Annotated in this window: 71 protein-coding genes and 1 pseudogene (1 of these 72 running past the window's edge); 3 read left to right on the top strand and 69 right to left on the bottom strand. The window is 43.8% G+C overall.

The window, feature by feature from the left end:
- Positions 1 to 60: 60 nt before the first annotated feature.
- The 13 genes from ftsY to GC096_RS30970 form a co-directional block, all read right to left on the bottom strand.
- Positions 61 to 1050 (bottom strand): signal recognition particle-docking protein FtsY, encoded by a 990-nt coding sequence (ftsY, locus tag GC096_RS31030; RefSeq protein WP_057315728.1) that lies wholly within the window; start codon positions 1048 to 1050, stop codon positions 61 to 63.
- Between the two features lie 32 nt (positions 1051 to 1082).
- Entirely contained in the window at positions 1083 to 4658 is a 3576-nt protein-coding gene (gene smc / locus GC096_RS31025) for a chromosome segregation protein SMC (protein WP_171635756.1), read from the bottom strand.
- A 94-nt stretch (positions 4659 to 4752) separates the two neighbouring features.
- Positions 4753 to 5454 carry a ribonuclease III gene (gene rnc / locus GC096_RS31020; protein ID WP_171635754.1) on the bottom strand — a complete coding sequence of 234 codons (702 nt, stop codon included), beginning with the start codon at positions 5452 to 5454 and terminating at the stop codon, positions 4753 to 4755.
- A gap of 60 nt (positions 5455 to 5514) precedes the next feature.
- Positions 5515 to 6750: a beta-ketoacyl-ACP synthase II gene (gene fabF, locus GC096_RS31015; protein WP_171635752.1), complete on the bottom strand. Its 1236-nt coding sequence runs from the start codon at positions 6748 to 6750 to the stop codon at positions 5515 to 5517.
- A gap of 91 nt (positions 6751 to 6841) precedes the next feature.
- A complete protein-coding gene (gene acpP, locus GC096_RS31010) occupies positions 6842 to 7075 on the bottom strand; it encodes an acyl carrier protein (RefSeq protein WP_028558238.1) in 234 nt (77 codons plus the stop codon).
- An 85-nt stretch (positions 7076 to 7160) separates the two neighbouring features.
- Positions 7161 to 7901 (bottom strand): 3-oxoacyl-[acyl-carrier-protein] reductase, encoded by a 741-nt coding sequence (gene fabG / locus GC096_RS31005; RefSeq protein ID WP_171635750.1) that lies wholly within the window; start codon positions 7899 to 7901, stop codon positions 7161 to 7163.
- Complete coding sequence (fabD, locus tag GC096_RS31000; RefSeq protein ID WP_171635748.1) at positions 7888 to 8838, bottom strand: ACP S-malonyltransferase; 951 nt, start codon at positions 8836 to 8838, stop codon at positions 7888 to 7890. Before fabD ends, fabG begins: the two co-directional genes overlap by 14 nt.
- 69 nt (positions 8839 to 8907) lie before the next feature.
- Entirely contained in the window at positions 8908 to 9894 is a 987-nt protein-coding gene (locus GC096_RS30995) for a beta-ketoacyl-ACP synthase III (RefSeq protein ID WP_056624827.1), read from the bottom strand.
- A complete protein-coding gene (gene plsX / locus GC096_RS30990) occupies positions 9891 to 10895 on the bottom strand; it encodes a phosphate acyltransferase PlsX (RefSeq protein WP_171635746.1) in 1005 nt (334 codons plus the stop codon). Before plsX ends, GC096_RS30995 begins: the two co-directional genes overlap by 4 nt.
- Positions 10879 to 11493 (bottom strand): transcription factor FapR, encoded by a 615-nt coding sequence (gene fapR / locus GC096_RS30985; protein ID WP_164483581.1) that lies wholly within the window; start codon positions 11491 to 11493, stop codon positions 10879 to 10881. Before fapR ends, plsX begins: the two co-directional genes overlap by 17 nt.
- A gap of 118 nt (positions 11494 to 11611) precedes the next feature.
- The gene (gene rpmF / locus GC096_RS30980; RefSeq protein ID WP_068668809.1) at positions 11612 to 11785 is read right to left on the bottom strand and encodes a 50S ribosomal protein L32; all 174 of its coding nucleotides are present in this window, start codon (positions 11783 to 11785) and stop codon (positions 11612 to 11614) included.
- Between the two features lie 37 nt (positions 11786 to 11822).
- On the bottom strand, positions 11823 to 12332 hold the full coding sequence (locus tag GC096_RS30975) for a YceD family protein (protein WP_171635744.1): 510 nt from the start codon (positions 12330 to 12332) through the stop codon (positions 11823 to 11825).
- A gap of 87 nt (positions 12333 to 12419) precedes the next feature.
- A complete protein-coding gene (locus GC096_RS30970) occupies positions 12420 to 13541 on the bottom strand; it encodes a SepM family pheromone-processing serine protease (protein WP_171635743.1) in 1122 nt (373 codons plus the stop codon).
- A gap of 122 nt (positions 13542 to 13663) precedes the next feature.
- Here GC096_RS30970 and GC096_RS30965 point away from each other — a divergent pair, with 122 nt between their 5' ends.
- The gene (locus GC096_RS30965; protein WP_171635741.1) at positions 13664 to 14935 is read left to right on the top strand and encodes a hypothetical protein; all 1272 of its coding nucleotides are present in this window, start codon (positions 13664 to 13666) and stop codon (positions 14933 to 14935) included.
- 35 nt (positions 14936 to 14970) lie between these two features.
- On the opposite strand, the gene coaD is transcribed toward GC096_RS30965, so the two are convergent.
- A complete protein-coding gene (gene coaD, locus GC096_RS30960; protein ID WP_376769541.1) occupies positions 14971 to 15483 on the bottom strand; it encodes a pantetheine-phosphate adenylyltransferase in 513 nt (170 codons plus the stop codon).
- Positions 15484 to 15488: 5 nt separating this feature from the next.
- A pseudogene (gene rsmD, locus GC096_RS30955) lies at positions 15489 to 16070 on the bottom strand (16S rRNA (guanine(966)-N(2))-methyltransferase RsmD); the annotation flags it as partial.
- 849 nt (positions 16071 to 16919) lie between these two features.
- On the opposite strand from rsmD, the gene sda reads away from it, so the two are divergent.
- Positions 16920 to 17081: a sporulation histidine kinase inhibitor Sda gene (gene sda / locus GC096_RS39185; protein WP_312886378.1), complete on the top strand. Its 162-nt coding sequence runs from the start codon at positions 16920 to 16922 to the stop codon at positions 17079 to 17081.
- A gap of 218 nt (positions 17082 to 17299) precedes the next feature.
- On the opposite strand, the gene GC096_RS30945 is transcribed toward sda, so the two are convergent.
- The 4 genes from GC096_RS30945 to GC096_RS30930 form a co-directional block, all read right to left on the bottom strand.
- Positions 17300 to 17854: a hypothetical protein gene (locus GC096_RS30945; protein ID WP_171635736.1), complete on the bottom strand. Its 555-nt coding sequence runs from the start codon at positions 17852 to 17854 to the stop codon at positions 17300 to 17302.
- A gap of 6 nt (positions 17855 to 17860) precedes the next feature.
- Positions 17861 to 18754, bottom strand: a complete 894-nt coding sequence (locus tag GC096_RS30940; protein ID WP_171635734.1) for a hypothetical protein — start codon at positions 18752 to 18754, stop codon at positions 17861 to 17863.
- Positions 18755 to 18819: 65 nt separating this feature from the next.
- Positions 18820 to 19434 (bottom strand): glucosaminidase domain-containing protein, encoded by a 615-nt coding sequence (locus tag GC096_RS30935; RefSeq protein ID WP_171635732.1) that lies wholly within the window; start codon positions 19432 to 19434, stop codon positions 18820 to 18822.
- A complete protein-coding gene (locus tag GC096_RS30930; RefSeq protein ID WP_171635730.1) occupies positions 19431 to 19889 on the bottom strand; it encodes a phage holin family protein in 459 nt (152 codons plus the stop codon). The genes GC096_RS30935 and GC096_RS30930 overlap by 4 nt, the downstream gene beginning before the upstream one ends.
- A gap of 135 nt (positions 19890 to 20024) precedes the next feature.
- On the opposite strand from GC096_RS30930, the gene GC096_RS30925 reads away from it, so the two are divergent.
- Positions 20025 to 20336 carry a hypothetical protein gene (locus tag GC096_RS30925; protein WP_171635728.1) on the top strand — a complete coding sequence of 104 codons (312 nt, stop codon included), beginning with the start codon at positions 20025 to 20027 and terminating at the stop codon, positions 20334 to 20336.
- A gap of 24 nt (positions 20337 to 20360) precedes the next feature.
- Here GC096_RS30925 and GC096_RS30920 read toward each other — a convergent pair whose 3' ends face one another.
- From GC096_RS30920 to GC096_RS30675, 50 genes are all read right to left on the bottom strand, one after another.
- Entirely contained in the window at positions 20361 to 20855 is a 495-nt protein-coding gene (locus GC096_RS30920) for a hypothetical protein (protein ID WP_171635726.1), read from the bottom strand.
- A complete protein-coding gene (locus GC096_RS30915) occupies positions 20849 to 21421 on the bottom strand; it encodes a DUF4376 domain-containing protein (protein ID WP_171635725.1) in 573 nt (190 codons plus the stop codon). The genes GC096_RS30920 and GC096_RS30915 overlap by 7 nt, the downstream gene beginning before the upstream one ends.
- Before the next feature lie 13 nt (positions 21422 to 21434).
- A complete protein-coding gene (locus GC096_RS30910) occupies positions 21435 to 22817 on the bottom strand; it encodes a hypothetical protein (protein ID WP_171635723.1) in 1383 nt (460 codons plus the stop codon).
- 18 nt (positions 22818 to 22835) lie between these two features.
- Positions 22836 to 23870 (bottom strand): right-handed parallel beta-helix repeat-containing protein, encoded by a 1035-nt coding sequence (locus GC096_RS30905; RefSeq protein ID WP_171635721.1) that lies wholly within the window; start codon positions 23868 to 23870, stop codon positions 22836 to 22838.
- Positions 23870 to 24229, bottom strand: coding sequence for a hypothetical protein (locus GC096_RS30900; protein WP_171635719.1), 360 nt, complete (start codon positions 24227 to 24229; stop codon positions 23870 to 23872). The genes GC096_RS30905 and GC096_RS30900 overlap by 1 nt, the downstream gene beginning before the upstream one ends.
- 15 nt (positions 24230 to 24244) lie before the next feature.
- Positions 24245 to 24862, bottom strand: coding sequence for a putative phage tail protein (locus GC096_RS30895; RefSeq protein WP_171635717.1), 618 nt, complete (start codon positions 24860 to 24862; stop codon positions 24245 to 24247).
- Positions 24855 to 25916: a baseplate J/gp47 family protein gene (locus GC096_RS30890; RefSeq protein WP_171635716.1), complete on the bottom strand. Its 1062-nt coding sequence runs from the start codon at positions 25914 to 25916 to the stop codon at positions 24855 to 24857. The genes GC096_RS30895 and GC096_RS30890 overlap by 8 nt, the downstream gene beginning before the upstream one ends.
- Positions 25909 to 26313, bottom strand: a complete 405-nt coding sequence (locus GC096_RS30885; protein ID WP_171635714.1) for a DUF2634 domain-containing protein — start codon at positions 26311 to 26313, stop codon at positions 25909 to 25911. Before GC096_RS30885 ends, GC096_RS30890 begins: the two co-directional genes overlap by 8 nt.
- Positions 26314 to 26315: 2 nt before the next feature.
- On the bottom strand, positions 26316 to 26666 hold the full coding sequence (locus GC096_RS30880) for a DUF2577 domain-containing protein (RefSeq protein WP_216626296.1): 351 nt from the start codon (positions 26664 to 26666) through the stop codon (positions 26316 to 26318).
- On the bottom strand, positions 26663 to 27652 hold the full coding sequence (locus tag GC096_RS30875; RefSeq protein ID WP_171635712.1) for an XkdQ/YqbQ family protein: 990 nt from the start codon (positions 27650 to 27652) through the stop codon (positions 26663 to 26665). The genes GC096_RS30880 and GC096_RS30875 overlap by 4 nt, the downstream gene beginning before the upstream one ends.
- A 9-nt stretch (positions 27653 to 27661) precedes the next feature.
- The gene (locus GC096_RS30870) at positions 27662 to 28408 is read right to left on the bottom strand and encodes a LysM peptidoglycan-binding domain-containing protein (protein WP_171635710.1); all 747 of its coding nucleotides are present in this window, start codon (positions 28406 to 28408) and stop codon (positions 27662 to 27664) included.
- A complete protein-coding gene (locus tag GC096_RS30865; protein WP_171635709.1) occupies positions 28405 to 30483 on the bottom strand; it encodes a tape measure protein in 2079 nt (692 codons plus the stop codon). The genes GC096_RS30870 and GC096_RS30865 overlap by 4 nt, the downstream gene beginning before the upstream one ends.
- Positions 30484 to 30505: 22 nt before the next feature.
- Entirely contained in the window at positions 30506 to 30682 is a 177-nt protein-coding gene (locus GC096_RS30860) for a hypothetical protein (RefSeq protein WP_171635707.1), read from the bottom strand.
- A gap of 26 nt (positions 30683 to 30708) precedes the next feature.
- Positions 30709 to 31134, bottom strand: a complete 426-nt coding sequence (locus GC096_RS30855) for a phage tail assembly chaperone (protein WP_171635705.1) — start codon at positions 31132 to 31134, stop codon at positions 30709 to 30711.
- 24 nt (positions 31135 to 31158) lie between these two features.
- Positions 31159 to 31623 (bottom strand): phage tail tube protein, encoded by a 465-nt coding sequence (locus GC096_RS30850; protein ID WP_171635703.1) that lies wholly within the window; start codon positions 31621 to 31623, stop codon positions 31159 to 31161.
- A 1-nt stretch (position 31624) separates the two neighbouring features.
- Complete coding sequence (locus GC096_RS30845; RefSeq protein WP_312886377.1) at positions 31625 to 32917, bottom strand: phage tail sheath family protein; 1293 nt, start codon at positions 32915 to 32917, stop codon at positions 31625 to 31627.
- 21 nt (positions 32918 to 32938) lie between these two features.
- Positions 32939 to 33115 (bottom strand): hypothetical protein, encoded by a 177-nt coding sequence (locus tag GC096_RS30840; RefSeq protein ID WP_171635700.1) that lies wholly within the window; start codon positions 33113 to 33115, stop codon positions 32939 to 32941.
- Entirely contained in the window at positions 33112 to 33534 is a 423-nt protein-coding gene (locus GC096_RS30835) for a phage tail terminator family protein (RefSeq protein ID WP_171635698.1), read from the bottom strand. The genes GC096_RS30840 and GC096_RS30835 overlap by 4 nt, the downstream gene beginning before the upstream one ends.
- Before the next feature lies 1 nt (position 33535).
- Entirely contained in the window at positions 33536 to 33940 is a 405-nt protein-coding gene (locus tag GC096_RS30830) for an HK97 gp10 family phage protein (protein ID WP_171635685.1), read from the bottom strand.
- Positions 33937 to 34308 (bottom strand): hypothetical protein, encoded by a 372-nt coding sequence (locus tag GC096_RS30825; RefSeq protein ID WP_171635683.1) that lies wholly within the window; start codon positions 34306 to 34308, stop codon positions 33937 to 33939. The genes GC096_RS30830 and GC096_RS30825 overlap by 4 nt, the downstream gene beginning before the upstream one ends.
- A 4-nt stretch (positions 34309 to 34312) precedes the next feature.
- Positions 34313 to 34681: a head-tail connector protein gene (locus GC096_RS30820; RefSeq protein ID WP_171635681.1), complete on the bottom strand. Its 369-nt coding sequence runs from the start codon at positions 34679 to 34681 to the stop codon at positions 34313 to 34315.
- Positions 34665 to 34850, bottom strand: a complete 186-nt coding sequence (locus GC096_RS30815) for a DUF7210 family protein (RefSeq protein ID WP_171635679.1) — start codon at positions 34848 to 34850, stop codon at positions 34665 to 34667. The genes GC096_RS30820 and GC096_RS30815 overlap by 17 nt, the downstream gene beginning before the upstream one ends.
- A 19-nt stretch (positions 34851 to 34869) precedes the next feature.
- Positions 34870 to 35913 carry a major capsid protein gene (locus GC096_RS30810; RefSeq protein ID WP_171635677.1) on the bottom strand — a complete coding sequence of 348 codons (1044 nt, stop codon included), beginning with the start codon at positions 35911 to 35913 and terminating at the stop codon, positions 34870 to 34872.
- A gap of 18 nt (positions 35914 to 35931) precedes the next feature.
- Positions 35932 to 36303, bottom strand: coding sequence for a hypothetical protein (locus tag GC096_RS30805; protein WP_171635675.1), 372 nt, complete (start codon positions 36301 to 36303; stop codon positions 35932 to 35934).
- 21 nt (positions 36304 to 36324) lie between these two features.
- Positions 36325 to 36954 carry a phage scaffolding protein gene (locus GC096_RS30800; protein ID WP_171635673.1) on the bottom strand — a complete coding sequence of 210 codons (630 nt, stop codon included), beginning with the start codon at positions 36952 to 36954 and terminating at the stop codon, positions 36325 to 36327.
- A gap of 247 nt (positions 36955 to 37201) precedes the next feature.
- The gene (locus tag GC096_RS30795) at positions 37202 to 38482 is read right to left on the bottom strand and encodes a hypothetical protein (RefSeq protein ID WP_171635672.1); all 1281 of its coding nucleotides are present in this window, start codon (positions 38480 to 38482) and stop codon (positions 37202 to 37204) included.
- Positions 38483 to 38804: 322 nt separating this feature from the next.
- Positions 38805 to 38954: a hypothetical protein gene (locus GC096_RS30790; protein ID WP_171635670.1), complete on the bottom strand. Its 150-nt coding sequence runs from the start codon at positions 38952 to 38954 to the stop codon at positions 38805 to 38807.
- The gene (locus GC096_RS30785; RefSeq protein WP_171635668.1) at positions 38908 to 40563 is read right to left on the bottom strand and encodes a minor capsid protein; all 1656 of its coding nucleotides are present in this window, start codon (positions 40561 to 40563) and stop codon (positions 38908 to 38910) included. The genes GC096_RS30790 and GC096_RS30785 overlap by 47 nt, the downstream gene beginning before the upstream one ends.
- Positions 40560 to 42002 carry a phage portal protein gene (locus GC096_RS30780; protein ID WP_312886376.1) on the bottom strand — a complete coding sequence of 481 codons (1443 nt, stop codon included), beginning with the start codon at positions 42000 to 42002 and terminating at the stop codon, positions 40560 to 40562. Before GC096_RS30780 ends, GC096_RS30785 begins: the two co-directional genes overlap by 4 nt.
- Positions 42003 to 42025: 23 nt before the next feature.
- Positions 42026 to 43267, bottom strand: coding sequence for a PBSX family phage terminase large subunit (locus GC096_RS30775; protein WP_171635667.1), 1242 nt, complete (start codon positions 43265 to 43267; stop codon positions 42026 to 42028).
- Entirely contained in the window at positions 43260 to 44099 is an 840-nt protein-coding gene (terS, locus tag GC096_RS30770; protein WP_171635665.1) for a phage terminase small subunit, read from the bottom strand. The genes GC096_RS30775 and terS overlap by 8 nt, the downstream gene beginning before the upstream one ends.
- A gap of 66 nt (positions 44100 to 44165) precedes the next feature.
- The gene (locus tag GC096_RS30765) at positions 44166 to 44963 is read right to left on the bottom strand and encodes a stalk domain-containing protein (protein ID WP_171635663.1); all 798 of its coding nucleotides are present in this window, start codon (positions 44961 to 44963) and stop codon (positions 44166 to 44168) included.
- A 320-nt stretch (positions 44964 to 45283) separates the two neighbouring features.
- Positions 45284 to 45511: a hypothetical protein gene (locus GC096_RS30760; protein WP_171635662.1), complete on the bottom strand. Its 228-nt coding sequence runs from the start codon at positions 45509 to 45511 to the stop codon at positions 45284 to 45286.
- Positions 45512 to 45764: 253 nt separating this feature from the next.
- On the bottom strand, positions 45765 to 46136 hold the full coding sequence (locus GC096_RS30755) for a hypothetical protein (RefSeq protein WP_171635660.1): 372 nt from the start codon (positions 46134 to 46136) through the stop codon (positions 45765 to 45767).
- Positions 46137 to 46215: 79 nt separating this feature from the next.
- A complete protein-coding gene (locus GC096_RS30750) occupies positions 46216 to 47505 on the bottom strand; it encodes a DNA modification methylase (protein WP_171635658.1) in 1290 nt (429 codons plus the stop codon).
- A 141-nt stretch (positions 47506 to 47646) separates the two neighbouring features.
- Complete coding sequence (locus tag GC096_RS30745) at positions 47647 to 47949, bottom strand: hypothetical protein (protein ID WP_171635657.1); 303 nt, start codon at positions 47947 to 47949, stop codon at positions 47647 to 47649.
- A 53-nt stretch (positions 47950 to 48002) separates the two neighbouring features.
- Positions 48003 to 48440 (bottom strand): ribosomal-processing cysteine protease Prp, encoded by a 438-nt coding sequence (locus GC096_RS30740; RefSeq protein ID WP_171635655.1) that lies wholly within the window; start codon positions 48438 to 48440, stop codon positions 48003 to 48005.
- Positions 48441 to 48461: 21 nt separating this feature from the next.
- Positions 48462 to 49172, bottom strand: coding sequence for a stalk domain-containing protein (locus GC096_RS30735; RefSeq protein ID WP_171635653.1), 711 nt, complete (start codon positions 49170 to 49172; stop codon positions 48462 to 48464).
- 82 nt (positions 49173 to 49254) lie between these two features.
- Complete coding sequence (locus tag GC096_RS30730; protein WP_246303061.1) at positions 49255 to 49821, bottom strand: sigma factor-like helix-turn-helix DNA-binding protein; 567 nt, start codon at positions 49819 to 49821, stop codon at positions 49255 to 49257.
- 105 nt (positions 49822 to 49926) lie between these two features.
- Positions 49927 to 51099, bottom strand: coding sequence for a DNA-methyltransferase (locus GC096_RS30725; RefSeq protein ID WP_171635651.1), 1173 nt, complete (start codon positions 51097 to 51099; stop codon positions 49927 to 49929).
- Between the two features lie 27 nt (positions 51100 to 51126).
- Positions 51127 to 51483 carry a hypothetical protein gene (locus GC096_RS30720; RefSeq protein ID WP_171635649.1) on the bottom strand — a complete coding sequence of 119 codons (357 nt, stop codon included), beginning with the start codon at positions 51481 to 51483 and terminating at the stop codon, positions 51127 to 51129.
- Positions 51484 to 51500: 17 nt separating this feature from the next.
- On the bottom strand, positions 51501 to 52424 hold the full coding sequence (locus GC096_RS38510; RefSeq protein ID WP_216626294.1) for a 2-methylcitrate dehydratase: 924 nt from the start codon (positions 52422 to 52424) through the stop codon (positions 51501 to 51503).
- Between the two features lie 3 nt (positions 52425 to 52427).
- Positions 52428 to 52922: a hypothetical protein gene (locus GC096_RS30710; protein WP_171635647.1), complete on the bottom strand. Its 495-nt coding sequence runs from the start codon at positions 52920 to 52922 to the stop codon at positions 52428 to 52430.
- A 3-nt stretch (positions 52923 to 52925) separates the two neighbouring features.
- Positions 52926 to 53072: a hypothetical protein gene (locus tag GC096_RS30705; RefSeq protein WP_171635645.1), complete on the bottom strand. Its 147-nt coding sequence runs from the start codon at positions 53070 to 53072 to the stop codon at positions 52926 to 52928.
- Between the two features lie 18 nt (positions 53073 to 53090).
- Positions 53091 to 54500, bottom strand: coding sequence for a replicative DNA helicase (gene dnaB / locus GC096_RS30700; RefSeq protein ID WP_171635643.1), 1410 nt, complete (start codon positions 54498 to 54500; stop codon positions 53091 to 53093).
- Positions 54472 to 54822, bottom strand: coding sequence for a replicative helicase loader/inhibitor (locus tag GC096_RS30695; RefSeq protein WP_171635642.1), 351 nt, complete (start codon positions 54820 to 54822; stop codon positions 54472 to 54474). The genes dnaB and GC096_RS30695 overlap by 29 nt, the downstream gene beginning before the upstream one ends.
- On the bottom strand, positions 54800 to 55774 hold the full coding sequence (locus tag GC096_RS30690) for a hypothetical protein (protein ID WP_171635640.1): 975 nt from the start codon (positions 55772 to 55774) through the stop codon (positions 54800 to 54802). Before GC096_RS30690 ends, GC096_RS30695 begins: the two co-directional genes overlap by 23 nt.
- A 54-nt stretch (positions 55775 to 55828) precedes the next feature.
- Positions 55829 to 55981 (bottom strand): DUF6906 family protein, encoded by a 153-nt coding sequence (locus GC096_RS30685; RefSeq protein WP_171635638.1) that lies wholly within the window; start codon positions 55979 to 55981, stop codon positions 55829 to 55831.
- A 5-nt stretch (positions 55982 to 55986) separates the two neighbouring features.
- Positions 55987 to 56175 carry a hypothetical protein gene (locus tag GC096_RS30680; protein ID WP_171635637.1) on the bottom strand — a complete coding sequence of 63 codons (189 nt, stop codon included), beginning with the start codon at positions 56173 to 56175 and terminating at the stop codon, positions 55987 to 55989.
- Positions 56172 to 56847 carry the 3' end of a sbcc family protein gene (locus tag GC096_RS30675; protein ID WP_171635635.1) on the bottom strand. It continues 1871 nt past the right edge of the window, so only the last 676 of its 2547 coding nucleotides appear in the window; the start codon falls outside the window, past its right edge; the stop codon is at positions 56172 to 56174. Before GC096_RS30675 ends, GC096_RS30680 begins: the two co-directional genes overlap by 4 nt.

Raw genomic sequence — 56847 nt, 5'->3', positions numbered from 1 at the left:
CACACTTGACACCAGCACAACAGAACCTATCATACTGAATTCCAAGATGATTGTCAAGCATTATACCTTGTCAGTATTTTCACCTATCCATTTACCAAAAAGCGCATGCACAAACTGCTCAGAATCGAACGCTTGAAGATCATCCATTTTCTCACCAAGCCCCACAAATTTAACCGGCAGAGAGAGTTCTTGACGGATCGCCACAACGATTCCGCCTTTCGCCGTTCCATCTAATTTGGACAAAACCAACCCCGTCAATCCTGTTTTATCACCGAATAGCTTAGCTTGGCTAAGTGCATTTTGACCAGTCGTAGCATCCAGAACAAGAATAACTTCATGAGGTGCATCAGGAACTTCGCGTTGGATCACACGATAAATCTTGTTAAGCTCCTCCATCAAATTCACTTTGTTCTGCAAACGCCCCGCCGTATCGCACAAAAGAATGTCCACACCGCGTGTTTTGGCAGCCTGTACAGCATCATACATAACCGCGGCAGGATCTGCGCCAGATTGTTGCTTAATGACATCAACACCAACGCGCTCGCCCCAAGTTTCAAGCTGCTCAATGGCACCGGCACGGAACGTATCACCAGCAGCCATCAACACTTTCTTCCCTTGCGATTTGAACATGTGAGCCATTTTGCCAATCGTCGTCGTCTTACCCACACCGTTAACGCCAACGAACAGGATTACTGTTAAGCCATTAGGATTGATGTTTAGCCCAGCATCTGCATCCCCTTTTAACAACTCAATCAGTTTTTCTGAAAGGATTGGTTGCAGTTCCGCGGGATCTTCAATTTTACGTTTCTTAACCTCAGCACGAAGCTCATCAATCAACTTCAGAACCGTATTCACGCCAACGTCTGCGCCAATTAGAATTTCTTCCAGTTCTTCATAGAAATCTTCATCAATCTTCTTACGTCGGCTAAATAAATCATCGACACGGTTTACGAACGCATCACGCGTTTTCGTTAAACCTTCCTTAAATTTATTGGTTACTGCCTCAGCCTTACCCGAAATACTTTCTTTCAATCGTTTAAAAAAACTCATAGTTCCTCCCATATCAACTCTTTAATTTCACCTTAAGAGGCTGTCATTGTCGCTTCCTCATCCTCTAAACGGACAGAAACAAGCTTCGAAACGCCGCCTTCTTGCATGGTGACACCATACAACACATCAGCTTCTTCCATCGTTCCTTTACGGTGTGTGACAACAATAAATTGCGTCATTTCCGAGAATTCTCGTAAATACTCGGCAAAACGAGATACGTTCGCCTCATCTAACGCGGCTTCTACCTCATCTAGTACGCAGAATGGCACTGGTTTTACACGAATAATGGAGAACAAGAGCGCAATCGCAGTCAAAGCACGTTCGCCACCAGATAGCAATTGTAGGTTTTGCAGCTTTTTGCCTGGCGGCTGAGCCACAATCTCAATGCCCGTGTCAAGCATATTCTCTGGTTCCGACAGAATTAAATCTGCGCGGCCGCCGCCGAACAACTTCGCAAACACGACTCCAAAATGGGAGCGAATCGCATCAAACGTCGTTTTAAAGCGTTTAGACATCTCTAGATCCATTTCACGAATAACCTGGTACAAGGTTGTTTTGGCTTCGATCAAATCATCCTTCTGGGAGCTCAAGAACTCGAAGCGTTCAGATACACGCGCGTATTCTTCAATTGCACCAAGGTTGACATCACCTAGTGAAGCTATTTCACGTTTGAGCTCACGTACTTTAGTCTGTGTACCCAGAATATCCTCAGGTACTGGGTAACGCATTTTCGCCAGCTCGTAGCTAAGTTCATATTCTTCCGCAAGCTTTTTGAGTAAGTTCTCAAGCTCCACATCAAGACGCGTCACGCGAACCTCTGTTTGATGGAGATTTTCTTCCACTTGTTTCAGTTGAATACGCTGCGTACGTGTCTCATTTTCGCCATGCTCAAGCTTCTGTAACCAGTCCATACGCTCAGCACGCTTGTATTCGATACTTTCAGAACATTGCTGCTTCTTAAGCTTCAAATCATTTAAGAGCTCAATTTGCAGAACCGTTTCTTGTTCAAGCGTTGCCATATCGCTTTCTAACTGAGTTAACAGGCCGCGATTGACTTCAATCTCACGCTCCACATCACTTAGATCCTGCTGTAAGCGCCTTTGTTGATCTTGAAGGGACTGCTTCTCTTGAGATGTTGACGCCACTTTCACTTTCAAATCCGTCAATTGGCTTTGCAGCTCTTCTTTTTCTGACTCACTAGCTTTACGTGAGCTTTCGGCATCACGAATTGCTTGTTGAAGAGAAGCTTCCTCCTCTTGAAGCTGTGCAAGGTTTGCTTCGCTTTCGACTTTTTTACGGCCAAAATCAGTTCGTTCACCCATTAGCGCGTTTCTGTCTTGGCTATCCAACGTCAGCTGCTCTTCAACTGTGCGGCTTTCAGATTCCAGCGGATTCAATTCCGCGCGAATTTGCTGCTCCGTAATTCGCTGCTGTTCACCCAATTGTCGAAGCTGTTCAACTTTCAGCATTTCATCGGTAATTTCTCGCTTCAACGAGCTGGATTGACTGCGTAGACCACTAAGCTGCCCCTCAGAAGTTGCGATCTCAGCATCCAGTTCTTCGATTTGACGTTGACGCCCCAACAAATTCGTCGATTTCTTCTGTAAGCTTCCGCCTGTCATGGAACCACCTGGGTTAACAACGTCTCCTTCGAGCGTCACGACACGGTAGCGGTACTGCGCTTTGGCAGCGATATGGTTGGCATCTTCTAAACTCTCAGCTACGACGACATTCCCTAATAGACTGGAGAATATATTCGTATACGTCGAATCGAAAGAAACGAGGTCAACCGCAATCCCAACAAAACCCTTCGAGGCTTTCAATGTCTGACTCTCATGATCAGATATCGAGCGTCCACGAATGACATTCATTGGCAAGAAAGTAGCTCGTCCCATTTGACGACGCTTCAAGAAGGCAATAGCTTCGCGACCATCTGCTTCTGTCTCCACGATAATATTTTGCAAAGCACCACCTAGGGCTGTTTCAATGGCAACTTCCACATTAGCAGGCACTTTGACAAGCTCGGCCACCGCACCGCGAATGCCGCGCAGATCTTTGCGCGTTTTCGCTTTAAGAACTTCCTTAACACCTTGTTGGAAACCATCGTAATCATTGGCCATTTCTTTCATGGTGTCGCGACGAGATATTAACGCATCGAGCTTTTGCTCCCATTTCCGCACCATTGTCTGGGCTTCATCCAGCAACCCTTGCTTACTCTTCAAGGCTTGGGTAAATTGAACATAGTCTTGCCTAGCTTTTTCTATGTCCCCTACTGTTTCTTGCAGTTTAGCAGATAGTTCCTGCTTGCGTCGTGTTATACTCTCACGCTGGTCCGCCCACTTCTGACGTTCCTCATCAAGTCTCTCCAATCGGCGCCCGATGCTTTCGATTTGCTGCTCGGCGTAGCGAATTTCATTGCGAGATTGTGCCATACGGTTGAGCGTTTCCAACAATTCACCCTTCAACTGATCTTCAGGCGATGAACTGATGCCTCCGCTTACCCCTTGTAAGCGCTGCTCCTCCGCTGTCAGTTTGGCTTGGAATTCGAACAACTGCGCACCGATGTGAATGATTTTATCACGTTGCTCGCTCAAATCTGCTTCTTTATCTAACTTGCGCTGCTCTTGCATGGCGATTGTGGTGCTGAGTTGCTGATGATTCGTCACATAGTTCTTCTTTCGTTCCTTGAGAACCTCACCATGACCCTCACACTTCTCAAATTCTTCGCTCAGACCTAGCAAACTTTCTTGCAGCTTTTCTAGTTCTTCTTCTAGTCTACGCGTTTCCCAGCGATGCTTCTCTAAATGTGCATCATGCTGGCTCACAATCGTAGAGAGCTCCGTTTGCTCTTTCGTTAACTTTGCCAGCAGCTGTGTAGCATCATTCCAAGCGACATAGATCTGATCGATCTGATGGACATACATGGAGATCTCACTGCTCTTGAGCGTTTCTTTCAATTCTTTAAAACGAATCGCTTTCTCCGCCTGATCACGAAGTGGCTCAACTTGATCCTCGAGCTCTGAAACTAAATCATGAATCCGCAGCAAATTCTGCTCGGTATCGTTTAATTTCTTCTCCGCTTCGCGCTTACGTGATTTATATTTAACAATCCCCGAAGCTTCTTCAAAGATGCCTCGACGATCTTCGGATTTCGTACTCAAAATTTCTTCAATTCGCCCTTGTCCAATAATGGAATACGCTTCTTTCCCGATACCGGTGTCCATGAACAACTCCGTGATATCTTTCAAGCGACAAGGTTGTTTATTGATCAAATATTCACTATCGCCATTGCGATGTACTCTACGCGTCACTGTCACTTCGTTAAAGTCGAGCGGAAGCGATTGCGAAGAATTATCCAGTGTGAGCGAGACTTCCCCATAATTCACTGCACGACGTGCATCACTGCCAGCGAAAATGACATCTTCCATTTTACCGCCACGCAAAGATTTCGCACTCTGTTCTCCTAACACCCAACGGATCCCGTCCGAGATATTACTCTTCCCACTCCCGTTAGGACCTACAACCGCGGTTATGCCTCGTACAAATTCGAGTTCCGTCCGATCCGCGAATGATTTAAATCCGGATAATTCGATCCGTTTCAAAAACATGGTCTCACCTCAAAAAGTATTGTAACATATCACCTATCAAAATAAGAGAAAAAAACAAAAAAGGCAGCAGCTGCCGCCTCTTCTGGTTATTCCACTATCGTAGTACGGTTACGTTTAATTTGGACAGTGCACCAGCAGCAGCCTGCTGTTCCGCCTCTTTCTTAGAACGACCTGCACCGGTTCCCAGAAGCTCGCTATCCATGTGCACTTCTGCAACGAACTCGCGCTCATGTGCTGGCCCACGTTCATTCACAATCCGGTATTCCAAGGAACCCATATTATGATGTTGGGTATGCTCTTGTAATTGTGTCTTGTAATCAATCACAAGCAGCTTGCCCTCACTGGAGATTTTGGCGAATACATGCTTCTGTAGAAACGCCTTTACCGTATCCAATCCTTGGTCTAGATATAAAGCGCCAACAAAGGATTCAAACACATCTGCCAACAAAGCTGGCCGAGAGCGTCCTCCCGTCAGCTCTTCTCCTTTGCCTAATAAGACAAAAGATCCAAAATCCAAATCTTCGGCAAATGTTACGAGCGACGGCTCGCAGACAATGGATGCCCTCAGCTTCGTTAATTCACCTTCTGAACGCCCAGGATAAGATTCATATAAAAATTCCGAAACTGTTAATTCGAGTACGGCATCTCCAAGAAACTCAAGCCGTTCATTGTCTTTATGTCCAGCAATGCGATGTTCATTCACATAAGAAGAATGTGTGAAAGCTTGTTTCAACAGCTCCATTTTGCGGAAAGAAACACCTAACTGCTTCTGTAAATCTTTAATTTCACGGTTCACGTCGTACTTCACCACCCGGAGAGAATGATATTCCGTTATCTTTCGTCACTGGCATGGTAATTATGCTTGAAATTTTTTCATGATGATCGTGGCATTATGACCGCCGAAACCGAAGGAGTTCGACATCGCAATATCTACGTTCGCTTCACGTGCTTTGTTTGGTACATAATCCAAATCACACTCTGGATCTTGATTATCCAAGTTGATTGTAGGTGCGATAAGCTTATTAGCGATTGTTAATCCGCAAATGACAGCTTCCACACCGCCCGCAGCGCCAAGTAAATGACCTGTCATGGATTTCGTCGAGCTAACAGCAACCTTATAAGCATGATCACCTAGTGCTTTCTTAATGGCAATCGTTTCTGATTTATCACCAACAGGCGTTGATGTGCCGTGTGCATTAATGTAAGAAATCGCATCAGGCGTAATCCCTGCATCCTTGATCGCTTTCACCATACAACGCGCAGCGCCATCTGGGTCTGGATCTGTCATATGATAAGCGTCACCGCTCATGCCGTAGCCGATAACTTCTGCATAGATACGTGCGCCACGCTTCTGAGCATGCTCTAATGACTCCAGAATGAGTACACCAGCGCCTTCACCCATAACAAAGCCATCGCGACCTGTATCGAAAGGACGACTTGCCAAATGCGGCTCTTCATTGCGCGTTGACATCGCACGCAGTGCGCAGAAACCTGCTACACCAATCGGCGTAATCGTTGCTTCAGCACCACCACAAATCATCACATCTGCATCGCCACGTTGAATCATTTTGAAAGAATCACCAATGGAGTGCGTGCCTGTTGCGCAAGCCGTTACAGCTGTGGAGTTCGGCCCTTTCGCTCCCGTGACCATCGATACATGACCAGATGCCATGTTCGCAATCATCATCGGGATAAAGAAAGGAGAAACACGTTTAGGACCCTTTTCTAACAAAATGCGATGCTGCTCTTCCCATGTATTCAAACCGCCAATGCCTGATCCAACTGAAACGCCTACGCGCTCCGGATCTGTATCTTCCTTCACATTCAAATTCGCATCCTTGAGTGCATTTAAAGCGCCTGCAACTGCGAATTGAACGAAACGGTCCATCCGGCGAGATTCTTTGCGATCCACATAGTTCTCAATATTGAAGTCTTTAATTTCAGCCGCTATCTGTGTTGGGTATTCGCTTACATCAAAATTCTCAATCAAACCTACTCCAGATTTACCCGAAGAAAGGTTTCCCCAGAATGTTTCTAAATCTTGACCAAGGGCAGTAACTACGCCCATACCTGTAATTACAACTCTGTTCATTTGTACCACCTTCTATGTAGTCATTCATATTTTTTATTAGTGAGAAAGGAGAGAAGTCCCGTCTTTATTAGAAACGGGACTCTGTAGACTATTACGTATGAGATTTTATGTAATTCGTAACTTCTCCTACTGTCGTAATCTTCTCAGCATCTTCATCTGAAATTTCTAAATCGAACTCATCTTCTAATTCCATTACTAATTCAACTACATCGAGAGAATCAGCACCTAGGTCTTCTTTGAAAGATGCTTCGAGGGTGACTTCAGCTTCATCAACCCCTAGACGATCGACTACAATTCGTTTAACACGATCCAATACGTCGGACATCCGGTTCACCTCCTCATTTGGTATTATACGAGAATCTTTGACAGATTGCCAGTAGACAATTTTGAGATTCTCATTTTACAGAAACTTACATGTACATTCCACCATCTACATGGAGCGTTTGCCCTGTCATGTATGAGGCATCGTCAGAAGCTAAGAAGCGAACTACCTTCGCAATTTCCTCTGGCTGCCCAAGGCGTTCCAGCGGGATTTGCTTCAGCATTTGTTCACGCATCTCAGCAGACAATTTGTCTGTCATATCGGTTTCAATAAAGCCTGGCGCAACGGCGTTCACGGTAATGCCACGCGAGGATAGCTCTCTCGCTGTAGCTTTCGTTAGTCCGATTACACCTGCTTTTGCTGCTACATAATTGGCTTGACCGGGGTTACCGAGCACACCAACTACAGAAGATATATTGATAATTCGACCGAAGCGCTGCTTCATCATCGGACGTGTAACGGCTTTGACACAGTTGAACACGCCTTTGAGATTGGTAGCGATCACTTGATCGAATTCTTCTTCTTTCATTCGCATGATTAAATTGTCTCTTGTTATGCCCGCATTATTCACGAGAATATCAATTTTACCAAAAACTTCTAACGTTTGCTTCACAAGATCGTCAGATTCTTGATAGCTGCTCACGTCTGCGCGCAATTTAATTGCTTTGCGGCCCATCGCTTCAATCGCAGCTACAACCTCACCAGCAGCGGCTTCACTACCTGCGTAGTTAACCACTACATCGGCCCCATGCTCGGCCAAGTGCAAAGCAATTGCCCGCCCAATGCCACGTGAAGCTCCTGTGACTAGCGCCACTTTACCCGTTAACATGATTGAGCACCTCCTGCTTGTACTTGTCCAGCGCTTCCAAGCTGCCGATCGACACGGTTTTCACCGTTTTGTCGACTTTCTTGATCAAGCCGGCAAGTACCGTTCCCGAGCCAAGCTCGATGAACGTATCTACGCCTTCGCTGATCAGGTACGAGATCGTGTCTTCCCAAAGTACAGGGGAATACACCTGTTCCACCAGCAAGCCGCGAATTTCGCTCGGCTGGGTCACAGGACGAGCCGTTACGTTAGCGACAACGGGCACGGCTGCATCCTTCATCTCGATGGACGCGAGCACCTCTGCGAGGCGCTCCGAGGCTGGCTTCATGAGGGACGAGTGAAACGGCCCGCTCACTTCAAGCGGGATGGCACGCTTCGCGCCAGCTTCCTTGCAGCGCTCAACAACCGCTGCAACGCCTTCCTTACTGCCCGAGACGACAATCTGTCCCGGGCAGTTCACATTGGCGAGCTCCACGACGGAGCCGCCGCTGGTGATTGCCGTGCAAAGCTCCGTCAGCGCTCCGCGCTCGGCTCCCAGCACGGCTGCCATGGCACCCAGGCCGCCAGGGACGGCCTGTTCCATGAACTCGCCGCGGGCCCGCACCGTGCGGACCGCGTCTTCGAACGCGAGCACGCCGGCTGCGACGAGCGCGCTGTACTCACCTAGACTATGCCCTGCAACATAGTCCGGTGTGATGCCAGCAGCCTTGAACGCTTCCAGACAAGCGATGCTTGTCGTGAGCAGCGCGGGCTGCGTGTGGTACGTGATCTTCAGTTGGTCCTCTGGACCTTGGAAGATCAGATCAGACAAAGAAAAACCTAGCGCTTCATTCGCGCGGTCGAAATAGTCCTTGGCAGCTGGCAACGCGCCATATAGGTCAGCTCCCATACCAACGGATTGAGAGCCTTGGCCCGGAAATACAAATGCTATTTTACCCATACGAGAAAAGGATCCCCTTCCACGATATAATCAGTCATTTTTACGTCATAAATAAGTTCATCAAACTAATTACCAAACTAATGCTGTCGCACCCCAAGTGAGTCCGCCGCCAAATCCAACTAAGATAAGTCGATCACCTTCGTTTAATCTGCCTTGCTCGGAAGCTTCTGCTAAGGCAACTGGAATGGAAGCAGCTGACATATTGCCGTACTTGTCCAAGTTAATCATACATTTGTCTTCCGATAATTCCAAGCGATTCAGTGAGGATTGAATAATTCTCATATTGGCTTGGTGAGGTACAAGCAGATCAATATCCGTTTTCTCCCAACCCGCTTTACGAAGAGCTTCATCCGCAGCATTCCCCATAATGCGAACAGCAAACTTAAATACCTCAGCGCCCGCCATATAGATATAGTGCAAACGTTGGTCAAGAGAGTTCTGCGAAGCAGGATTACGAGAACCGCCGCCTTCAATTTTCAGAAGAGGACCTCCGGTACCGTCAGCGCCTAATTCAAAGGATTTGAAGCCTCTTTCTTCCGGCACTTCGCCAATCACAACTGCGCCCGCTCCATCTCCAAATAAAATGCAGGTATTGCGGTCCGTGTAATCGGTAATTTTGGACAAACAATCTGCGCCAATGACAAGCGCGTATTTATATGTACCTGTCGCGATGAAATTAGTGGCATTCGCTAATCCATAGACGAAACCTGAACAAGCTGCTGATAAGTCAAACGCCGCTGCTTTCTTCGCTCCCAGTTTCTCTTGAAGAATACATGCTGTTGAAGGGAATGACATATCCGGTGTAATCGTTGCTACGATAATCAAATCCAGTTGATCTGCTGTAATCCCTGCATTCGACAGCGCTACTTTGGAAGCTTCAAAGCAGAGATCAGACGTAGCTTGTCCTTCTGCTGCGATTCTTCTCTCACGGATGCCTGTTCGGGACACGATCCACTCATCATTCGTTTCCACCATGGTCTCTAGTTCTTGATTCGTTAAAATGCGTTCTGGTACATATTTACCCGTTCCGAGTACCCCAACCGGTATTAAGTTCATGTTGTTATATCTCGCTTCCCGCGGCTAATTTCGGCAGATATGGTGCCAACCAAATCATTTTGTAACGCGATTCTTGCTTGACGTACGGCATTCTTAATAGCATTTGCATCGGATGAACCGTGACTTTTGAGAACTAGTCCATCAATACCTAGAAAAGGTGCAGCTCCATGTTCATTATAATCCAACTTCTTGCGGAATTGCGTCAACCCAGGCTTCAACACGGCTGCTGCAAGCTTGGTGAATATGGATTTCGTAAATTCCTGCTTTAAAGCTGAGAAAATGGTGGACGCAGCGCCCTCCAATGTTTTCAACATAATATTTCCAGCAAAGCCATCGCAAACAATAACGTCACATTGCGCGCGCAGCACCTGCGAGGACTCTACATTACCCACAAAATGAATCGGAGCTTGTTCCAATAAAGGATATGCTGCTTTGGTTAATTCATTCCCTTTGGTCGATTCCGTCCCTACATTCAACAAGCCTACGCGAGGTTTGTCAACACCATGTACTTTGGAACGATAAATGCTGCCCATAATCGCATATTGGATCAATTGCTCTGGGGTTGCATCCATATTCGCTCCCAAATCCAAGGCAAGCACGCCATGACCGTCCATCGTCGGGATCATTGGCGCTAATGCTGGACGTTCAATGCCAGGAATTCTTCCTACAACAAGCAATCCAGTCGTCATTAATGCGCCAGTATTACCTGCAGAAATCATAGCTTCTGCTTCTTTCTCTCGAACTAGTCTTCCTGCCACAACCATGGAAGCGTCTTTCTTCCGACGAACCGCTTTAACCGGCTCATCCTCGGCTTCAATGACTTCTTCCGCGTGACGAATCGTTAGGTTATCCGGCCTCTCTGTGAGGTGAGCTTCTATCGTTGCGCTGTTGCCGACTAGAATGATATGTACGTCCTTCCACTCTTTCGCCGCTGCGAGAGCACCCTCAACTACGATCTTAGGCGCATGATCTCCGCCCATTGCATCAATCGCGATCCGCATGGAGCTTGTCCTCCCTATCTAGATGTTGCTCTTTCTTCGAATGAAAGATGACAAAGTTGCCTCGAAACACCGTCTCTTCGCCCACGTAAGTGAACACCTCCACACGTGCTTTCCCTTTGGAAACAGATCGCACATAGGCTTTGGCGACACACTTCTCTCCCAGCTTTACTGACCGAACAAATCGAATATCAGCCGAAGCTGTTAATGCAATCGGATCGTCGATGACAGCAACAGCCAACGAGTTGGCTTGTGAGAAAATGTGATGTCCTCTGGCAATTTTGGTTCTGGAAAAAATATGGTCTTCTTTAATTTCAAAAATCGAAATACCGCTCTGATCCAACTGTAAGTCAATGACTTCTCCAATAACTTCATCAATTGGAAGTGAACGTACAGGATCATACGTCTTGACGGCCATATGCTTCATACGTTCCCGCAATTCAGGAATACCGAGCTCTAATCGATCCAAGCGGACAGTTTGGATACTAACCCCAAACGTTCGCATCAATTCCTCATCCGTCATAAATGGGTTCGCTTCAATGGCCTGCAGCAATTGCTGCTGCCTTTGTCGTTTAGGAAGGCGTTCGATGGTAAGCACCACCTTATCTCGTGAGATCTCATCTTATTACCAGATACTAAACTGTAGTATATTAAATTTACAACCAAAAAGAAAGCAAAAAAAATAGCACCTCACCTAGGATGAAGTACTATGTCCAATCTTATGCTTTTACGATCTCTCTGCTTTTGTAAGTTCCGCAAGACTTGCACACGTGGTGTGCTAGCTTCAGTTCTGCACATTGGTCACATTTCACCATGCCTGGAACTTCCAATTTAAAGTGAGTACGGCGCTTGTCGCGACGAGTTTTGGACGTTCTTCTTTGAGGTACTGCCATATTCAAAACACCTCCTTATACGAATTTCGGCGTTGCCTTATTCTTTGTTAAAAAAGTCCGCGAGACCTGCAAGTCTAGGATCAATCTTATCCTGCTTACAGCCGCAATCACGTTGATTGCGATTTTCTCCGCACACGGGACACAGACCTTTGCACGCTTCGTCACAAAGTGGTATGTACGGTAAACCGACCACTACATTCTCTACAACGTAAGGCTCCAAATCTACTTTATCCCCAACCACCAGATGAATATCCTCGTCTAGCTCTGGATCTTCTTCTTCCGGCTTTTGCATGAAAACTTCCTTGAATGGAAGCTTAATAGTTTGGTTAGTGTGCGTTAAGCATCGGGAACAGCTTAACTCCAAGTCTAGCGTTAACGAACCGTTAACTTTAACTACTCCTTCTTCATACTTTGCATGAAGATTCGCATGAACAGTTCCATGGCTAAGAATGTCTTGACGACCCTCGAAAGGCTCCGTCAAATTCATAACTTCGCTCATAGGTACCGATTGCCCTTGCAGAGATAGCTCTCTAAAACGAATTTGCATGATATCACCCCAAACAAACAAAGATTATTATATCCATTATGCATACCTTTTGTCAATTTAAATAATATTATTTGAGCTAGATATGACTTATTTCGGAGGCAAAGCTGCTAGATATTTCAAGGCATCTTCCATCGTGCCAATCTCGACGATTTTCATCTTCGTCTTGATTTGCTTTGCTCTTTTGACCGCATCCGCATAATTCTCGATCTTGGTCCCGTCTTTGTAGGTCATATTTTTGGGTGCAAAGAAAATTTCTGCCTTTTCCCGATCCGCAGCAATAATCTTATGTTGAATACCGCCAATCGGTCCTACGGTGCCATCTGCTTCAATTGTTCCCGTTCCTGCAATGCGATACCCCTTCGTAATATCCTCAGGTACAAGCTGATTGAATATCTCTAATGAAAACATGAGGCCAGCTGACGGCCCCCCAATATCTCCGGCTTTAATTGACACCTGCTGATCCTCCAGATCGGCCTTTACCGATTGCATTCCCGCTGGAACGACACCAATCCCTGCCCGCTGTACCTTTTCTCCCTCTTGTAGCGGCAACGCACCCAACGTCAGCGTCGTCTGCATTTCCGTTTTCTTCCTAGCATACGTAATGGAGATGGTGTCTCCTGCTTTTTTGCCCGCGAGAGAGTCTAGTAGATCCTGCGCTACTTTCACCTCTTTGTCCCCTGCCTTCAAAAGCACATCACCTGGTTTCAGTACCTTCTCACCCGATAAACCTGGGACTGTTTGAAGGACCATTACACCCTCATGATCAATATGAAAAGGGATCTTGGCCTCTCTATAAGCTGCTTGAATCGCACTAGCCTGTGAGGTTAACATGACGTATTCCTGGCGCTGTGAATACTCTTGCTCGGACTCTCCTTGCTTGAGTACAGACGTTTTGGGCTGGATTTCTTCATACGGATGAATGAGTCCTACCAAATAGTTCACCACATTAGCATCCGCTACGCGAACGGTCGTTAGCATAAGCTGCCCTTTTTCCGGGCCAGTGCTTTTGGATATCGACACCATCGGCTTGATTTCTTCTGCAGTCCCCGGCATAAAAACAAAGTAAGGCAAACGCACAAAAAACAGCAAATATACAATAATGATCCCTACGAGCGCAGAAACTAGGTAACGTCTTGTCGCCGAGCTTCTCGGATATCGATATGAATCATTCGACCACGAACGAATCGTGCTCTCTTCTTCCTTATCCATACAGGTTCCCCTTTCCTGTTGCTTTCACTTGTTGTTTGGCCTACCTATTCTCGATGAAAGCTTGGTCTAATCGCTTGCCTACTTGCGTACAATGAAGCATGTTCGATGGACGAGGTGATGCTATGCCTAATGCAAGATTCCATGCCAAACTCACCACACTGGTGTTGGGAGCTTTGGCTGGACTGGTCGTTATATCTGTCATTCTATTTCCTGACAAAGCTTTTCAGTCTTCTCTCGAAGGGCTGACTATTTGGTGGAAGCTCGTCTTTCCTGCCTTGATGCCTTTCCTTATTATGGCCGAGCTCTTAATTGGCTTCGGTGTCATTCAAGGCACAGGCGTGCTCCTAGAACCGCTAATGCGCTTCATTTTCCGCCTGCCCGGCGTTAGTGGCTGGGCTTTGGCATCAGGCATTGTTATAGGATTTCCAGCGGGAGCTAGAATTACTGCATCGCTGCGCGAAAAAAACCTTCTTACACGTACGGAAACAGAGCGGTTAACGGCCCTCTCGCATTTGTCCAGTCCGTTATTCCTAATCATGGTTATCGGGATTGGATTCCTTCACAACGCCAAACTAGGGATCCTACTTGCGATTATTCATTATATTTCCGCTATCGCAACAGGATTCTTGATGCGACAAAGCAAGCAATCCATCGCCCCTCTTGAAGCAAAAAAACTAGTATTGAAACCGAAGGAATCGACTTCTATTGTGAAATCTGCCCTCATGACCATGCGCCAAGCGTATTGGGAAGATGGACGTGCTTTCGGTAAGCTTCTCGGAGATGCAGTAACCTCCGCTGTGCAAACGCTAATGTTGATTGGCGGATACATGATGATATTTTCCGTACTAATCAATGTAATCACCATCACTCATTTTGCCGATATCCTTCGTCCCGTCACGCAATTCCTTCTTAGCTTCATGGGTATTTTCACAGACACAACACCGCAATGGATCAAAGGATTGATGGAAATTCACCTTGGTGCCTATGCTTTTAGCCAAGCAAAGGATCTCTCTCTTCTGCCGCAAATGGCGCTGCTCAGTGCCTTCCTCGGTTGGGGAGGCTTGTCCGCCCACGCACAGGTTGCTGGCTTCCATCAGAAAACCGATGCTAGATATACATTTTTCCTACAGTCTCGCGCGCTACACGCTGTACTTGCCCTATTCACAACGATTCTGCTCTGGAAACCATTGCAGCTGCTCTTGTTAGATACAGAGCCCAGTTTTCTCCGACTAGACTTAGCGAGCAATTCAGCTGCCGCGGCCCCCTTCCCCTTGAACGGCGAAACGGCATGGGGCCTATGGGGACCAATGCTGATGCAATTCTTTTTCATTTTCACCCTTATGTTGCTCGTATCGGTTGGCCTGCGCCTCTTCCAGAGGAAAGTAGTGGATTAACCAACTTTATCTTGAAATTCCTTTCGATCTAGCTTCTAGGTCTGAGGGAATTTTTTGCGTAGTTCCTCTTCCACTTCTGCTGGTACCAGATCCTCGACAGGTCCATGGAACTTGGCAATCTCTTTCACGATGCTTGAGCTCAAATACGAAAACTGTGGCTTGGACGTCATAAAAAACGTTTCCACATCTGGGTTCAGCTTGTGATTGGTCGATGCCATTTGCAATTCATATTCAAAATCTGAAACGGCCCGAAGTCCACGAACGATAAGTCTGACATTACGTTGTTTCATATAATTGACCATCAGATCCCGAAAACCATCGATCTCCACATTGGGAAGATCCGCGGTTACCTTGCGAAGCAGTTCCATGCGCTCTTCTAGGGTGAATAACGCATTTTTGGATGTATTGTTCAGCACCGCTACAATAAGTTTATCAAATACTTTTGCTGCTCTATGTATAATATCAAGATGACCGTAGGTAACCGGGTCAAAGCTACCTGGATATACCGCAACTGTAATACCGTGTTCTTGCCTCATCATGCTGTTCATCTCCTTCAATTACTGAGTCCTATGGATGTGTTGTCGCGTTTAAATATGGTAACAGCTGTATCTCCATAGTCTGCTCTACGTAGCTGCTTGAAGCCACCTATGGTTTCTAACAATACATCCTTAGCATCGTGCTCGACTACGATCGTCGCGTCCGGTTCCACAATGGCTTGTTCCTCCATCGTTGTCATCAGCTCAGCAATCCCTTTCATCCGGTAAGGTGGATCGAGGAATACAAGTTGGAACTTCTCCGCCCGCTTCGCCAGTACCTTCAACGCTCTCGCCGCATCCGTACGGTAAATCTCCACCTGATCCTTCACTTTGGCGACTTCAACATTGTGCCCAATGGTATCAATGCTTTTCTTCTCGATATCAATAAAGACCGCCTTATCCATCCCACGGCTCAGCGCTTCAATCCCTAGCCCGCCCGTGCCGGCGAACAGATCGAGTACCTGCCCTCCATCGAAATAAGGTCCGATCATACTGAAGATCGCTTCCTTCACTTTATCAGTTGTTGGTCGTGTACTTGTACCGGGTACAGCCTTTAACGACCTGCCTTTGGCCGTGCCTGAAATCACTCTCATCTGTGCGTTTCCCTTCCATGCTGGTTCATTCTTTTGCTATCGTACCACAAGCACTAATCTGACACAAAAAATTTATCACTGCGATGTATAAATTTACCGTAAAGCGGTCATCCTTGAACTATCGACATCAGAGAATGTCGTAGACAACCGCGGAGAAGGCTTACGTTTCCCCATAAGCTCTTCATCCGGTTTCTCCTCTCCCATGAGGCGGCTGCGCAAGCAGTCGCCGTTATTATTTTATAGGACAGTTTGCAGCAACCCTTATTCTATAAGGGTTTATTTGACTATAACAGAGGCAAAATTGCATATAGTACAGATAGTACAATTTAATATTGGGGACGCTTTGGGGACGAAAATTTTCAAAGTAAAAAACACTGCAACAAATGTATTCCTAACATAGCCTACTATATTCGGTAAATAAACTGTACTAAAGAGATCTTGTAAATAAACTGAACCTCTTTGTTCAGCTAGTATGTCTCCCTAAATCCGCCTCTTTCAACAAACTTCTTTAATCGGATCTGTTCAAAATCCTCGAGTGTCAAGCCTTTATTTGCAACAATCGGATAAATTGCTTCTATAATATCAGCTAATTTTTCAACATCCTTATTCGATGAATTATTAAAGATTTGCATTTTAACACTTCTCTATATTCATATGGTTGGAGGACCATGTTTGAATATGTAGAACCTAATTTCTCGATGATCTGCGGAATCTTATCTCTTATAAGCTTGTTATATACTTTCATTTCAAACGATTCAGTGCCTTTTGTCGAAAAATATAACCCAATATATTCCAAATAGTCCATAATACCTAAGGTGAAGGTTTGAATCCCATTCGCTAAAGGGAGAATATATATTGAGATACAACTTGAATCTGAGTGACGACGCTTTACTTTCGGCGTACAAAGATGCTCTTATAATGAATCTAGATGAAGAGTTTATTGAATTACTTGAAAAAGAGTTGATTAACAGAGGCATTACTTTTATACGACCATCAAAGGAAGAGAAAGAATACTAATATCTAGTTAAAAAATGATGGGCGAATGGGATCTCACCCTTCACCAGAAAAAGCCCTGCTAGTTTTTTGCTAGCAGGGTTATAGCTGAAATTAAAAAAGCCCAAGGGTTCCTCCCTTTGACTTTTAACACCCTGCAAATATGATTCTACCTTTTAACCTTTTCGATTCTATTCAAATGAAATCTGAAATTGAATGAATATTAAAATAATATTTATATTTCATTCATAAGTGACATATAAATAGAGGGTTTTCATATTGCGTACAGACAAAAAAATCGAATGAATAGTTATTGATAACCAAAAAACAGCGCAACACCAAGCCCACATTGGAACGCCCCAATCTTTAATGTGTTCTGGAATAAACGAACCCATATAGAATAAGACGATACTTATTAGAACCACAGTTAACTGAATAATAACAGCCCAAGTAAAAAAACAAATCAACATTTCATACCTACTTAACTGCGCACCGGGTAGTCGAGTTCTTAACACAAGTAACGGTCCGCTGCTCACTGTTGCAATAATTGTTATACTGGCAACATTGAACCCAGCGAGAATAGAGATTGCAGCTATAACCTGACCGCTAATTTGCTGAAACTTTTCAATTAATACAGTAAATTTCGTAACAGATAAAGCGGTAAAATAAGTCATTATTATTGCAATTACAATAGGTAAAAATACATCCACCAGTAGCTCTGATTTAGTTGAATTTTTCCAATATCTCTTTAAAGTGACCCAAGGAAAATTGTTTGCTTTAATAAATGAAAGTAACATTAATTGTCAACTCCTTAAAGGTGATCTCTGACTGGCAATCTCCTTAAGAACTAACTCCACTGAACTCAACATAGGCTGATTATTAGTATCAACTGCCACTTTCTTTTTAAATCGTTCTTGAGAATCATCCATTTTTATTACCTTTTCAGCACCAGCAAGCTTACCCCGCACTACTATTTTAGTAACCCCTTGTTTATCTTTATAGTCTATTAAAAGCGGGACAACTTTTTTAAGTCCTTCACGCTTATGTTTTGCTTGAAACACTAAGTTAACATTCGTTGCAGAAGTTCTGTCAGCGTCCCGTTGCAAAGCGCGAACAGCTTCATTTTCGAAAGCTTGTGCATCGACAGCAGTTACCTCAATCTCAATTTTATTAACAGTATTCAGTTGCCTGATGCTCTCAAAGAATGAATCGTTTACTAATGTGCATATCTGAATATACGTCAAGTTATGACCAGCTATACTATCTTTACCCAACTCTTCAATGTATTCTTCAAATCGAGCCCTGTGCAACTTCATATTTGATTGTAGAAGAAGAAAACCATCTGATTTTCGAATTAAAAAATATGTAAGTTCGGTCTCGCCTTCTCTGGTTTGTTTTGGATTGGGCCTTTTTGTTAAATTATCAGCGTGAATCAGTTCTCCCGTTGTACCGTATTCTGCAGATGACATACGACCAAAAATAAAATGCTCATCCTCTTCTAGATGATCCAAGTGCATTAACCATGAATCTCCATAACGCTTAGTTTTTGCCTGCATGTTTAACGAGTTTATTTTTTCTAAAACATCAAAAAAAATAATTGATTCCCACTTGAATTCATCATACTCTATGTTTTTCTTTTTCATTTGATAGTGAAGGTCAATTTGATATGCATTGAAGCTTTTAAATTTCGTCGTCATGAAATCATCTCCTTATGACTTCCAATATTCGACATTAAATTTAAATTACCTCCATATTTAATCATTTATTCCTCCGGCTGTCCGGAAGCCTTCCGTAATCGATTAGCTAGCCAATTGTAATATTTTTGCTGTTTGCTCAATTCAGTAATTGTTTCGGCCAAAGCACCAATCTTTTTAACTTCTGCTTCATGCCATTCAGGTTTAATCCAAGTGTTAATGATCGTATTCGCAACGTCCTTATCCAATTCAGGATCCTCCTCCAATGCATACCCCAGTTGTTTATTGTCATTCAAACGATTGATTAACTTCATTGCATAATTTGTATCCACTGCCCAGCCGCATGCTGCAATTTCCCGGATCTGTTCTTCTTCGGTTCCCTGCTGTTTCACATCTTCATATCTGCCGTTCTTTTGAATGAAATCCACATAACCGGTAACCGGATCGTTATACCGGATGTAATAATCGCCCTCCGCTGCCGGACGTGCTGTCCCTTTCATGGACAATGGCATATAACTCTGCCATGTCTGGCCGGCGATGTTGTTATTCTTCGTAAAATTGGAACTCGTGAAGTGAGCAGTCTCATGCTGCCATTGAGCAAATATTACAGTTGGGAACCAGCCAATGATTGCGCTGGCCTCCTTTGCCTTTCCCCACCAATAGGTTTGATCCTTAACATTCATTTTTGGTTCTCACCCTTCTGTTTAAGCTGCTCAAGTGCATTTTTAATAGCTGGCGGCCATGGTACACCGAGGACACCAAAGTTCTCAATCAATGACAGACCTTCGCGACCAGCATAAAAGTAGATCGCAAGTGTTCTAAAGATCGGCGCATTACCACCTATAAACTGATCAAGATGGACGGCAAGGAAGATCACAAGCATGACAATGCCCTTTCGGATACCACCCCAGAACATCACATCGCTATTTACGTTCTTACACTTAATGGCGCCTAAAACACCAGTTACGTAGTCAGCAAACATCATGTAGGCTAGGAGCTTGAGTGATACATCCCACCCGCCAAGCGCAGCTGCAATGAACGTACCAACCGCAGCTACGAAACCACTAAAGATAAACTCCCTTTCCGTTGCCCCTGCTGCAGCTGAATATAGATTTGTTGCTAATAGTCGTACATCCATTAAACACCTCTTCTTTCTGCCCAATTCATAGGCATAAAAATAGCCCCGAATGGATCGGAGCCACAAATTCTGACAAACATTTCACTTGATCAATGGTAGAATTAATCTAATGCAATTTAAAGGAGTCGATACGAAATGGAGATCATGAATATTAATATTGGATCTTATACCAAAGAGGAACATAGTGTTTACATTGGAAAAGTATCAAAATTTCGCAGATTAATAAATAAAGGATTAAGTTCTAAAGAGGCAGGTAAGATTTGCGCTCGTGAAATCATTAGTGATGAAACTGGTCCAGGTGATGTTTTAGAACGACGTTACAAAAATACCAAAGATCCAGTTGATTCATTTGGCCAACATGTTGAACGGATAGATGAAGTATGTGCTGGTGTAGCAAATGACTGCATTGAAAGTGAAGAACCATTTAATGGAATTTTACCATATTGATTTATTGTTCAAAGACTGGGTTGCTCAGTCTTTTTTTATTTCCAACCAAGGGGACTCCCACAAGTCCTGCGGGCTAATATCTCCTGTTGTTTGAGCAACAATCCATATCTCCGTTTCCGCATGAACAGCTTTGACTAATTGCTCCGCGCATTCAAATGCTTGGGGACTGTCGAAGTAAACAGGTATACCTAGTCTCTTGCGAAATAACAAAGCAATTACCTCGCCCCAACCGTATTGAGCTCCTTCTGTCTTTCGAATCTGATTAAGAATTCTAAGACGCACTTCAGGTGCGAAACTAAGACGTTTTACAATGAAGTCAGAATAAGCATCAAGTGATCCATAACCAGCACTTCTAAAGGCATTGGCTTCGAATATCACACCAGGGCAAACAAAATAGGCTACGTGAGAGTATTCACTCTTCGTAGCCCATTTGACTAACTCGCCTATGATTCGATCTTTTAACGTTGGATCTCGACGACGCTTCACGAAAATAACGTCACAGGGTTCGAGGGTTACCATACAATCGCCTCTCTCTCCTCTGGAGTGGTAGCAGCGATAACTTGTTCCTTAAGTAGCCAATACTTACCGATATTTGAATTTTTATGCGTGAGGCCAGCGGCAAAAACGGTTTTAAATTGATTGATCGTGTGCAATTGTGGAATGCCAGATGCTTTCCACGGAAAGGTACCTGAAACCATGCCAGCGGTTATTGCGTTAAGCATGCCTCCCAGGTTGATTTGAGCATCGTAGTCGAAATCGTAAGTGTTATCAGTGCCAAGTGCGTCTGAGGTGAATCCCGAGAGAATAGCTTCATTACATGCTTTGTTTAATTCTGCGATTTTAGCGTCAACTGGCGATACTGCCTCGGGATCGGGGAAGTATCGTTGTTCCCGCGTTTGCTCCACATATTCGCCTAGTTCCAAGTCAAATGTGTAGGAAATGTCCTCAACATTTTCGCTGTCTATCCTAATTGTCTCTATCTTAATCAGAGAACCTATCGTATAGGTTATATAACTTGTTTCGTCGTTGTCGTCAATATCCTGTACTATTACATCGGTATCGACTATTGTATATATCTTAGGCACAATACCATCCTCCTTATGTTCCGATATGTAGAGCGTAACGAACAGTACCGCTTACATTTATGGCCGAGTTTGTGTAGCCAGCCTGTGTTGGATCTCCATATAGCTCAAGTTTGAAGTTTTTCATGAAGTAGATAGGGTCTTGTCTAAGTTGTACTAGGTAAGTGTAATCTCCTCCTGCGTTATGCTCATCTCTTATAAACAGCGCACCTAAAGGGTATAGGTTAGGGGATTGACCGGCATTGGCGTTATTGGGTATTACCATAGGCATGGTTTCCACCTGATCGTCTATGGTCAATCTAATATATAGAGTTGATCCTACAACGTAGTAATCGTCTCCGCTGTTGATATAAGCGTTCACGCCTACAGCCGCCACAGCGTGCATTATAATACCTCTTTTGTTTTGAATATCAACTACTGAATGCCAAGTACGAGGTGCTTTGTTATTAGCGTTCAAAGTCGCCGTTCTTGTGTAAGTTGCTTGTATTGCTGTTTGTCCTCCCACTGGTTGCCACGCCCCTCCGTTATACCATTCTAAATAGCCACTTGTTGCACGTAATTGCGGCAAAATATTACTCTTGTAAATCCAATCGCCGCCTGCCGATATAGCAAATCGCTCAGTGGCAAGATCGGTTTCTCTTATTGAAAAATTCCCACCGTCTGTTACAATGTGCCAATTTTTATTAGACTGATCTGTTTCAGTTAGCGTAATTATGGGGGCTCCATTTGATATTGTTAGCCCACCTGTCATCGTATCTCCTGCTTTATTTAAGGGAACATAACCCTTTACTAAATCAGCATCTAATCCGCTACCTGCTCCGTCTACGGTTTTTATCTTGGTTAATACGTCAGCTGCCGTATAGGATGTTGCAGGCAATGCCGCATTAGCAACGGTAGCTACCGCATCGACTGTATCTTTACGCGCGATATCTGCCGCCGCTGAAGGAACCGCCACTTGTGCGCGCCCGTTACCGTCTCGAGTAATCAGCGTATTAGCTGTCGCAGCCGAAGTCGCACCGTGAACACCAGTCGTTGCGGTCATATGCGTATTCGCTGCGGTCAACGTAGTCGGTGGCGCATCGTACCAATTTGTTGTACCGAGCATCGCCTTAATACGGTTCGTAATCCACGAAAATAATTGCGTTATCGTTCCGACTGAGCCTGACGGAGTCTGCGCCGGATCTGCAGTTCTATTCCCTAAGACGGTGTCCGTTGCTGCTCCGTTCGCGAGCCCGGCCGCTGTAATTTGCGCGCCATTACCTGTGGTACCGTCGTGCGTATGCGCTGCTTTCGCCACTGCGTTATCGATCGCGTCAATCAATGCTCTATAATTTTCTCTGGTTACATTTTCGTTCCCAAGCGGCTTAGGTAAATTTAATTTTTCTGTATAATCAGGCACGATGAAACGTCCTCCTTTTTATACTGCATCGACTACCCCGATATTGTCACGGATCTTTACATCCAAGCAATCTGGATCAATCATGACACCAGGTTGCAAGTTGTCTTCTATGACGTTATTAAATATGCGTAAGCCATTGACGCTAAATGCTTCGATCCCATATCCCTGTGTTGGTGAAAAGTCCGTACAGGTGATCAAGTTATTTGCAATCAAACCTCGACGGTTATACCCTACAATAATTGCGGCCGAATATTCATTGATCCTGCCGTTTAGGTGGATATTGTTCTCGGTAAATATATATTGTTTTCCGCCTACATAACGAATCCCATTTTTCCCGTTATTCCTGATGTGATTTTTAGCGATTATCAGACGCGATGATCCTTCTGTAACTTCGATACCATAGCCGTCATTGCTCAATATCTGGCTATCAATGAGATTGGCATTGCCGGAGGCTATGTCGGTAGTATTCGTTAATAATATGCCGTTTCCGCTGTTGAATTCGATATTACAAGTTGTTACATTTAAGTCTGCGACAGAATCGACACTTAAGCCATGCCGAGTATTGGACTGCACAAAACAATGATTCAAATGAATTTCGTCGTTACCTCGAAACAACGTGCCATCATAGTAGCCAATAATGGCGACTCCGTCTCCTTTGACATTTGTCACACGGCAGTTCAAAATATTCGTAAAATAGCTTGCTTTGAGTTTTAGTCCAGTAACAATGCTTGATTGATTTCCTTTGTTCCCATCGATATTTAATCCACTGATCGATAGATAGGGACATTGCTCCAGTAGAAATACATCTGCGTTGCTATTAGCTTTCAGCTTGAGGGTAGCCCCATTACTTACAACACTTATATGCGATTTGTTATACATCTTTAATCCAGTTGTGATATAAGTACCATCCGGTATAAAGATGGATGTACCATTTACTAGGCTATCCAGACAGGCTTGTAGGGCTGCAGTGTCGTCCGTAGATCCATCACCTTTTGCCCCAAACTGCTTTTTGACGTCTAATTGTGTGCCACTAGAAGGTTTACTCCAGCCCATTACGCTCGTCCCCTTCCATATGCTCTAAACGCTCCTGTCGCCACGATTGATACAACCGTGAATGGTTTAAAGTATTCCTCAAAGACCTCACCGGCTTTAACTTTGTACATATCAGTTTCAATCGAAAAAGAAAGATCAGCCATTCCGTCATTTGATATGACAAAGCCCATCATCGGAGTTGTGAAAGTTTTAGTCATGTTGGTCGTTCCGCTGAAAGGTTCTTTTGCAACAAGACCAAAAGGCAATTCACTCATCACGGAGTTGAATAATACAACCGGAACGAAAAATTTGTTACCATCTGTTGTGGGTATGACTGCACCCGCTTTGCCGTTAACGTCAGTCGGAAATGCATAAGACATACAAGTTTCTCCTTCCTATTCACAAAATGTAAGAGCAAGAGAAGACTCATTGGAATTGTGTACCCAGATCTCAAATTGATCCCATGTAAATCCAATTGCATCGAGTTCATCCCAAGTTGGGTTATATTCATTCAGCTCATTCCAAATTAAATATCTAAACGAATATAAAACTACAAGATGAGCTGGTTTAATTTCTTCTACAGCTCTTTGTATATCAATAAAATTAGGCGGTGTTCCAGCCGTATCAATAAATCGAATATTAATTTGAAAAGCCGCAGGTTGAACTATTATTTCTACAGTGCCATGCTCATACGATGCGATTACATTATGAAGCAATTGCATATTAACAGTTCCGGTTCCGCGAATCTTTGATTTAATTACGGATCGTCTTTGGTTGTTTGGCTTAGTTATGTCTGTTGTAATGCCAAGTATGTTCTCCCAATTTATAAGCCCCCACGTCGCCTGGTCCACGAAAGCTTGGCTAAATGCATCGGAAACACTAGCGGAAAGGTTGTCAAACTCTTGTCCTTCAGTCTCTAAAATAACGCGAGTCTCATAAATCTCTTCATACAAATCAGGTAGTACCTCAAGCATCTGTTTACCAAAAATACTGTTTAACTTGTAATCACTCACTAAGTACCACCGATCCTTTTACGGCCACCGATCCTTCACTCACAGAAATATTTCCATTGGTGCCGTTCAACTGCAACGATGTATAATCTTGCACACCTAGTACGTCCAATAGAAGTGCTCCTAACTTCGCATACTTCACAGACGGATCTGTCCCAAAAGCAATTCCTGACAAGTGAGACGACATTGCCTCCTCAAAATCTGCTTCAATTTGAGCAAGCGAACTTATACCATTCCTGACAACTGTTGCAGTCACATTAATAGTGACTGCAGTTGCAGCCGTCACTGTCACATTTGCCCCTATGGGCGCTTTTCCTTCCCCAGTACCCGTTGTAGGAGAAATATAATTCTGTATGTTTTGGACAAGCTGAGGGCTTGCGGGATGCTTACTTGAATCAATGATGATAACCTTTACAGTACCTGGACCATTCCAAAGTGGTTTAACTTGCACTCCGCCTACCCCATCGACTTCCAATGCCCATTTCATGTAATCAGCTTTATTTCCTGACGCAGAGGGCAAACGTACTTGTTGGAGGAACCTCTCTCGGTACTCTTCATCAGTTTCGGTATCCTCGCCAAGAATCAACACATCCGTTAGACTCGCAGTAACTAGACCGTTAATGTAATCTAGTGGTAGTATCGTGCCGAAGTTTTGATTTCCAATCTTGCCGGCTGTCTCGCATTGTAATTCAAATTGACCCGCGCTGAGCTTCAAGATGACGATGTAATTAAGGCCGGCCAATGAAAACCGACTACCGATCGGGACATCCAACGGAACGTTGGATGCACCATAGAATAGCCCTTTACGAATGGCAAAGTTCGCCTGTTTTCGGGTCATCCCAAACGCTTCTGTAGCAGCATCCAAATTTTCATCAGTTGCTGTACTTGGAAGTACTGCTCTATGACCAGCATCTAGGGCAATGAATACGTTAGCTAATTCAAGAGCAGCTGGAGCCAATGCGTCATAAATAATGCTACCAGGACGCTTATCAATGTCATCTGGTACTCTGTTAAGCATCCGTTGGAGTATAGCTTTATAGGTTTGATCCTCATACACGATTAAGCACTTCCTTTGTAGACTGGAATCTCCCGTACTTTGAAACGACTGTGAATTCAGCCAATGCCGAGTCACCGGTGACGGTTATTTTCATATCTTCAATGGCAGTAATTCGATCGTCCTGAAGCAACGATTCCTCAATGCGCCGCCAAATCTCAGAACGGACGTACGATTCCCTTTTACCAATCAACGACTTATACTCTCCGCCATAATCAGGCCCGTAAACAAGATGCTCAAATCGTTCTGTTTGCATGATCTTATATACGGCCTGTTTGACTGCCTCAATACCATCAACAATACCGACAATACGTTTGTTCTCATGATCAATCCTATATGTCTTGCTGTGATGCTGCGTTTGAAATAACTGGACAATACCAGCACCACCTGTTGGTATCATATTTACACCACCCGATCAAAGATTAAATATTGATTACCGCCCTGCATCCGAAATAAGATCACCGCATCCTCGACTTCAAGGCCACGACGAATGATAATTTCCTCAGTGAGGGAGGATCCTGTTATCCCGCCGATGTAACTATGGGAATGACTAAGTTGTATCCTATACTCTGTCAAGCTCTCAGGGACAATTAAAAAATCCTCATCGAGTGTAAACCGCTGATCCACGGTCACTTCGAGAGGATTTATCTGTGTTACACTGCCAAATAAAATAGCAACGGGAGCCCCAGCATCAACCGCCCCTTTGCCAGCACGCTTAATGAGATTCGCTAATGCGGCTATGTCCTTACTCATCCATACACCCTTAACGCTAATGACATCGTATGTTCATCTCCTTCAAAAGTGTGGGTACACTCGTCAACCAAGAAATATTGATTAATACCAATCTCCGCTATATTAATAGAAACTGAACATCCCGCTCGCACCCGGGTATCACCAATGGCATCAACTATAAAAGATCGTGTCTCTCGGTTCTTAAGCTTACTTAGTGTATTGAGCACTTCATTAATCTGAGCTTCATTCAAGCCGTCATCGACTTTTTGATAAAGTTGAAGCCTACCCCACTTAGCGATATTGGAGCTATCCTGTGCAATATATACGTTTCGGCCTACTACTTTTGAGCGCTGCCCAGTTTCCTCGCTCTTTACATCTTGTACGAGCTTAATCCGATTGTACGTGTCCGAATCGATAGAACGTGTCATTTTGTAATCATAAGCCAAACTCAAGTCACCAATTGACATATCCAGTTTCCAATCAGCAATATCGCGTAAAGTCAGTTCGCCAAATTCGTCGTAAAACACAAACGTGCGGCCTGTAAACATCGTTGTATTGCCAAGCGCATTGCAAATAATATCAAGCAACTTGCTGCCGTCCTCGATGGTTCGAGGTATTTTGTAAGTCGTTTCAGCTAGTACGCCACATTTAAGTCCAGTGTCATTTGCAATCTTTTGGACAATCTCAGTTGCACTCGCATTTTTAAATACGTAGGTGTCACTTCCCATCAGATACCGCAACTGGTCATAAGCCGTTATCTTCACAGCTTCGTCTCGTCCATCGTCAATCTTGAATATATAACCATAAAATACAGGCTGTTCATCAAACGTGACACGTACCACATCACCTGTGTTGTATTTAAACGCGGCATCCTCGTATATACCGCCCTTAATAAACGTGAGTTCAATACTAGCCGCTTGGCCGACTCGGTAAGTCTTATATGTAAGCCCAGTCACCGGAAGTTCCCACAACGTTCCGTCCTTATTGTCAATTAATACCTGAAGCAAGAAATCACCTCACGTTGCCGGCAGCTTAAGTATGCTACCCACGGCCAGTTTTTTGACATCCGAATCCTTCAAGCCGTTTATTGTCTGAATGTCTTTATATCTAGAACTGTCGGGTATTCCAGCTGCATCCGTATAAAACCTCATGGCAATCTTGGTTAAAGTATCGCCATCTTTGAGTACATAAGTGTCTGGCCGTATCCGCTCGTCTGGCCTTCTGGTGGACTGCTGGACGGCAACCACGTTCCCAGTGGCGTCGGTATTAACCGTTACCCGGCGAGCCGCGTAAAATACGTACTCTTTAAGAGAAATACTAAACTCAATGTCTCCTGGCGAGCCCGCAATTTCTTTCCATTTAAACTTTTCGATAGAAACAGGAATATTTAACTCTTGTCCGCTAAATCCCTGAGACGCCAAACGTTGCTGCCAGTGAGCTACATAAATAAAACGGATCGGGCGTTTCATCGACTTCCAGTTTTCGATAGCTCGAACGTAATACATCGGTTCATACAGCGTATCCGTTGCTAAAAAAGGATAAAATTGTGCAGGGAATAACCCCTCGAATGATATCTCACGCAGTTTCGGACTCTTTATAACGTTGATTTCGCCGCCCCGAACTTCTGACCTGCCATCATTCGCACCCACGATATCATAGGTTTTGCCGTTACTGCCACTTAAAACTTCAATCTCTGCTGGATTAACTGGCAACTGAAAGCCCTCTTGGTTATTGTTGAAGCTCAAATGGATCTCATAACTCATGTGTTAGTCACTCCATCTACAGAGCTGTCCATGTGCGTCTGTAAAGCAACTGTAAGTTGCCCGATCATATCCTCTACATCCCCTTGAGCGTGGTAATGATTGTCCCCTGTCACCTGGACAGTTGGCGTCAACGTGATGAAATTCTGAATGCTTTTCATCTCTGCCAATTCCCTCATCGCTTTCAGGTCCTCGTTTGAGATATCAACCGTATCACCGATCTTGCCAACCTCGTTCACCCTGTCAATATTCGGGATATCGTCCCATCCACTCAAGGCTGCACCTACTTTGTCGAACATGCCACCAACAAAATTATTACCATTATTGAAAGCTGTGCCATAATCCATTTGTCCCATACGATACTTCGATGATAAGTCGGACACGTGACGACTAGAAGATGTTGGGGCCTCCATATCGCTGAGTTTGCTCATATCCATTTGAGGTATGATACTTATATTTGCTTTTGATACTTTGTTAATTCCTTTGACAACCAAGTTTAATGCACTTACAATGCCGTTAATAACAGTTCCAAAAAATTCAGCAATGCTCTTTCCTAAATCAAAAAATAACTTCTTGACCGCATAAACCGGATCATGAAAAATATTAGCCAAGAAGTCAACGAAAGCAAGAATCATATTCCATCCCAGTGCGATGCTGTTATAGATAGCAGCGAATGCTACCATAAAAATACCCGCAACAATTCCCATAACCTGCTTCGTGGACACTCCAAAAGCATTGAGTACAGTAAGTAGTAATGCAATGGCACCAATCACCGCGAATATGGGCCACGCTGCTACTGCCCAATGTATGAGCCATTTTACGGTTAGCGCTGTAACGACAGCTCCAACGGATACCAGAATATTTTTTGCGATTCCCATATGATTAGATAGCACTCCCACAAACCATGCCGTTCCATTGGCTGCTTTCCTCAGCGCCCCCGAAATGCCCTCAAAAAATTCATTTCCTCCAGGTGAGTTCATAAGCTTATTGACTTGCTCGATGACAGTACCAAATCCCTGGATAGCATCATTTTTCAGAAGAGTCATCACATCACCGAACGTCTTAGGCATTGTCTTAAATTTAGCATTGATGTCATCCGCCGCCGAAAATAACGCTCCTTTGATAATCTTAGCTGTAATCGTTCCTTCAGCCGACATTTTCTTTAGCTCGCCCTTGGTCTTTCCGGTGTACGTAGCAATTGCTTGGGCCAGCATAGGTGCGTTCTCCATGATGGAACGAAACTCATCGCCTTGAAGCTTACCGGATGCCATTGCTTGTGTTAGCTGGTACATACCCGCTTGCGACTCTTGCGTCGAAGCTCCGGATACCTTAAAGGACTTCTGCATGAGCTCCGTAAACTTTAAAACCTCACTATTCCCACCAAATGCATCCCCAGCTAACAAACCAAGTTTCGCAACGCTACTCGCCATCGTAACGTAATCACCGCGCGCTCGGTTAGCTGCATCAAATACGGCAGCCTGTAGCTGCTGAGGCGTCTGCTTGCTGTCATTGACAATGTTTAACCGGGCCTGAGAGTTGATATAATCATCACTCACTTGCATAGCTTTTTTAGCTGCTGCGATGGCGATATATGCCGACGCAATCTTATCCATGTTTCCCGCTAATCCCCCAGCTGCGCTTGACCCTTCCCTGATGCGTTGGTTCACTTGTCCCTGCAGCGCAAGGATTTGCTGTTCTAGGATAGCAATTCGCTGTAAAGCTGCCTGGAGCTGTGCTGCATTACTTCCGCCCACATTCCTATTAAGCCGCTCTACTGCAGCGAGGAGTCTAAGGACAAGCCTTTGCAAGTTAGTAAAGAACACCGTCAACGAACTAGACATTTCAAGTCGAATACGTGCCGTTATTTGTCCGAGTTGCTGTTGAATCCGGACTCGCAGCGCTTGCGCCTGCGTAAGCACGCTCGATGAGTCTAGTGTGATTCTGAAACTAATTGTCCCATGCAGCGACTGCCTTAACCGACCTGCTGTGACGATTGTAGAATCCATCGCCTGTTGCGCTCTGGTAAGCGTGCTTGAGAACTGGTCGAAAAGCTTGAGACTTGCTCCTACGGTTGCCAATAACTCTCACCTCCTTACTGGATCAATTTTTAGCTACTCCCTTTACTTCCTTTGCCTCTTTTTTAACTACCAGTGCAATAGATGCGAATATATAAGCTCTTTCAGAGGCTGGACGTTCTAATATTTCATGCGGAAGCTTCTTAAGTCTATGTAAAGCAAAATGAAGAAGATTGGCAGTTGAATCAGGATCGATCCGCATCCCGTTCTCGTCCCAACCTCCTTCGATTAGTTTTTTGCTTCTTCCATCAATTCATTTATATCTTTATCGTATCCATTAACCTCTTGTACTTTCAGCACCAAGTTTGTATATTCCCCTGGTGTAAGCATACGTTTAATGAGGTTATCCGCGCCGTAAACACCATACGTTTGCTGTAACTCAGCATCTTTAAGATCCGGAAATACAACACTGGCAATAACAAGTTTTAACATATACTCTTGCTCATCCGTCTCACGCGTATTATTGCCGTACTTACCTTTGATTGTTTTGATGCAAGTTTTGCGGATATTGTCGCTATCTTCTTGCAGTACAGCTTTCACTTTCCATGCAATAGGCTTACCTTCATCGTCCTTGAAACGATCGGAAACAACAACTTCCTCTACAGCGTCAACTGGCGCTGCATTTTTTGCGAAAAATGCACTTAAGTTACTCATAAATAGAATCCTCCTTATCGGCTATTAGCCTAATGTTGGTGCAGCAAAAGCGTTTGGCATATCCCAGTCATCAAAAGTGAAGCTTACTTCTTCCTCAAGCACTTCTGAATCCACGTCGAATGCAGCAACTGTAATTTCATCCAAGTTAACATTTTTAAGAATGGTTGTCTGAGGGCCAATCGTGGAACTAGGATCCTCGTTTGTAACTTGGATATCGAAGTACGTATCTCTTCCTAGCTTCGTATACTCCAGCATCAATTGTCTAAACAATGACGTGGTGTAGTAGATGGTCATTGTTCCCGTTCCAGTAAAGCCGTTAGCTTTATTCTGCGTGCCGTTCTTGCCGAGCGTTTTAATTTCTTTCTTATTTTTTTTAACCTTTCCCTCTAACTTTTTAGCATAAAACATTTCCTCGACTTTGCCGTTAATCGTTGAATAGGCTCGAGCTGATTGTCCGGATATGGTATCCTTCGCTTGCAAAAAGGTCATCCTACTTCACCCGCACTTTGTTATAGATTTTTTCGATTGCATCCACCGGCTGCACTGCAAACTCCGTGTATACTGCATCAGTATCTTCGCCTTGTGTAATCGTTATGTCTGTTTGCGAATCAAAATTTTCAATTGCACCGATCTTTTGTAATGCTTCCATATACTTCACATACTCATTCTTAAGCAGGTTACGACCATCGGCGTTATTATCCACATTACCGATATAGTAATTATCAAAGATGGTTTTTAAATTATTGTTGATCGAATCCAGGACACGGAGTACGCGGTTTTTAGAGAAACGCTTGTCCTTACTCGGCGTGTAGCTTGTAAATGAATTGATATCCTGAATAACAATAGCGCGCCCTTTACTCTGAGCAAATAGAAACTCTCCAGCTAATACCGCTGTTTGATTCTGAGTATTGGTATAGCGCGGGCTTACATCAATGGCGTCATCATAAGTAACTCGAGTCAAGGATTCATTGACCTGTGCGGCAGCTGTTGCGCCTGCCACCCAAGCCGTAGCAGAAGCAGCATCCAAAACAGTTCCGTCCGATAGGATAACACCGTTTTTAACACTGATAACACCTTCATAATTTGCGCTGGGATAGTTTTCAAGAATCGTTTGAATTTTTAAACCCTCATCGTCGCGCAATCGTTTGTTAAAGGCAACGTATAGGGCCTTAAGTGTTGGATCACTTGATACAAGTGCCATCGTTTGAAACTCGTATAATTCAACGGCCGTAAGGTAATCGGTGTGATCACCATTAAGGATTGTACCGTCAGTTCCACCCGTGAGCGATGCCCCAGCCGATGCTGTAAGCGATCCGCTTCCGGTCCATGTAATCCAATTGTTTGCCACTAGTCCTGCGATGTTCGTTACCGTTTGTTTATCGACCTCTTCTAAGGCTAGTAGCGTTCGTACATCGAACTTTGAACTGTCATCAACATTGGTTTGAATGACGATTTTCAAATCATTTCCTCTCAAGCCTCCATATTTAGCTGTAGCAGTCAAACTGCCAACAACCGCTGTTGCTTTCGTACCTGTGTTCAGCCTGTATAGGAGTAACTTACCAGCTCGCTTGAGTGATTCTCTCACAAGCAGCATGTTAGCGTCCGTCATATCGTAACCAAGCAGCGACTTCACGTTATCACCTGCTTGAAACGTCAATATCTGTTTCGATGGCCCCCATGAGAGCTTTAAAGCCAACGTAACCGTGCCACGTTCTCCTAATGTTCCGAGTGAAGAATCAGTGTTAAACGTGAAATACGAGCCTGGGAGAACCTTATTCTGCACTATCCATGTTCCACCGGCCATCTATTGCACCGTCCTTTCTAAAAACTCATTAATAAGATCTATAACTTTTGAGTTCGTGTAACTTTCACCATCGACCAACAGAGCACCAAGAATGTCTTTCTGAGCACCTGTAAACCTTTGAGATCCTATGAATTGTTCTTTAGTGTATAATGGCTCCTGCTCTTTTCTCGTACTCATAGATGAACCTCCAGTTCTGATTGCATCATTTTCGTTAATTCAGTCTTTTCTTCTAGAAGGTGTACTCCAAAACTAAGAAAGAAATGAAGCACTTCATCAATAATTTCATATTTTAAATTGGTTGCACGCACTGGGCCGCCAACATTGATAAACTGTAAAGCTTCATAAAGCCGCTCAGCCATTTCTCTACAATCTGATTTCTTTGTAAGGCTATCTTCATTAGGGAAGTAATGTACATTGAAAAGTAGCGAACGAAAAGATCGATTGTTCAATTCTTTTTTCTGGCCACTATTCAATTGCATGACAAAAAAAGCAGGCTGCACAAAGCCCTGCTTCACTTGTTCTGTATATATTGGAAGGTCAGGAGCCAGCACATCCAACTTCCCGATAATCCCGTTCAGGATATCCTGTTCAATCATCCTACCACCCCAAGCGCTGTTTCATGAATCGCTGCAGCTTTTGTTCCAATATTGCCACCAGCTCCTGCTCGAGCTCTGCGATGGATACAGTCAACATAAATCGACCCTCCACCCACCCTCGATGATTACGAGTCCGATGACCATACTCAACATACATAGCATATTCCACTGGATTTATTATCTCGATTTGAATGTTAGAACCGACTCGTTGAATGGGACCAATACTCCAACCTCGACGCAAATCTCCGGAAAGCACAGGAGTGCGTGCAACGGTTTTTGCATACAGCCGCGCTGCCAATTCCTTTATGCACTCTTCCAGGAAAGTATGAGCATGCTGTTGAAGTTGGTCTAAACCTTTCTTAAAATCCTGCAAATCCGAAAAACTAAAGTCGCCTAAGCGGCTCATGCACGGCCAACTTCATTCAACATGATCTCTTGATGCGTTGGATACCGAAACGGCTTTCCAACTTGTTGAAACCTAATATTCATTCCATCTTGAATAACGTTTATCTCACTGCCCGCTCTGATGGACACATCTGGGGAGATAAAGAGCTTAGCATCATAATCAATCGTATTGTCGGTACCTGTGCTCGTTACTCCCCTAAGAGCGGTTTGTGAAACAGCGCAAGGCTCATCCTGAAGCACTATAATCCGCTGTTGGCCTGTAACCTTAGTCACCGGATCCTTAACTAACTGCAATTCAGTGACCGTACAACGACCTTCATACGTCATTTCTATAGCTACCCTTTCGGCTGCTACGTTTCCGAAGCCCAAAAGACTACCACCTCAACTTCCTATAAGCAATAAGCTGACTTTCATATCTCTGCAAGAAAGATGCACCTGGTCCAGCTTTAACCGTAGTCTTAGATGAACCGAATGTGGTTGTAACATCCCCGCGTTTAACGCTCTGAATTGCCTGCTGAGTTTCCGGAAACTCAGAAGCATACTTCGTCCTATACTGATCCTCGGCGATTTGTAACACCACATTCACCAACTCTTCCGGAACAATTGGAATGTTACACCAAGTTTGTATAGCTTGAATGACCGTCTCAATCGTAAAGATAAGCCGGCCATCTTTGCCATTGTCTTCTACAGGAATAGCTAGCAGGTCCTTAAGCTTGCTCAAGTAATCATTTGTCGTCGTCATCGTCGCTATCACCTGAATCAATAACACCATCTTTAATAAGGAGGGCTTTATCTTCTACAGAAACCTCTAGTTCTTTTCCTGTAGGGTAATAATTACCGCGATATTTAACGTTTTGAATAAACTTCACTTTAACATGCTTCGTCTTTTCTTCTTGTGCCTTGGTTGTCATCTACGTTCACCCTTTCCGATTAATTAATTTTAGAAATATAAATCTGATCAATACGCTCGAAAGAAGGTAGGGTAATCGCGGAAACGATCGTCTCCACATTGACTGGGTGCGGCTCTTTTATGGTTGTAATCGCGACACCAGTATTTACAATGGAGACATCAGCTGAGGTACTACCAGACATAAGATCGGATTCCTCTGGTGTAGTTCCAAAATACGTATTGCCAAGTGATCCCTCTGGAATAAGGGTGAAGTAATCATCGGGATAGAACAAGTTGCTGCTACCGTCCTGCAGAGCAAACTTCTTGTTATAGACGGCAATCGAAACACCTAATTTATTTTGCAGATACTGTTTCATAAGCGCATCCGTCATAATGATGTTCTGGCCACCAAGGGGATTCATATCTAGACGAATGGCTGTGTTGGAGAGAATATAGTTCCATGTCTTCCGCGTACAAATCCCATTCAACGGACGAACACCGGTGTCATCCTCAACCGTATCCTGCCAGGTTTTAATATCACCTACGATATCCGCCGTTGGATCGCTCCATTTGTCCGTACCAGTTAGTGTGACCTTATGGGAAGCTGGCATCTTGTAGTCGTAATCATAGTTCAAACGATTAGCTACGATGCTGATCTTACCCGTTGAAAGAAGCTGCATAATCATTCGCTCTGGATTAACCATGGCGCCGCCAACAAGAGCTGATACATCGTCGTAAATATTATTGATCAAAGGCATCAAATAACTTTCATTATCGCTAGCAGCTAAACGATTTAATTCTTGACGATCTTTTTCTCCAATACGCATCGCTTCACGGAAGAACGGCATTTCCGTTTCTACCTTTTTAAAACCAATGCGATCACGAAGCGTGGCCTTTGCATCAAACGCCGACGGTAGCAAAGCAACAGGTAGTCCTTTGGAGCCTTTGATCCACTTGAGGTCCAGACCCAGTTGCTTCTTAGCCGGGAATAACGTAGCCCCAAGATAAGGAATTGCATTAGAAGTGTTTGTATCGTAATACGTTGCAATGTTCTTTGCATTAACGAGATCAAAAATGGTTGGCATTTAATTCATTCCTCCTTCTTATTTCAAAAAAGCAATTTGTTTAAGTGCTGTTAATTCTTCAGGGGTTGGCGCTGTTGGGATTTTAGCGAGATCAATAAAACCATGAACAAGCATTGCACCTGCAGCAGGGCCGAAAGTTACATCAACATCAGTGAACAGCACGCCTTCAGCATTGGACACACCTGCATTCGTTACTGCTTTTTTCGCCTTCTTCGTGATGTCGGTTAAAATGCCATTACCAACGATCGTCCCAGCTGGAACAATCTTCTTGCCATCAGCATTCGCAACAATTCCAGTGTCATCAACTGTCACGGCCAAATTCACATAATGATCCGGGAACTTTAAGATTTCCTTCCTGTTATTCGTATAGATTGTTTCTGTGTATTTCATACAATCATTACCTCCCAAGTATTATTGAAAATACGATTCCCTTGCTTTATCTAACCCTTCAGATTGCTTAGCGGCTTGCTCAGCTAGACGTTTACCCATGTTGTTCTGATCATCTCCTCCGCCAGAACCTGGTGTCTTACCATCTCCAGGAGTGATACCTTTGAATTGTTGCTGAGTAGACTTCTCAGGAACAAATAAAAAAGCCTTGCTCGTCTGCAGGGCTTTCACTTGATCATCTAATCCACTTTTCACATTTCCAGTATCATCGAGTTCCACCTTACTCTTATCGAGTAGTCCCGTTACGATTTCAGGATCATGAACCTTGCCTGTTAAGGCTAGCTTAAGGGCCGTATTCAATCTAAGTTCTTTCAACTCCGATTCATACTTATCTGAAGCAGCTTTATTATCTGTTTGCAGTTGTGTGATTTGTTCCTGCAGTACCTTGTTGTCACCAGCTGCTTTATTTAGCGTTTCAAGTTGCTTATCTCGCTCCTTTAAATCATCTTCCGCTTTCTTCTTCGCATCGGTAACATCTTTAAATCGATGTTCAGGGACCCAGCCTTTATAATTTGTTTCAACACCTCCTACAATTGCAGCTATTTGGGTATCCGAGAGCCCTTGAGCTTTCAACAGGTCTTTCAACCAATCCATTTTCTCAACCTCACTTTTCTCCGATTGTATCCGGTGAATGAATTACCCAGTTTAGTGCCATTTGGTAGGGCAACAGAAAAAGGACTCCTGATAGTTCAGGAATCCTAAATAAAATCACACTTTTTTCTATGATTTAAACCAAAAGAAAACTGCGACTTGAAAACGCTGTTAATTAATCTCTATATTATTTCTTTAAAGGCAAAAAACATTTCTTAATTATTCATCAGAAGAAAAATTCTTAATTTCACTACCATCTTTTCCTGCTAAATAGTTTCTTTCCGATTTTCCAAGCAGCACCAATAGCAATTGCTGGAATGATAATGGGGGCAGCAGCTACAGCGGCTGCTCCAACTACAGCTCCTGCGGCAACAACAGCCCCACCAACTGCCGTTCCTGCAATTGCGGTACCAGCTGCTGCAATAGTGCCACCAACCGCTGTACTAGCTACTGCAGACGTTACAGCAGAGGCTGCTACGACAGTAGAGGCTGTAGCGGCAGCTACCGTACCTGTAACAGCACCGGTGACAGCTGCTCCAGCCACCATTGCGGCTCCACCGACTGAAGTTGCTGCTATTGCCGCGCCAGCTGTTGTTGCTACACCTGCAACTGCTGCTCCTGCTGCAGTCTGAGCTACGGCAGCTACTGCTGCTCCTGCGACATAAGCTGTTCCCGCTGATATAGCAGTGTCAACTGCTACATCTTTTACGGCTTCTTTCAATTCTTTTTCACCAGTAATAACATCAACCAGGTTAGATCCAATACTTAGTCCAGCTCCAAATTGTGCACCGGATTTAGCTGCCTGAATACCTGCGCGATGTGCGTTAGATAGATTCTTTGTAGTGGCATAAGCTTTAGATGTAACTACTGCATTTTTGTTACCTGTAATTTTTTGTTCCAGTTGCATGGTCTTTCCTAATTGGGTAACTTGTTTATTGCTAATATCTGATTCTACTACTTTCATCCCAGCTTGTCTGGCCCTTTCAGCTAAGGCAGTGTTGCCTTTATCTACAATAAGTGTCTGACCCTTGTACTTTGCAAAATTAATGTTTCCATTGGCTTGCCCGACTTTAGCTTGAGCAAAAAACTTTCTCCCATTTTTTTTAATCACAAAATCAGCGACTCCATTATCGTTGATTACCATTGTGAGAATACCATTAGCCGTTTCGTTTGCTGCATGTAGGTGTTCAAACAAAAATCCTTTGAATCCTGATTTTCCGCCGCGCTTTGCATTTAACTCACATAGTTGCTTTGCCAAATCCTTATTCACTCGGGCCTTATGCATAATTACAGTCATAGATTTTTTAGAAGTTTGTCCCCCTACAATTATTCCTGTCGATCTGGCAGACTCATTTTTCTTTTTCCTTACAGAAATATAGGATTGGGTTGTCTTCTGATCATTTTGTTTATTAGTTTGTTCATTAATAGAACCATATTTTAGTACAGTCTTATTTAGAGTATCTCTTAATTCCTTTATTGCCTGATACCTATTATTCAACCCAGGACTATTTATCCCGCCTAAATTCTCCATGTTCTACCAACTTCCAGTTAAATTTTAGGAAAATATACCTAATTTATAATATATATCATACGATATTTCCCTGTCTATCAGAAAACTTGGGCGAACCTTTATAAGGAGAAACTACTAGATCTTTGCCTACAATATAAAATAATAAAGAACTTGAAATAATTACAACACGAAACAACGCCATAAATTATTAAATTATAATTCTCATTTTGAGAATATTAAGAACAACGGAAGCACGAGTTCCTGACTTATGGCTTCCGATACTGTATTCAATTAAACTGCTCAAAGCCAACTAAATAAGCACCCACGCAAATGTGAGTGCTCATTACTTACTATCATTTTCTTTAATTCCAAATCGTTCCGTAATTTTCTTAATGTAATCATCAACAAAGTTCGGATCATTAGGGTCTAATTCAAGCGGCCGGTCATCAATTCCCCCAATCCGCTCCCCTTGCTGCTGTGAATTCTTCTCCATACCGCCACCCCAATTCTTCAACGATGCCCAGGAGCACCAGATGGTTAAAATATGATACTTTCTCTGATGAAGACATTATAGCATACTCTCGCGATGTCTTTAACTCCACATCCACTTTTCTAGCAACTTTCGCCATTGTTTCATTGAAAATAGACAAAGTAACCAGTTTACCAAGTGTAGATACATAGCTAATTCCGCCATCATGGCCTACGGCTACGATGGCGGAGAGAGAAGGATATACACCAAAGTTCTGTATATCAAATACATTTAACCTTGTTCCTCTTGGATGATTATGTGTAAGTATGATTGAATTGTTTTCCGCCGATTTAAGCGCATTATGCATATCTTTTGTAAACTTAACTGTATCGATCTCTCCTGTAGCTCTCCCAACTTCAGACCCCGAACGGTTGTGCATCAACACCACCGTCTCCTTACCGTTTTTATATCCTTGACGCGCTAGTTCTCTATTTGTATCAGCCAGTTTTTCAAGTACATTCTCATGCACCTCTGGTAATTCTGCAAAGTAAGCTGCCTTTGGATTATACTTGCGATTAGGTCCTTCTCCTGGTGGTTCGGTAACACTTCCATGAACATGCTGTTTTTCCCACTCAGGATAAGTCATGTCGCCAGGAACATCATAGGTCTTTCCTTTGGGGCTCCGAGCTGCCCTCTCTTTAACATTATCTTCAAAGTGCGGTATATCGACGGTTCTACATCTCGCATGAAATGGCGCACAATTTAGCCCGGCCTGCGCTTCTGAAACCAAGAACATAGTGCCATCCATTGTACGGCACTTATCTGATGTTTTCTTATCTAGGGTGGCAACGTTCTTAAACTTTTCAACGTTCAGCTCTACATACGAAGCCCTACGAGAAGCTCCAGAGAAATAGGCTGACTCTGTTAGGATTAATGTTTCCGCGCGAGCACGAGACACACCCATACGCTCTGATAGCCTTTTTATCATCATCTCGGATGAGTCGCCACGAATTAAACCTTGAGTTAGAGTTGTCTGAAGCTCATGAATTAGCTTGGATCGATCTACCCAAATCCTCTGACTGAAGTTGCTCCCATCCGGCGCCCAAGGTGTTACAAGCATGTCATTAAGCTGGCGTGTGTTTAGTTTAGCGAAACTAGCTCCAAGTCCTATTCCCTTTTGGAGTTCAAAAATGCTTTGATAATAATTATCCTTATAGATGCCACCAAACAATCCCGAAGCCCCAGCTTGACGCTTTGCTGATAGTAATTCGATATGCTGCCTCATTTGAAGCTGCAGTGACTCTAGCCGGCTCATTCGAACGCGGATACTCGCATTCTCTAACTCCTTCATCCATCGTTGATCAATTGCATTCTCCCTGCCGGCTTTCATGTAATCCTCTACGGACCATTTGAATTCTTTTAATTCGCCAGCTTTCAGCATCTGACGTGCTGTCGCTAAATCCACGCTATTGTTCTTCGCAAACCTCTGATAAAACACATCCAAATCCTTCTGAATCGATGCCATCGCTTTACCATATTCACGATTCATGTTCTGTACATAAGCTTCACCTCTAGCAAGCTGCGCCTCATTCAGTTGCTCCATCCGTCCGGCCCAATATTCTGCAGATCTCATGCTGATGTTCCATTAAGTTCATTCATATAAGCTTCATCCTCGAATGCCTTCTTTCGATCGGACTCGAGTCTTTTCATTTCATCTTGCGTATTTGTCACCCACGGATGGTTCGCAACGATCGTTTCATCGGATATGACACCCACACTGTTCTTGGCGTTTGTAATGGTATCCATCTCGTTGATAAGAATATCTCGGTTTAAGATGAAATCGACGGCTTCCCCTGAGTAATCCCCTAACCCACTGTTGGCAAGGTGCGTATCAATGAACCAACGCAGTTGCTCGAGACTAGCCTGAAACTCAGTCTCAATGTCATTGGCATCTAAGTCCAGGTCCTGGTAAAGAAACTTTAAAGCAATCCCACTTGGACTGTTTCCAAACTTGTCGGACTGCGTATCGACGCCGCGCCCAAACTCGTATATATCTTTGCGATTCATATCTTGGTGGGTTTTATATGCCTCGGTGTCGATATCAAGCGAGAGTGTATCTACGCCACCATCATCCATTACCTTTACGGCCCGGAACACCGAAAGATTACGCCTAAACTCCCCCAGGTCCTGACCATCGTAGTTTTTAATTACATAGATGCTATTAGGTAGATCATCAAGGTTGTTGGAGTTATCGCTTTTCTTGCGATCATAATCATCCACCAAAGCTTGTACGAATTTAACAAGAGGCAATTCATCTTCATGATATTTGAAGCAGACAAATGGTACACGCTGCCAGTTCAAAGGCAGCTCACTATCTCCCTCTATAAAAGTGAAGTGAGTCCCATGATCACCAGCCTCTACGTCTGGATTCATGCCAACGCCATCAAGGACATACCGATACACTCCAGTGGTATCCCAAAATTCAATCTTCTTGATCGTCTTTTTCGTCTTGCCTTCGTACACATCAACCTCGTAAACCCGAATAAGCGCATCCAGCTCAGTGTGAGCCGCATCTCGCCACAAAGGAATACACTCCTCAGATGGAATTCGTTTCAGTGACAATACGCCGGCAGGATTGTAGTAGATATGGACCCAAGCTTTGCCCTTATTGATTGCTTCCCGGCCAAGGGATTGTAACAAGCGCAAAAAAGACTTACTGAAAAAATCCTTCAGCAAATCTTCATAGCTTTTATTCTCCGTTTGAATACTTAAAGGCTTACTGAGCAAATATCCAACTTTTTGATCAACGAGCTTTCGTACAAACCCATGTGGTAGCTTATTGTTAGCCAAATGAATGGCTTCAATAGGTACGCCGCCTTCACCAATCGTCATGCGTTTATGTTTCAAGACATCATGCTCTAACCCATAGTACTGCTCTCCGATTAGCATCAGCTTCCTTAGCGGATCTCTCTTCCAATCACTGATCTCCTGTTGGATGATTTCTTCAATACCCATAGCCGAAGCAGCTCCGGCCCTTAGAATAGCTGCAATGTTTTGCATTTCTGGTGTCACCGTAGGTTTACCTCCAATCCTTATTAATCGAACGAAACGCCAGAGCCTTTTCGTATCTGCTCCATGGCATAACGCAGTGCATCCATCGCATGGTTGAAATCATCGATCGGTCTATTAAGAAACCGCCCTGTCTTATCCTGGTCCCACACGTAGCTAGAGAGCTCCATGCTAACGTTTGGGCAACGGAACTTATGCACGATGATTTCATACTGTTGCAGATACTGGATACCGTTTATCACGCTGTCCTGCCCCTTCTCAGCAGCACGTATCCGATTTATGCCATAACCCCGGATCTCATCGATGGACTTAGGCTCTGAAGAATCTGCAACAATCTTTTCCTTCGCATAGCTCTTCTTCTTAATGATCTCTGCAATTTTGTCATTGGTCAGAGCCCCCTCGTAATGTTCATCGAATATGTAGATCTTCTTCAGATCCTTATTAACGAGAGCTGCAATGAAAGCACTAGGGTCATTTGTGTATCCGAAATCTAAACCGAATATGGCCTTGTAGCCGGGCAGCTTAGCGATGTCCCGCCATTCGAATTCCTCTTCACACCAATTCTCAAAGATAGCCCCTTCAGCAATTCCCCAGTTACCCTCACCTTCCACACGATAACGCTTCGGCTTATGCTTCCGCATCCATTCGAACAATTCCCGGTCGTCGTCCCCCAGGAACTCATTACTTTTAAATGTAGTTGTTAGAGCAAGGATATTAGGATTGGAGACATCAAAAAAACGCTGCTTCAACCAATGGCGTTCATTCCACGGGTTAAAAGTCAGCGTCAATTGTTTAAAGTAGCCCTCCGGAAGCTCACCACGGATGGACATATCAATCTTATCAAAATCATCTTCGTTTAATATCTGGTAGGCCTCTTCAAACCAGGCCCAGCACAAATAGCCCGTATCCACCGTAATCGAAGTGATGGACATCGGGTCATCTAGGCCACGAAACAGGATCTTCTGACCAGTTGGTTTATATGTAGCCTCGAGTGGGCTTTTCTTAAACTGCCATAGATGAGCAACTCCCAGGCGATGAGTGGCCCATTTAAGCTGAGCAAAGGTTGAATCCTTATGTGCATTAAAAGTCTTCCGGATAACAAGCGTATTCGCTTTCGGCATCTTCATCATGTGGTAGATATGCCATAGTGCAGCGGTAACACTCTTCTTGGACCCCCGGCCACCCTTTACAACACGGTAACGACCGCGGAAGCGCCAGAAGTCCATGTATCCTTTACCTATGGTCTGTTGCAGGCTTACCTCACTCATGTAGATCATCCTTAAAGACGACTGGATCCACCACGGTATTGTTGTTTAAGGAATTGACCTCAGCCTGCAGCTTTTGAATGCGCAAGTCACGCTCCGCATCAACAAATCTATTTTTCAAATCGATTGCTTTCAGCTTCTTATCTTGCACCCTAGTCAAAGCTTCCTCCAGGCGCAGCAGATCATCAATTACTCTTATGTCTGATTCCTCAATCTTTGTTGTGACTAGCTTATCCATTGGAACAACAACACTCTTTGAAGTACCAGTCTTCTCGTCGTGAATGGTCTGGACATCTTTGACTGCAATTCGCTCCTGAATGACCTTCCGCTGCTTTTCAGAAAGTGCGTTTCGAAGATTTTGGATTCGCTGCAGCATACGTCTTTCTCTTATTGAGAGAAGAGTTATTGCTTCATCGGCTTGCCGGACCGGATCCGTCTCGACTTGCCGGGCTAGCTCCTGCTCATCTTCTTCCAGCGTATCCATCCAAATGGATTCAAACTCACCGGTGGAAACTGCTTTCTTATTACCTGGCGGCCCGCCATAACCACCACGGTTACCAAGCGCATTCTTACTCCCTTTCGGAGCTCCGCCTTTATTACCGACAGCATTTTTATTACCTTTCGGCGCACCTATTCGTTTAGTAACGTTACCTTTCGCTTCATTAGTAACGTTACTTTTCAACGATACGTCCCACTTGTCTTGGCTCTTCCATTTTCTTATCTGGGTTTCACCAAGGCCGAGCTCTGCTGCAAGGTCCTTGAGTTTCAACTTGCCGTTGCTGCTAATCCAAATTTGTTTTGCTTTATCCCTATCAGGACTCCGTTCTCTTGGCATTACATATCACCCACCTCCGGAATAAAAAAATAAAAAGCATCAAGATATTACCCTTGATGCTAACGGTTATCGTTTCATTTCTTTAAATGAACTAACAATTTTAGTAACATCTTCCTTCAAGTCAACCATTAGTTTATCTGATGTCCAGCAAATAATTTGATAGTATCTATTATTTGTTTCGACAAAAGTATAAAGAAAAGAAACATTTATACTGTTACTAAGAGTGCCTTGTAGTACCACTTGTTTTGCTGGATTTCCGTTTAGTGTTAAATCAGTTACCGGTGATTGTTTGAAATTAGTCATTATCTCATTACTTTTCAAGTTATCAATAATTATTTTTTGATAATCTTCAAGTCTTGTTATATCTGAGTACAAGCTCTTAGACTCAGGTATTACCCCCATATAGATTGGGACATCTGATTTAATGCTAATAGCACCAAAAGCTATTTCAGGGTTTTTAATATTCATTCCTTTGTCATTTCTTATCCATGTCCCAGGTAAAGTGAATTCAAAAGATTTGTCTGCAGAGACTTCAACATGGCTCTCTGATTCATTGTTTCCTAAGGCCCCTAAAGTTGCAGTTCTTGTTGCCTCATCCCAGCCTACGTGTAGTCCTGTCGCTTCAGCTACACTTCTTAGTGGCAAATAAGTGTTTCCTTCATAATTAATAGGAGTTAGTACTTTTCCGTCAGAATCTTTTGCAGTAAATGGAAGACCATTAACGACAATACGGATACTGCCATCTAAATATGCCGTAATTTCCTTAAGAGTGCTACTCGCTGAAACCCCTGATACATTACCAAGCGTAAAGATAGCTAATGCTCCTAGAAACATTGCTTTTTTGCTTTTAAAGAAAGTTTTCATTTTATTTCCCCTTTATGGTTATCATTTCCTTATGACAAATTCTGCATCAATATCAGATCTCCTCTTTTGTTCATAATTATCCATCCTTTCGCATCACTACCAATCGATACTGCTTTAATTTGATCAAGAAGAAACCCACCGCGTAAGGTTGGTTGGCGCCTACGGTGGGTTTCTCAATTAGCTAATTTAGTTAATGCGACGCCATGGTTTACCACAGCATAGGCTTGGTTTGAGGCTACAGCCTCAAGTAAGTCCTTAGTTAACAATGTAGCATGTACAAACTTACGTTACTAGAGAACATATCATTTCTCTTGTGTTGCTTATATTTCATCCTTCTGTAACTCCAAATCAATCTCAATCAACTTCTTCAGATCCTCAACCGACTTGATCTCAATACGCCCATCTTGAAAATCTTTAACCCAGCGAGCAATGCCAGCTTGTATGATCTTACGATACTTCGACTTGGATTCCAGGATACCTTCGATCAGCGAAAGCTCATGTTTTAATAGCAGCTCTTCATTTTCTTTGTTCGTATTTTCATCTTTCAATTGCGAACACTCCCAACATCCGTTAGAATAGTTGTGAGATCATGCGTTCGTATAACCGTGGCCACGGCAAACATGATCTCACCGGGAGTGTCCGGTGCCTGAGAAGGACGTTAGCGCGTCCTTCTTTTTTATTTTTTAGTAATATCTAAATTTGATTTGGTTATAAAAAAGACCGCCAAATCAGGCGGTTTTCATATTTATTATTGAGCAAACTTTCACCGTAATACTGCGATCCAACGAGAGTTTTTTTATTTTATACATTAAACGTATCCCAATTACTGATAACATACCAAAGTTGAAATGAAAAAATAACAAGATAACTTACATTTGCAATGAAACAAACTTTAAGACTAATTCTTCCCCTACGATACTCTTCTCTGCTGATTTGTTCATTTTTATAATCAGCTTTCATCCTATTGGCTTTTTTGATTAATGAGATTAATTCAATAACACCCATAATCCCCCAGAGTAAGGTAAAAACTGATAAGACTGCGCTAAAAGTTGATAAGAGCATTTTTGAACCTGGGTCTGTTGCTAATCTAAAAGCGACAATAACCAATATCGTGAAAATAAATATACAAAATCCTATTAAACTCAAAAATGGTCTAAACTTATATGATGTCATATTATTTCACCTCATTGATAACTTTCGATGTTTGATGTATTCGCCAAGTAAATAAACTTTCCTGCACTTCCCCCATTGTTTATGCAGCTGCTACTCGATTTAAAAGGACCGGCTCAATACCAGTCCACTCATAAAACCGCTTCTTAATAACATCACAAAAAACCGGATCCAACTCCAGGGTCCTGCATGTCCGGTCCATTTGCTCACAAGTCATAAGTGTAGATCCGCTGCCACCGAAGAAGTCCAAAACGATTTCCCCTCGCTGACTGCTGTTCCCGATCGGGATCTGCAAAAGCTCCAGCGGCTTCTGTGTAGGATGAACATACTTCGTGACATCCCCCCGGGACACTTCCCAAATCGTCTCAGGCTCGGGAAACTCCTGGGGCAATCCTGACTTCCAAATGGTTGTCTGCTTGCGATCTCCATACCATGCCGGCGACTTGCCCTTTAAATGCGCGTAGAACACAGGCTCATGCTTGTATCGATACTGCGACCAGCCAAAGGATGCAGCGTTCTTAGACCAAATGCACTGGGACCTTACCACGATGCCGGCCGCGTTCATTGCACACTCAAACTCCCGTTGATACGAAGAAGGATGAAATACATAAATAGCTGCTTTTGGATCCATTGCTTCCGCATAACAAGAAAATACGGAATTCAAAAAGCCCGCAAACTCCTCTGCGGGCATATCGTCGTTCATTATTGTACCGCGACCATCTGCGGCCAGCCGAGCTGAATCACTCTCAACAGCAACGTTATAAGGAGGGTCAGTAACAACAAGCGCCGCCTTGACGCCCGCCATGAGTTTCTGCACGTCCTCAGGCTTAGTGGCATCACCACACACTAAGATATGCCTACCAAGCTGCCATACATCGCCATATCGAGTCTCAGGTTCTTTAATCTCGTCCAATGCACGCTGGACATTAAAATCATCCTCTTGGACCGGAGTAATAAGCTCAGTGTCCGCGATTAACCCTGGAATCAATGAATTTAGCTCGTCCATTTGAAAACCGGTCTGTAAAGATATCTCCTCGATTGTAAAGAATGCGGATAGCTCCTCCAGTAGCGCTGCCAGCAGCTCTTCATTAGTCCTGCCACGCAAATGGCTCAGACTGATGGTTAAGAGCTTCGCTTCCTCATCAGTTGACTCCACGATCACGCAGATAAGTTCTGTAAGGCCAGCTTCTTGAGCTGCCCTCCAACGCTTCTCCCCCTTAACGATAGTCATGTCACTTCGGACCAGGATCGGCTGCAGCACACCGTGCTTACGGATGCTTTCTACCAATGATTTATAGATATGATCGTCCATTTCATTTGGGTTCCAGCTGTTGGGGTTCACTTGATCTATTTTTAAAGTTTCTATTCTCATTTGCGTTCTCCTTAAGTAATGTCGGTTTTTGAGTAAAAAGAAAAACACCGGTTAGAGTGCTTTATCCTTTCACTTAATGGTGGCATCTGTACGACAAAAAGAGCCGCTTTTTCTGCGACTCTTTGGCAGTTAAATTATTGACTAACTCAAATCTAAGGTAATCCAATCAAATTTATGTATCTTGTTCCTGAAATCCCCAAACGCTTCCTCGGAGCTAAATATAACTTTTGCTGGAGGATCACTGTACAAACCGATAAAAGGAGGATTGGCCGTAATATCTCTAACTCCAACACACCTATTCACAATGTTTGAGTTTTGTTTCTGTTTTATATAGTTATTATTACAATCTTGGAAGATTATCTCTTTTTCTTCGCCAGGAAGAGAAGAATACTTTATTTTGTGATTGTCTAAATAAGTAATGTCTTCAAATCTTATTTTCAACAATTTTCATCAACTCCATTTATCATAACTGCTGCATCTTGATTGCTATTGTATTGTTATTTAACAAAGAGTCTCTTTAAAAGAGTTTTCTTTTCCTCTCTTATTTCTTCAATTGTTATATACTTTTGTCCATAAGTGTTTTGTATACTATGTATTCCTAACTTTAGCGACTGTAATAATACAATAGCCTCTCGACTTCCATTATTATCTTGAAGCTTAGGTAAAATGAATTTAGTGAAATTACGTTTCACTTCAGAATCAACATGATCGTTAGTTAATTGTTGAACTGAGTTTACAGTGTTTATTACTAAGGCGGAAACTCCAGCTGCGATTATATCGAGACCATATTGAGTAAAACCAGTTTCACCTCTTGCTACAAAACCGTACAAAATATTTTTACTGTTATAGTAAAATGTTACTACAAATGGATTATATTCCTCAGTCTCATAATCAATTATCGATCTTTGAATTTCAATTTCGTTAGAAAACTCCATTCTTTCATCCCTCTTCATAAACTATCTATATCTTCCAAATGTTGAAATAACTTGATCAAAAGCATCTTTATTCTCATCACTGTATTTACTCTTTTCAACAAATACTTGAACCGTGAAGTATTCCTTAGAATTATTACTTTCTAAAAGAACCATCTTACTGCGAGAATCTGGTTCTTCATAATCAATATAAGTCCCTTTTAATTCTCCAACATTCATCTCTTTAGTTTCAATAATTTTCGAATATTTCTTTATTTCTTGAGTTTTCATTGAAATAATATCCTTGAAAGTTTTATCAGCAATTGGTGTAGTCTCAAATAAAACGCCCATATACCAGTTGCTATAAATCTTCTTAACATTTGTAATATAAGTTGGACTCCATAGCCCATCGACACTAATTTTAACTCCGCTTGTATCTGTAGAATTAGCAAGTACAATTGAATCCTTTTCTAACGTTGCTGTTCTTGACTCTTCTTCCCACTTTACTTTCATCCCTGTCGCTTCTGCTACTGATCGTAATGGTAGATAAGTGCTTCCATTATAGTTTATTGCCTCTAATTTATTCCCTTCCGAGTCCTTCATTGCAAAGTCAGTTCCGTACAATTTTATTTTGATACTGTGATCTAAATAAGCGGAGATCGACTCTAATACTGAGTCTGCCTTAACACCAATTGAACCACCAAGAATAAATGCTAAAGTAATCGAAGAAACAATCGCAATTTTTTTGAATTTCAAATTAATCTTCCTTTTTCTGTTTGATACATTAATAATTCAACTCCGCGTTGAAAATCCCTTCCATGTAATACCAAATAAAAACCTATCCCACAAGGAATAGGCTACTCTGCAAATCATCCGATATTTTCTTCTGAGCCCGCATCACATAAACCTCAACGCTTCCTTTGCTCACCCCCAGCATCCCAGCAATCTCACTAAACGAAAAACACTCACCATGGGCAAGCACATAACACTCTCGCTCCCGATCGCTAAGCCTGGACAATGCATCTTCAATCTGAAACCTCTGCCAATCAGATAGGTTAGCTGGACTGCCTGCCGAGCTCTGTGTGATGTACGCCTGCATGCGAACCGGATCCATTAACTTCTCACGCTGGTACGCAGCCCGCCGCTCAATCCCCCGTTTATTCCCGGGCCGGCGCCCGCTGTCTAGCCATTCAACCGTCCAATCACAATCAGATATCATTTCATTTATTATCCGCCGGTCTGCTTGCAGCATTGAGATCTCGTCTTGTATCTCAAGTACACGTTCAAGACCTTTATTTTCTTCGTAAACTTCTATTGCTTTAATCCTAGCTGTCTTCTGCTCAGCCAGCCTTCTCAACATGGCTGCCGTTTGTTTGTAGCCATTAGATAAATCGTTGTATCCCATTCCCTCACACCCCCGCAGTGTGTTAATATAGGTTATAGGAACATATGTTTGAACCCCCGTGGTCTAGCTAGGAGCCGGGGGTTCTTCTTATTTCTTCATTAGTGTTCAAAACAAATTCGTTTGCACATTTGCCGTCCGTCGATGTTGCATTTTAATATATTCAGGATTAATGTCAATCAGGGTGTAGTTGCGGTTATTTGCAATCGCTACTCTTGCTGTTGTTCCGCTGCCACCGAATGGGTCTAATACATGGCCACCAATTGGTGCCCCAGCCAAAATACAAGGCTCAATTAACTTTTCTGGAAAAGTTGCAAAGTGGGCTTCAGGGAATGGCTGTGTAGCTACCGTCCAAACGCTTCGCTTATTTCGCATTCCACTGTATTCAACTTCTTCACGATCTTCGCGATGTTGTGGTGGCTGACCTGGTGGAGGTGACTCATTCACAAACCTCTTAAACGAATTTGCCTTGCTGCGCCCTGTTCGGTGAATTGTACCGTGCGATCCTTGTTCGATATCCCACCCAGAAGGTATTTTATAATTCCCTCGAGCTATACGTTTTCCACCTTCAGCATTATTAAAAGTATTATTCCCAGTGTATGCTCCTCCACGAAAGCCATTTGCCCATTCGTCTTGAACTCCTGGTTCCTTGATTGCTTCCTTGTCGTAGTAGTAACGTTCGGATTTTGATAGAAGAAAAATGTACTCGTGGGCTTTTGTAGTCCTGTCCTGCACACTCTCTGGCATTGGATTAGGTTTAGCCCATATATTATCCATCCGGAGATACCAACCGTCAGCTTGAAGAGCAAAGGCGACACGCCATGGGATCCCGATCAAGTCTTTAGCCTTTAACCCACTTGGCATTTGCCTTCCTGGACGGACACGGTCGATATCGCCCTGTTTATTAGATAGATACTGCTTTCCATGATACCTTTCGTTAAAACCTTCGTCTTTACGCGGACCTGCACCAGCATAACTATCACCAAAATTCAGCCAGAGTGTTCCGTCATCGCGCAGTACTCTCCAGACTTCCCGAAATACTAGAATCATATGGCCAACAAACATTTCAGGAGTCGGTTCCAGTCCAAGACAGCCGCTCCATGTAGAAATCGATATTGGAGGTACACCAGCCATTGGAATATAAGTAACTTCGGGCCATTCGCTAGCAGGTACACCGTAGTCCCTCAAGCCCCAGTATGGTGGAGACGTAACGCATGTTTGGAATGATTCTGATTGCAACTGCTCGCGCATCACTTTAACGCAATCTCCATAAAGCAGCATATATTCTCTCCTTTCTTGCAAAGTAGCTCAATATACATTTACATTCATCAGAATTTTATCTTTTAGCTGTTTATAGGTTTCAATCAGCTCTGGCTCAATCCGTTCTAACAAGTCATCTTCATCCGAAGCACCGTATAAGTTGCACAAAAGGATGATCGCTTCTTCTGCTTGCTGCAATGTGGGTCTAATAATTTGAATAAGTTCGAAATAACGATTTAACGAAGCGAATATCGCAAATTTCTCACTTGAAGTCTTTAGCAGACCAACTTCATCTTCGTACTCAAACTGATCTGCCGGCACACCCGGAGGAAGCTTTTCTTCAACTCGTAATGCCACGCCTTGCTCATTTCGTTTAACCCACAATAGCTCTTGCTTCCATTTCATATTCGATCCCTCCCAATTTATGCAGCTCCGTTTTCTCCACCAGCCAAGAATGTCTTCACACGTTTTTTGTATTCACTCCAGTCACTAGATAGCTTGCTTGAGCTAACCTTTAATGACTGTGCGATTTCCATCCACGTCTCGCCCTTACGCTTGCGAATTAGCAGCTCCTTAAAATCGTAGGTTAAATCTTCATATGTTGGACCCTGCCCACACAAAATATAATTCTCCAGCTCGTCTTTCCCCACAAGCTCTTGCTGTTCTTCACCTTGTGGAGCATGTTCGCCGCTTTCGATGCTTTGCTCCAGCTCTGCTCCATTGACCTCAACAACTTCTGATTCAGTAGCTTCTCCTGCAGGTTTCTCGATAGCTGATGACTCATGCCCCTGCCTCCAGTCGTCCCACTTCTTAGCAAGCGGAGCCACCCTTTTACGATATTCATCCAGCATGACTGAGAGCTCACCAAGAGTGATGTTTAAGTCAGCAGCGATTCTCGGATAGCCTGTCCCATCATAGAATCGTTGCAGCGCTGCTTGAAAGTCAAATGGTAAGTCATCATGCTGCGGAGCAAGGCCACTGCGGATAAACTCATCAATCAACTTACGATCGGTCTCTTCAGTTTCTTCTTTAGTCGGCACTTTATCTGCAGGCAGCCCGAGATCCATCTCAGCCTGTTCACCTTCTAATTTCACTTCTGATACAACGCCGTTATTATCCACTTTATACTCACGAATCGGTTTGTTCGTCCTGGCATTCACCGTCACGTTATACGCAACGACCAAACTATCCAAAGAGAATCGAACATTTTTCTCAATCATCTTCCGTAGATGAAAGTAATCCTCTCTATTCTCCAAATCCTCTGAAATCTCAATTTGAATGAGAAGCTTACCTCCCTTCTTCATGTTTGCATTGACCAGGACTCCTTCAGCTTCAATGTAGGCCATTCGCTATCTTCCTCTCACTTTTTTTATAACGTCTCTTTGAAAAGCTTTTAGCTTTACTGTTTCTTTTATGGCTCGAGCAATCTGAGCAAGGATAAAGGCATCCCGCACGTTGTCGCTACCGTTCCTAAATCCCCAGAGTTCGTAAATTGGAATGATAAGATCTTCCTTGGAGCAGTTCCCCTTGCAGCCGGCAAAGTTCTTAAGTTGTCCTGTGGCAACTTCCATGTATGTAACGCCTCTCTTAAATAACTCCATACGTATTCCCCAACCGATGCCGCCGAGCATCGCCATTCGATTGGCCTGCGCATACGCAAAATCCTCAATGCAGACAACATCATTTGGTGATACCAATGTCAGGATTCGATCAATGAGTTTCACCATTCGCTCTGGGTCCTTACCCTGAACTTCAATCTCCTGTGATTCCCAGATATCACCGTATTCGTCCAATACAACGAATCCGGTCTTCGTCGAAGGGTCGATTCCCACATACCGTGTCATGCATCATCCTGCCTTCCTGCAACTAATCCCTCTGCGTACTTTCTTGAGCGTAGCGATGTAGCGCTCATTTATTACAAACACCTCGCCAATTACTTTCTTACCCTCGAGGATTACGTATCGATTCTTCACTTCAAAAAGCGGATCTCGCATGTTGCACGCTCCTTCACACTAGGCCCAGCGACGCTTGTCATTGCCCTGCGTCGGGTACCTCTTTGGCTTTTCAATTGTTGGCTCAAAGGTACGATCCAGATTAACGAATTTGTTGTAATTCTTCTGGAAAGCAAGTTCCACTGTACCAACTGGACCGTTCCGCTGCTTAGCTATGATGATTTCAATAATATTTTTCTTCTCGGATTCCTTATCGTAGTAATCATCCCGGTACAAGAAGGCTACGATATCGGCATCCTGCTCGATGGATCCAGACTCCCGAAGGTCCGACATCATCGGTCGCTTGTCCTGGCGCTGCTCTACGCCACGGCTGAGCTGTGAGAGCGCGATGATTGGTACGTTCAGCTCCCTAGCCAATTGCTTTAATGACCTAGAAATATGGGACACTTCTTGCTGCCTATTCTCACGACGTCCGTGCCCTGAGATCAGCTGCAGGTAATCGATTAAGATTAGGTCCAGCCCTTTTTCTTTTTTAAGCCTCCGACACTTCGCCCTAATTTCAGTAACATTCAAAGCCGGGGAATCATCGATGAAAATATTCGCCTCAGCAAGTGCACTGATCGCCATCGTCATTTTCTCCCAATCGTCACCCTCCATGAAGCCAGTCCGCAGTCTGTTGGCGTCAACATTAGCCTCTGCGCATATCATCCGTTGTACCAGTTGAGAAGCGCCCATCTCCAGAGAGAATATGGCCACATTCTTTTTTCCCCTAACACCAACGTTTTGTGATACGTTTAAAGCAAAAGCCGTCTTTCCAACCGATGGACGTGCAGCCATGATGATAAGATCTCCGCCCTGAAAGCCCGAGGTCATTTGGTCAAGGTCCAAGAACCCCGATGGAACACCAGTCACACCGTTTGTTGATTTGCCCATAAAGGCCTTCTCGGTATTCTCAAAACACTGGATGCAGACATCCCCGATCACATGAAAATCTTTCCCCTTTGTTGATCGGTCAGCCAATTTGTTCTGTGTGTCTTGGAGACTAGCAATCATGTCCGCCGTATCTCCGGACTGTTTCGCCTTTTCGAAGAAGCCCTTAGCCTCAGTAATCGTCAGTCTTTTGACATAGTGATCAAGTACTATCTCAGCATAGTAAGCCACATTGGCCGTTGTGGGAACACTTTCAGCTAATCGGGAAAGATAAGTTACCCCGCCAACTTTCGGTAGTTCCCCGCTTTCTTGCAACTGGGATGTCACGGTGATGAGATCGATTGGTTTTTCATTCTCTCGCAGGATACCCATGGCCCGGAAGATCCGCGCGTGCACCTCACTGAAAAACTCTTCCCCCCGCAAGATGCCTTCGACCGTGTCGTAAGTCTCAGTCTCCGAAAGCAAGATTGCCCCTAAGACTGCTTGCTCTGCCTCGATACTCTGTGGAAGATCAATTTCGATTTGCTCTTCTGATTGCAAGATCTCTCACCTTCTCCCTTAAGCTTTCTGGCGGTGCTACTGAGTTCTCACGCCACTGATTCAGGTCGGTGAAAAGTTCATGTGCTGACTCTTTCAAGTTATCGTGATAGCCCTGATAAGGATCTATGGTTTTAAGCAGTTCAGCTACAGTTGGCGGAAACTCACGCAGCTTGATATGTTGATCCAGGTTTTGCATAACGGCAGTCTTATCAGCTTGCTCAAGGCGTTTATGCCACGCCTCTCGTTTATCAGCCCCAGCGTCAAAATTAGCATAGTGCAGCTTAATTTCACGGAACAATTCAGCAATCTCCAACTTGTTCACGTAACCGCTCCTCCTCGATAAATTTTTCTAGCTCGTCCATTTGCTCTTGATTTCGACTTCGAGTCGAGCCCCGGGAGACTGTTCCCGGCGGAACGGGGGTAGTTTGGACTCCAGACTCAATGGCTTTGATGACTTGATCCCACGTGGAGAAAATGACCTTCTGGCAATACGAGAAGGCATTAATCGTATCTGTATCACGCCTTCTAACCCGAGCGTGCCGGGCAAACGAAAGGTCGATTCCAAAGAGGATAAACTCCATCGGAATCGGCTCTCTCGCCACCATCATGGCATGCTCCCAGTCCAGGGGCGAACCCTGCAACCGACCTTTGCGTTGGTTAAAATAGCGTTCAACCTCAACGGCACGCTGAGTCACCGAGCTCGTATCAAGACGTATTTGGCCTGTGGAGAAGGAACCCACAGCGGTCGTAAGAACCCCGCATCTCAATTTCAACTGCTCATCATCTAATCCATCTATCAATCTATCAATCAAGATCTTTAATACAGTGTCGGTCAAGTGGTCCAATTTTTGGACAGGTTTACCCTCAATTTGATGAAAGTGGTCCATATTTTGGACAGGTTCACCGACAGCTTTTAAAAAGTTGTCGGCCAAGTGGTCCATATTTTGGACAACTTCGCCGGTATCTATGAAATGGAAGTTGAGCTTATACTCTCCTCTTGCTTGTCCACGAGGGGGAGGGGTGTACTCCATCAAACCATCTTTCATGAGCTTTGTTCGATGTGTGTTAATCGTTTCTCTACTCTTAATTCCTGTTTGAACCTGCAGCTCTGTGTTGGTCATTTGGAAACTATCCTTCCATCCTAGCTTGCTTGATTTACGCCAAAGAGCTAGCAGGATAACGATTCCCTCAGGACCATACATCTCAGGGCCACCTATGTTTTCAAATTGAATTAAGAGTTTTTCTAGCGTCGGTACATTGGTTTGAAATGGCATTCACACCCCCCTCTCTGCGCTGACATTGTTAATCTAGGTTATGGGGTAATGCTCTTAAGCAGAAATAACTTTTGATTCCTTTTTAACGCGATGCAGGATGTGTAATTCACTGGATAAATTCTTCATAATGAGCCAATCTTTTGGATCCAAGTTTGCTGCGATAATCGCAACCTTCTGTTGCCGGGTTGGTTTCTTTCCATTTTTCAAAGTGACTACCTCCGATCGTCTCTTAAATAAATGTCTGGATATTTCGCACGTACAACCGTGAAACCTGGGTAAGCCGTTGCGAAATACGCGATAACCTCTTTCTTAAATTGAACGGGATCCGTCTCAAACAAATCCCAGATTCGTTTACCTACACCAGATCTAGTGAGTGGTGAGCCGCCTTCGAGCTGACTCATGCTACATTTACACGTACGGCAGCATCTGTATTTTCAAAGTAAATCTGTTGTTCAAACACGGCCTGCGCCTCTTCAATATGCGTGATAACAAGTACCTTCTTGAATCGATCTGCTACCGCTTTAATGGATTCTAGAACAAGTCCGCGGTGCTCAGCATCCTGGGACCCTAGTCCCTCATCAATCGTTAACCACTCCACCTTACTGCCGGCACGCTGCGCCAGTAACTCGGCTAAAGCAAACCGAATAGCATAGTCGATTCGAAGCTGCTCGCCACCTGAGAACGTTTCATATGGTCGCTCAGACGTCCAGTCACCAATGATAATATCTAATGTCTCTTGGACACCGTCGCGGCTTTTCAGCTCCCGTTGTGTCTCAAATCGAATGAAATGCTTTCCTTTGGACATCTTGCCAAGAATCTCATTCGCAATTCGCTCGAGCTGAGGAACTGCATTTTCGATGATTAAAGCTGGGATGCCATCACGACCAAACGCACGAATGAGAGTTTGGTATCTGCTCCATTTTTTAGCCTTTGGCTCTAGTTCATTTGATAGCTGCAGGCGACTCTGCTCATCCTTCTCAAGAGAAGCAAGCTCAATCTTCAAGCCGCCAAGCTGTTCAATGAGTTTATGTTGCCGGTCGTGTAGCTGCTGCAGATCACGCTTAAATGTTGGA

This window comes from Paenibacillus plantarum (assembly GCF_013141695.1).
Lineage (GTDB): Bacteria > Bacillota > Bacilli > Paenibacillales > NBRC-103111 > Paenibacillus_E > Paenibacillus_E plantarum.
Note: the sequence above shows the minus strand (reverse complement) of the source record. Positions and strands in the feature narration are given on the sequence as shown.

Coding starts and splice junctions, on each gene's coding strand:
- ftsY (WP_057315728.1), bottom strand. CDS start 1,050: ATGAGTTTTTTTAAACGATTGAAAGAAAGTATTTCGGGTAAGGCTGAG.
- smc (WP_171635756.1), bottom strand. CDS start 4,658: ATGTTTTTGAAACGGATCGAATTATCCGGATTTAAATCATTCGCGGAT.
- fabF (WP_171635752.1), bottom strand. CDS start 6,750: ATGAACAGAGTTGTAATTACAGGTATGGGCGTAGTTACTGCCCTTGGT.
- acpP (WP_028558238.1), bottom strand. CDS start 7,075: ATGTCCGACGTATTGGATCGTGTTAAACGAATTGTAGTCGATCGTCTA.
- fabG (WP_171635750.1), bottom strand. CDS start 7,901: ATGTTAACGGGTAAAGTGGCGCTAGTCACAGGAGCTTCACGTGGCATT.
- fabD (WP_171635748.1), bottom strand. CDS start 8,838: ATGGGTAAAATAGCATTTGTATTTCCGGGCCAAGGCTCTCAATCCGTT.
- GC096_RS30995 (WP_056624827.1), bottom strand. CDS start 9,894: ATGAACTTAATACCGGTTGGGGTACTCGGAACGGGTAAATATGTACCA.
- plsX (WP_171635746.1), bottom strand. CDS start 10,895: ATGCGGATCGCGATTGATGCAATGGGCGGAGATCATGCGCCTAAGATC.
- rpmF (WP_068668809.1), bottom strand. CDS start 11,785: ATGGCAGTACCTCAAAGAAGAACGTCCAAAACTCGTCGCGACAAGCGC.
- GC096_RS30975 (WP_171635744.1), bottom strand. CDS start 12,332: ATGCAAATTCGTTTTAGAGAGCTATCTCTGCAAGGGCAATCGGTACCT.
- GC096_RS30970 (WP_171635743.1), bottom strand. CDS start 13,541: ATGGATAAGGAAGAAGAGAGCACGATTCGTTCGTGGTCGAATGATTCA.
- GC096_RS30965 (WP_171635741.1), top strand. CDS start 13,664: ATGCCTAATGCAAGATTCCATGCCAAACTCACCACACTGGTGTTGGGA.
- coaD (WP_376769541.1), bottom strand. CDS start 15,483: ATGAACAGCATGATGAGGCAAGAACACGGTATTACAGTTGCGGTATAT.
- GC096_RS30945 (WP_171635736.1), bottom strand. CDS start 17,854: ATGTTACTTTCATTTATTAAAGCAAACAATTTTCCTTGGGTCACTTTA.
- GC096_RS30940 (WP_171635734.1), bottom strand. CDS start 18,754: ATGACGACGAAATTTAAAAGCTTCAATGCATATCAAATTGACCTTCAC.
- GC096_RS30935 (WP_171635732.1), bottom strand. CDS start 19,434: ATGAATGTTAAGGATCAAACCTATTGGTGGGGAAAGGCAAAGGAGGCC.
- GC096_RS30930 (WP_171635730.1), bottom strand. CDS start 19,889: ATGGATGTACGACTATTAGCAACAAATCTATATTCAGCTGCAGCAGGG.
- GC096_RS30925 (WP_171635728.1), top strand. CDS start 20,025: ATGGAGATCATGAATATTAATATTGGATCTTATACCAAAGAGGAACAT.
- GC096_RS30920 (WP_171635726.1), bottom strand. CDS start 20,855: ATGGTAACCCTCGAACCCTGTGACGTTATTTTCGTGAAGCGTCGTCGA.
- GC096_RS30905 (WP_171635721.1), bottom strand. CDS start 23,870: ATGGGCTGGAGTAAACCTTCTAGTGGCACACAATTAGACGTCAAAAAG.
- GC096_RS30900 (WP_171635719.1), bottom strand. CDS start 24,229: ATGTCTTATGCATTTCCGACTGACGTTAACGGCAAAGCGGGTGCAGTC.
- GC096_RS30885 (WP_171635714.1), bottom strand. CDS start 26,313: ATGATACCAACAGGTGGTGCTGGTATTGTCCAGTTATTTCAAACGCAG.
- GC096_RS30880 (WP_216626296.1), bottom strand. CDS start 26,666: ATGAGTAAGGACATAGCCGCATTAGCGAATCTCATTAAGCGTGCTGGC.
- GC096_RS30870 (WP_171635710.1), bottom strand. CDS start 28,408: ATGAGTTATGAGATCCATTTGAGCTTCAACAATAACCAAGAGGGCTTT.
- GC096_RS30860 (WP_171635707.1), bottom strand. CDS start 30,682: ATGCGGATCGATCCTGATTCAACTGCCAATCTTCTTCATTTTGCTTTA.
- GC096_RS30855 (WP_171635705.1), bottom strand. CDS start 31,134: ATGAGTAACTTAAGTGCATTTTTCGCAAAAAATGCAGCGCCAGTTGAC.
- GC096_RS30850 (WP_171635703.1), bottom strand. CDS start 31,623: ATGACCTTTTTGCAAGCGAAGGATACCATATCCGGACAATCAGCTCGA.
- GC096_RS30840 (WP_171635700.1), bottom strand. CDS start 33,115: ATGAGTACGAGAAAAGAGCAGGAGCCATTATACACTAAAGAACAATTC.
- GC096_RS30835 (WP_171635698.1), bottom strand. CDS start 33,534: ATGATTGAACAGGATATCCTGAACGGGATTATCGGGAAGTTGGATGTG.
- GC096_RS30830 (WP_171635685.1), bottom strand. CDS start 33,940: ATGAGCCGCTTAGGCGACTTTAGTTTTTCGGATTTGCAGGATTTTAAG.
- GC096_RS30820 (WP_171635681.1), bottom strand. CDS start 34,681: ATGACGACGACAAATGATTACTTGAGCAAGCTTAAGGACCTGCTAGCT.
- GC096_RS30815 (WP_171635679.1), bottom strand. CDS start 34,850: ATGACAACCAAGGCACAAGAAGAAAAGACGAAGCATGTTAAAGTGAAG.
- GC096_RS30810 (WP_171635677.1), bottom strand. CDS start 35,913: ATGCCAACCATTTTTGATCTCGTTAATGCAAAGAACATTGCAACGTAT.
- GC096_RS30805 (WP_171635675.1), bottom strand. CDS start 36,303: ATGAAATACACAGAAACAATCTATACGAATAACAGGAAGGAAATCTTA.
- GC096_RS30800 (WP_171635673.1), bottom strand. CDS start 36,954: ATGGATTGGTTGAAAGACCTGTTGAAAGCTCAAGGGCTCTCGGATACC.
- GC096_RS30795 (WP_171635672.1), bottom strand. CDS start 38,482: ATGGAGAATTTAGGCGGGATAAATAGTCCTGGGTTGAATAATAGGTAT.
- GC096_RS30790 (WP_171635670.1), bottom strand. CDS start 38,954: ATGGAGAAGAATTCACAGCAGCAAGGGGAGCGGATTGGGGGAATTGAT.
- GC096_RS30785 (WP_171635668.1), bottom strand. CDS start 40,563: ATGAGATCTGCAGAATATTGGGCCGGACGGATGGAGCAACTGAATGAG.
- GC096_RS30775 (WP_171635667.1), bottom strand. CDS start 43,267: ATGAGTGAGGTAAGCCTGCAACAGACCATAGGTAAAGGATACATGGAC.
- terS (WP_171635665.1), bottom strand. CDS start 44,099: ATGCCAAGAGAACGGAGTCCTGATAGGGATAAAGCAAAACAAATTTGG.
- GC096_RS30765 (WP_171635663.1), bottom strand. CDS start 44,963: ATGAAAACTTTCTTTAAAAGCAAAAAAGCAATGTTTCTAGGAGCATTA.
- GC096_RS30755 (WP_171635660.1), bottom strand. CDS start 46,136: ATGACATCATATAAGTTTAGACCATTTTTGAGTTTAATAGGATTTTGT.
- GC096_RS30750 (WP_171635658.1), bottom strand. CDS start 47,505: ATGAGAATAGAAACTTTAAAAATAGATCAAGTGAACCCCAACAGCTGG.
- GC096_RS30740 (WP_171635655.1), bottom strand. CDS start 48,440: ATGGAGTTTTCTAACGAAATTGAAATTCAAAGATCGATAATTGATTAT.
- GC096_RS30730 (WP_246303061.1), bottom strand. CDS start 49,821: ATGGGATACAACGATTTATCTAATGGCTACAAACAAACGGCAGCCATG.
- GC096_RS30725 (WP_171635651.1), bottom strand. CDS start 51,099: ATGCTGCTTTATGGAGATTGCGTTAAAGTGATGCGCGAGCAGTTGCAA.
- GC096_RS30720 (WP_171635649.1), bottom strand. CDS start 51,483: ATGAAATGGAAGCAAGAGCTATTGTGGGTTAAACGAAATGAGCAAGGC.
- GC096_RS38510 (WP_216626294.1), bottom strand. CDS start 52,424: ATGGCCTACATTGAAGCTGAAGGAGTCCTGGTCAATGCAAACATGAAG.
- GC096_RS30710 (WP_171635647.1), bottom strand. CDS start 52,922: ATGACACGGTATGTGGGAATCGACCCTTCGACGAAGACCGGATTCGTT.
- GC096_RS30705 (WP_171635645.1), bottom strand. CDS start 53,072: ATGCGAGATCCGCTTTTTGAAGTGAAGAATCGATACGTAATCCTCGAG.
- GC096_RS30690 (WP_171635640.1), bottom strand. CDS start 55,774: ATGCCATTTCAAACCAATGTACCGACGCTAGAAAAACTCTTAATTCAA.
- GC096_RS30680 (WP_171635637.1), bottom strand. CDS start 56,175: ATGAGTCAGCTCGAAGGCGGCTCACCACTCACTAGATCTGGTGTAGGT.